At 42.7% G+C, this 57,671-nt stretch carries 55 protein-coding genes and 2 pseudogenes; 50 read left to right on the top strand and 7 right to left on the bottom strand.

The annotated features are described in order from the left end of the window. Positions 1-9 precede the first annotated feature (9 nt). The 7 genes from JEQ21_RS02855 (at position 10) to JEQ21_RS02825 (ending at position 9,553) form a co-directional block, all read left to right on the top strand. Complete coding sequence (locus JEQ21_RS02855; protein ID WP_442805111.1) at positions 10-1,173, top strand: MFS transporter; 1,164 nt, start codon at positions 10-12, stop codon at positions 1,171-1,173. 30 nt (positions 1,174-1,203) lie between these two features. Next, the gene (locus JEQ21_RS02850) at positions 1,204-2,178 is read left to right on the top strand and encodes a competence protein CoiA (protein WP_199363875.1); all 975 of its coding nucleotides are present in this window, start codon (positions 1,204-1,206) and stop codon (positions 2,176-2,178) included. Continuing rightward, on the top strand, positions 2,175-3,977 hold the full coding sequence (gene pepF, locus JEQ21_RS02845) for an oligoendopeptidase F (protein ID WP_199363874.1): 1,803 nt from the start codon (positions 2,175-2,177) through the stop codon (positions 3,975-3,977). The genes JEQ21_RS02850 and pepF overlap by 4 nt, the downstream gene beginning before the upstream one ends. Next, positions 3,977-4,696 (top strand): O-methyltransferase, encoded by a 720-nt coding sequence (locus tag JEQ21_RS02840; RefSeq protein WP_199363873.1) that lies wholly within the window; start codon positions 3,977-3,979, stop codon positions 4,694-4,696. The genes pepF and JEQ21_RS02840 overlap by 1 nt, the downstream gene beginning before the upstream one ends. Before the next feature lie 66 nt (positions 4,697-4,762). Beyond that, entirely contained in the window at positions 4,763-5,704 is a 942-nt protein-coding gene (locus JEQ21_RS02835; protein ID WP_199363872.1) for a peptidylprolyl isomerase, read from the top strand. Positions 5,705-5,940: 236 nt separating this feature from the next. Then, positions 5,941-8,559: an alanine--tRNA ligase gene (gene alaS, locus JEQ21_RS02830; protein WP_199363871.1), complete on the top strand. Its 2,619-nt coding sequence runs from the start codon at positions 5,941-5,943 to the stop codon at positions 8,557-8,559. 280 nt (positions 8,560-8,839) lie between these two features. After that, positions 8,840-9,553, top strand: coding sequence for a CPBP family intramembrane glutamic endopeptidase (locus JEQ21_RS02825; protein ID WP_199363870.1), 714 nt, complete (start codon positions 8,840-8,842; stop codon positions 9,551-9,553). 66 nt (positions 9,554-9,619) lie between these two features. Here the strand turns inward: JEQ21_RS02825 and nrdF are convergent, their stop codons facing one another. The 3 genes from nrdF to nrdH form a co-directional block, all read right to left on the bottom strand. Further along, a complete protein-coding gene (gene nrdF / locus JEQ21_RS02820; protein ID WP_199363869.1) occupies positions 9,620-10,579 on the bottom strand; it encodes a class 1b ribonucleoside-diphosphate reductase subunit beta in 960 nt (319 codons plus the stop codon). 242 nt (positions 10,580-10,821) lie between these two features. Then, entirely contained in the window at positions 10,822-12,981 is a 2,160-nt protein-coding gene (nrdE, locus tag JEQ21_RS02815) for a class 1b ribonucleoside-diphosphate reductase subunit alpha (RefSeq protein WP_199363868.1), read from the bottom strand. Positions 12,982-13,075: 94 nt separating this feature from the next. Next, positions 13,076-13,294 carry a glutaredoxin-like protein NrdH gene (gene nrdH, locus JEQ21_RS02810; RefSeq protein ID WP_199363867.1) on the bottom strand — a complete coding sequence of 73 codons (219 nt, stop codon included), beginning with the start codon at positions 13,292-13,294 and terminating at the stop codon, positions 13,076-13,078. Positions 13,295-13,601: 307 nt separating this feature from the next. Here nrdH and JEQ21_RS02805 point away from each other — a divergent pair, with 307 nt between their 5' ends. The 29 genes and pseudogenes from JEQ21_RS02805 to JEQ21_RS02665 all read left to right on the top strand — a co-directional run bounded on the left by JEQ21_RS02805 (position 13,602) and on the right by JEQ21_RS02665 (position 44,485). Then, positions 13,602-13,865, top strand: a complete 264-nt coding sequence (locus JEQ21_RS02805; RefSeq protein ID WP_135035680.1) for a phosphocarrier protein HPr — start codon at positions 13,602-13,604, stop codon at positions 13,863-13,865. Positions 13,866-13,869: 4 nt separating this feature from the next. Continuing rightward, positions 13,870-15,603: a phosphoenolpyruvate--protein phosphotransferase gene (gene ptsP, locus JEQ21_RS02800; RefSeq protein WP_199363866.1), complete on the top strand. Its 1,734-nt coding sequence runs from the start codon at positions 13,870-13,872 to the stop codon at positions 15,601-15,603. 211 nt (positions 15,604-15,814) lie between these two features. Further along, a pseudogene (gene glgB / locus JEQ21_RS02795) lies at positions 15,815-17,668 on the top strand (1,4-alpha-glucan branching protein GlgB); the annotation flags it as partial. A 148-nt stretch (positions 17,669-17,816) separates the two neighbouring features. After that, positions 17,817-18,959 (top strand): glucose-1-phosphate adenylyltransferase, encoded by a 1,143-nt coding sequence (locus JEQ21_RS02790; protein WP_196090793.1) that lies wholly within the window; start codon positions 17,817-17,819, stop codon positions 18,957-18,959. Further along, positions 18,949-20,088, top strand: a complete 1,140-nt coding sequence (gene glgD / locus JEQ21_RS02785) for a glucose-1-phosphate adenylyltransferase subunit GlgD (protein WP_196090794.1) — start codon at positions 18,949-18,951, stop codon at positions 20,086-20,088. The genes JEQ21_RS02790 and glgD overlap by 11 nt, the downstream gene beginning before the upstream one ends. Continuing rightward, on the top strand, positions 20,085-21,512 hold the full coding sequence (gene glgA / locus JEQ21_RS02780) for a glycogen synthase GlgA (RefSeq protein WP_199363864.1): 1,428 nt from the start codon (positions 20,085-20,087) through the stop codon (positions 21,510-21,512). The genes glgD and glgA overlap by 4 nt, the downstream gene beginning before the upstream one ends. A 141-nt stretch (positions 21,513-21,653) precedes the next feature. Then, positions 21,654-21,851 (top strand): F0F1 ATP synthase subunit C, encoded by a 198-nt coding sequence (locus JEQ21_RS02775; RefSeq protein ID WP_160332693.1) that lies wholly within the window; start codon positions 21,654-21,656, stop codon positions 21,849-21,851. A 32-nt stretch (positions 21,852-21,883) separates the two neighbouring features. After that, the gene (gene atpB, locus JEQ21_RS02770) at positions 21,884-22,603 is read left to right on the top strand and encodes a F0F1 ATP synthase subunit A (RefSeq protein ID WP_196090796.1); all 720 of its coding nucleotides are present in this window, start codon (positions 21,884-21,886) and stop codon (positions 22,601-22,603) included. A 15-nt stretch (positions 22,604-22,618) separates the two neighbouring features. Continuing rightward, positions 22,619-23,113: a F0F1 ATP synthase subunit B gene (gene atpF, locus JEQ21_RS02765; protein ID WP_196090797.1), complete on the top strand. Its 495-nt coding sequence runs from the start codon at positions 22,619-22,621 to the stop codon at positions 23,111-23,113. Continuing rightward, positions 23,113-23,649: a F0F1 ATP synthase subunit delta gene (locus JEQ21_RS02760; protein ID WP_199363863.1), complete on the top strand. Its 537-nt coding sequence runs from the start codon at positions 23,113-23,115 to the stop codon at positions 23,647-23,649. Before atpF ends, JEQ21_RS02760 begins: the two co-directional genes overlap by 1 nt. Before the next feature lie 15 nt (positions 23,650-23,664). Beyond that, the gene (atpA, locus tag JEQ21_RS02755) at positions 23,665-25,170 is read left to right on the top strand and encodes a F0F1 ATP synthase subunit alpha (protein WP_196090799.1); all 1,506 of its coding nucleotides are present in this window, start codon (positions 23,665-23,667) and stop codon (positions 25,168-25,170) included. Positions 25,171-25,184: 14 nt separating this feature from the next. After that, positions 25,185-26,063: a F0F1 ATP synthase subunit gamma gene (locus JEQ21_RS02750; RefSeq protein WP_199363862.1), complete on the top strand. Its 879-nt coding sequence runs from the start codon at positions 25,185-25,187 to the stop codon at positions 26,061-26,063. Positions 26,064-26,086: 23 nt separating this feature from the next. Next, positions 26,087-27,493 carry a F0F1 ATP synthase subunit beta gene (atpD, locus tag JEQ21_RS02745; protein WP_196090801.1) on the top strand — a complete coding sequence of 469 codons (1,407 nt, stop codon included), beginning with the start codon at positions 26,087-26,089 and terminating at the stop codon, positions 27,491-27,493. Between the two features lie 9 nt (positions 27,494-27,502). Then, positions 27,503-27,919 carry a F0F1 ATP synthase subunit epsilon gene (locus JEQ21_RS02740; protein WP_199363861.1) on the top strand — a complete coding sequence of 139 codons (417 nt, stop codon included), beginning with the start codon at positions 27,503-27,505 and terminating at the stop codon, positions 27,917-27,919. A gap of 226 nt (positions 27,920-28,145) precedes the next feature. Further along, positions 28,146-28,376 carry a DUF1146 family protein gene (locus JEQ21_RS02735; RefSeq protein WP_199363860.1) on the top strand — a complete coding sequence of 77 codons (231 nt, stop codon included), beginning with the start codon at positions 28,146-28,148 and terminating at the stop codon, positions 28,374-28,376. 65 nt (positions 28,377-28,441) lie between these two features. Further along, on the top strand, positions 28,442-29,722 hold the full coding sequence (murA, locus tag JEQ21_RS02730; protein ID WP_199363859.1) for a UDP-N-acetylglucosamine 1-carboxyvinyltransferase: 1,281 nt from the start codon (positions 28,442-28,444) through the stop codon (positions 29,720-29,722). Then, complete coding sequence (locus JEQ21_RS02725; protein ID WP_199363858.1) at positions 29,712-29,894, top strand: DNA-directed RNA polymerase subunit beta; 183 nt, start codon at positions 29,712-29,714, stop codon at positions 29,892-29,894. Before murA ends, JEQ21_RS02725 begins: the two co-directional genes overlap by 11 nt. 9 nt (positions 29,895-29,903) lie before the next feature. Further along, positions 29,904-30,728, top strand: coding sequence for a DNA/RNA non-specific endonuclease (locus JEQ21_RS02720; protein WP_199363857.1), 825 nt, complete (start codon positions 29,904-29,906; stop codon positions 30,726-30,728). A gap of 285 nt (positions 30,729-31,013) precedes the next feature. Then, positions 31,014-32,060 (top strand): phenylalanine--tRNA ligase subunit alpha, encoded by a 1,047-nt coding sequence (gene pheS, locus JEQ21_RS02715; RefSeq protein ID WP_199363856.1) that lies wholly within the window; start codon positions 31,014-31,016, stop codon positions 32,058-32,060. A 10-nt stretch (positions 32,061-32,070) separates the two neighbouring features. Then, positions 32,071-34,470 carry a phenylalanine--tRNA ligase subunit beta gene (gene pheT / locus JEQ21_RS02710; protein WP_199363855.1) on the top strand — a complete coding sequence of 800 codons (2,400 nt, stop codon included), beginning with the start codon at positions 32,071-32,073 and terminating at the stop codon, positions 34,468-34,470. Positions 34,471-34,601: 131 nt separating this feature from the next. Continuing rightward, positions 34,602-35,501, top strand: a complete 900-nt coding sequence (locus tag JEQ21_RS02705) for a phosphate ABC transporter substrate-binding protein PstS family protein (RefSeq protein WP_196966785.1) — start codon at positions 34,602-34,604, stop codon at positions 35,499-35,501. Beyond that, positions 35,498-36,433: a phosphate ABC transporter permease subunit PstC gene (pstC, locus tag JEQ21_RS02700; protein ID WP_196090810.1), complete on the top strand. Its 936-nt coding sequence runs from the start codon at positions 35,498-35,500 to the stop codon at positions 36,431-36,433. Before JEQ21_RS02705 ends, pstC begins: the two co-directional genes overlap by 4 nt. Next, the gene (gene pstA / locus JEQ21_RS02695; protein WP_196090811.1) at positions 36,423-37,310 is read left to right on the top strand and encodes a phosphate ABC transporter permease PstA; all 888 of its coding nucleotides are present in this window, start codon (positions 36,423-36,425) and stop codon (positions 37,308-37,310) included. Before pstC ends, pstA begins: the two co-directional genes overlap by 11 nt. A gap of 16 nt (positions 37,311-37,326) precedes the next feature. Then, a complete protein-coding gene (gene pstB / locus JEQ21_RS02690) occupies positions 37,327-38,130 on the top strand; it encodes a phosphate ABC transporter ATP-binding protein PstB (protein ID WP_199363854.1) in 804 nt (267 codons plus the stop codon). Between the two features lie 9 nt (positions 38,131-38,139). Continuing rightward, positions 38,140-38,898 carry a phosphate ABC transporter ATP-binding protein PstB gene (gene pstB / locus JEQ21_RS02685; protein WP_196090813.1) on the top strand — a complete coding sequence of 253 codons (759 nt, stop codon included), beginning with the start codon at positions 38,140-38,142 and terminating at the stop codon, positions 38,896-38,898. Between the two features lie 8 nt (positions 38,899-38,906). Beyond that, on the top strand, positions 38,907-39,560 hold the full coding sequence (gene phoU / locus JEQ21_RS02680; protein ID WP_199363853.1) for a phosphate signaling complex protein PhoU: 654 nt from the start codon (positions 38,907-38,909) through the stop codon (positions 39,558-39,560). 132 nt (positions 39,561-39,692) lie between these two features. Continuing rightward, the gene (gene uvrC, locus JEQ21_RS02675; RefSeq protein WP_199363852.1) at positions 39,693-41,489 is read left to right on the top strand and encodes an excinuclease ABC subunit UvrC; all 1,797 of its coding nucleotides are present in this window, start codon (positions 39,693-39,695) and stop codon (positions 41,487-41,489) included. An 83-nt stretch (positions 41,490-41,572) separates the two neighbouring features. Beyond that, positions 41,573-42,973 carry a dipeptidase PepV gene (pepV, locus tag JEQ21_RS02670; protein ID WP_199363851.1) on the top strand — a complete coding sequence of 467 codons (1,401 nt, stop codon included), beginning with the start codon at positions 41,573-41,575 and terminating at the stop codon, positions 42,971-42,973. 464 nt (positions 42,974-43,437) lie between these two features. Beyond that, a protein-coding gene (locus JEQ21_RS02665; RefSeq protein WP_199363850.1) for an IS630 family transposase occupies positions 43,438-44,485 on the top strand; the annotation gives its coding sequence in 2 pieces (ribosomal slippage) (positions 43,438-43,875 and positions 43,877-44,485; 1,047 coding nt in all). Positions 44,486-44,536: 51 nt separating this feature from the next. Here JEQ21_RS02665 and JEQ21_RS02660 read toward each other — a convergent pair. After that, positions 44,537-44,818: a helix-turn-helix domain-containing protein gene (locus JEQ21_RS02660; protein ID WP_196090817.1), complete on the bottom strand. Its 282-nt coding sequence runs from the start codon at positions 44,816-44,818 to the stop codon at positions 44,537-44,539. A gap of 75 nt (positions 44,819-44,893) precedes the next feature. Beyond that, on the bottom strand, positions 44,894-45,526 hold the full coding sequence (locus JEQ21_RS02655) for an MBL fold metallo-hydrolase (RefSeq protein WP_199363849.1): 633 nt from the start codon (positions 45,524-45,526) through the stop codon (positions 44,894-44,896). A 148-nt stretch (positions 45,527-45,674) separates the two neighbouring features. Between JEQ21_RS02655 and JEQ21_RS02650 the strand changes: the two genes are divergently transcribed. From JEQ21_RS02650 to rpsU, 11 genes are all read left to right on the top strand, one after another. Then, positions 45,675-46,007, top strand: a complete 333-nt coding sequence (locus JEQ21_RS02650; RefSeq protein WP_196090819.1) for a zinc ribbon domain-containing protein YjdM — start codon at positions 45,675-45,677, stop codon at positions 46,005-46,007. After that, a complete protein-coding gene (locus tag JEQ21_RS02645; protein ID WP_199363848.1) occupies positions 46,007-46,642 on the top strand; it encodes a Pr6Pr family membrane protein in 636 nt (211 codons plus the stop codon). The genes JEQ21_RS02650 and JEQ21_RS02645 overlap by 1 nt, the downstream gene beginning before the upstream one ends. A gap of 173 nt (positions 46,643-46,815) precedes the next feature. Next, positions 46,816-47,337 carry a bifunctional pyr operon transcriptional regulator/uracil phosphoribosyltransferase PyrR gene (pyrR, locus tag JEQ21_RS02640; RefSeq protein WP_196090821.1) on the top strand — a complete coding sequence of 174 codons (522 nt, stop codon included), beginning with the start codon at positions 46,816-46,818 and terminating at the stop codon, positions 47,335-47,337. Position 47,338: 1 nt separating this feature from the next. Next, positions 47,339-48,142 (top strand): SDR family NAD(P)-dependent oxidoreductase, encoded by an 804-nt coding sequence (locus JEQ21_RS02635; protein ID WP_199363847.1) that lies wholly within the window; start codon positions 47,339-47,341, stop codon positions 48,140-48,142. A gap of 35 nt (positions 48,143-48,177) precedes the next feature. Continuing rightward, positions 48,178-49,260 (top strand): carbamoyl phosphate synthase small subunit, encoded by a 1,083-nt coding sequence (locus JEQ21_RS02630; RefSeq protein ID WP_199363846.1) that lies wholly within the window; start codon positions 48,178-48,180, stop codon positions 49,258-49,260. Continuing rightward, on the top strand, positions 49,257-50,996 hold the full coding sequence (locus tag JEQ21_RS02625) for an ATP-binding protein (protein ID WP_199363845.1): 1,740 nt from the start codon (positions 49,257-49,259) through the stop codon (positions 50,994-50,996). Before JEQ21_RS02630 ends, JEQ21_RS02625 begins: the two co-directional genes overlap by 4 nt. A 134-nt stretch (positions 50,997-51,130) precedes the next feature. Then, positions 51,131-51,403, top strand: coding sequence for a 30S ribosomal protein S16 (gene rpsP / locus JEQ21_RS02620; RefSeq protein WP_199363844.1), 273 nt, complete (start codon positions 51,131-51,133; stop codon positions 51,401-51,403). 13 nt (positions 51,404-51,416) lie between these two features. Next, positions 51,417-51,659: a KH domain-containing protein gene (locus JEQ21_RS02615; protein ID WP_196090826.1), complete on the top strand. Its 243-nt coding sequence runs from the start codon at positions 51,417-51,419 to the stop codon at positions 51,657-51,659. Between the two features lie 88 nt (positions 51,660-51,747). Continuing rightward, on the top strand, positions 51,748-52,266 hold the full coding sequence (gene rimM / locus JEQ21_RS02610) for a ribosome maturation factor RimM (RefSeq protein WP_199363843.1): 519 nt from the start codon (positions 51,748-51,750) through the stop codon (positions 52,264-52,266). Continuing rightward, positions 52,256-52,996 (top strand): tRNA (guanosine(37)-N1)-methyltransferase TrmD, encoded by a 741-nt coding sequence (trmD, locus tag JEQ21_RS02605; protein WP_199363842.1) that lies wholly within the window; start codon positions 52,256-52,258, stop codon positions 52,994-52,996. The genes rimM and trmD overlap by 11 nt, the downstream gene beginning before the upstream one ends. 69 nt (positions 52,997-53,065) lie before the next feature. Then, entirely contained in the window at positions 53,066-53,242 is a 177-nt protein-coding gene (gene rpsU / locus JEQ21_RS02600) for a 30S ribosomal protein S21 (RefSeq protein WP_000048054.1), read from the top strand. 358 nt (positions 53,243-53,600) lie between these two features. On the opposite strand, the gene mscL is transcribed toward rpsU, so the two are convergent. Further along, positions 53,601-53,975, bottom strand: a complete 375-nt coding sequence (mscL, locus tag JEQ21_RS02595) for a large conductance mechanosensitive channel protein MscL (protein WP_199363841.1) — start codon at positions 53,973-53,975, stop codon at positions 53,601-53,603. A gap of 163 nt (positions 53,976-54,138) precedes the next feature. On the opposite strand from mscL, the gene dnaG reads away from it, so the two are divergent. Genes dnaG through JEQ21_RS02580 form a run of 3 tightly spaced genes read left to right on the top strand, consistent with a single transcriptional unit; the run spans position 54,139 to position 57,354 of the window. After that, positions 54,139-55,905 carry a DNA primase gene (gene dnaG / locus JEQ21_RS02590; RefSeq protein ID WP_199363840.1) on the top strand — a complete coding sequence of 589 codons (1,767 nt, stop codon included), beginning with the start codon at positions 54,139-54,141 and terminating at the stop codon, positions 55,903-55,905. Between the two features lie 3 nt (positions 55,906-55,908). Next, positions 55,909-57,021, top strand: a complete 1,113-nt coding sequence (gene rpoD / locus JEQ21_RS02585) for an RNA polymerase sigma factor RpoD (protein ID WP_196090831.1) — start codon at positions 55,909-55,911, stop codon at positions 57,019-57,021. A gap of 9 nt (positions 57,022-57,030) precedes the next feature. Then, positions 57,031-57,354 carry a metal-sulfur cluster assembly factor gene (locus JEQ21_RS02580; protein ID WP_199363839.1) on the top strand — a complete coding sequence of 108 codons (324 nt, stop codon included), beginning with the start codon at positions 57,031-57,033 and terminating at the stop codon, positions 57,352-57,354. A gap of 191 nt (positions 57,355-57,545) precedes the next feature. Here the strand turns inward: JEQ21_RS02580 and JEQ21_RS09865 are convergent. After that, positions 57,546-57,671, bottom strand: a pseudogene (locus tag JEQ21_RS09865) (IS110 family transposase); the annotation flags it as partial.

Here is a 57,671-nt window from a genome sequence, read left to right as displayed (position 1 = left end):
AAGGAGTTGCTGGTGGAACGTTCTGCCTCTTTATATTTTCGTTATTTTTTGATGTACACTTTTTTTTACCTGTCATGGGCTCTTTTTTCAGCTATCTTATCGATCTACATGTTGGACTTAGGCTATTCGGCTAGTCAGGTTTCTTTGGTCGTTTCGGTATCCTTCCTGACATCGGTCCTTTCTCAACCTGTCCTGGGGTATCTCAATGACCGTCTGGGAATCAAACCTGTGACGCTAGCTGGTTTAGGATTGGCTTTAGCCGGTGGTATTATTTTTCTCCTATCTAAGCATCTTTGGGGATTGGTTTTAGGGTATAGTCTGGCTATAATGATGATTAATGGAATTAATCCGGTAATGGATCTCCTAGCTGCCCGTTCACCTTATAAGTATGGATCTATTCGCGTCTGGGGAACCATTGGCTATGCGACAGGTACTCAGATGGCGGGGATTCTCTACCAAATGATTCATCCCCAGGCCATCTATGTGACTTTTCTAGGAACCTTAGTCTTGTCCATTATTGGAGTTTTGGGTCTGCCCTTTAGTGAGGAAACAGCCCCTGTTAAGGAAAAGCAAGAAGAATCTTTTATGAACGATATCCTTAAAAATCGCCCCTATCTTCTTGCCTTGATGATCATTGCTCTTTTTTCAGGAGTGGCCAATGTCGGACACACCTACATTCCCGCCATGTTAGAAGCGAGTGGACTTAGTGTCAGTCAAGCTTCAACAGTGGTGTCACTAGCGGTAATCTGCGAAGCCCCCCTTATTTTTTATTCTTATCTTTTCATGGATCGCTATCCTAGCAAGATTTTGATTCTATTTCCCATTTTTTTCATGACCTTGCAATTTGTTTTCTTTGGGCTCGCTGCTCCAATCCCTCTCAAAATCTTTGGAACACTGCTAGCTAAACATGCGGCCAATATGACCTTGATTATGCTGACTCTAAAATTGGTCAACAATCTGGTTGGCTCACGGTTCGTAATGACAGGAATGGCCTTGATACAAACCGCCAAAAGCTTGCTCTCGATTTTGGTTCAGACCTGGGCCGGTTGGTTGATTGATACCTCTGGTTATGAAAGCATGTCCTGGATCATGGTTGGCCTCCTACTGATCGTCTTGCTCATGGTTCCCTTTCTTCATGTGGATGAATCTAAAAGTGAACATTTATTCTCCTAATTTCGAATAAGAATGTAAGGAGGAAAGAGCATGTTTCAAGCCATAGATAGCAAGGGAAACTTCCATCATTTACTGATTAATCCTCTCCCCAATGGAGAGGAATTTTTTTGTCCTGAATGCCAGCAAAAATTGGTCTTAAAGGGTGGCGGGCGCCTGCGGCGGCATTTTGCCCACCCTGCTGGCCAATCCTGTTTTTACCAAGGATTGAACGAGGGGGCTGAGCACCTCGAGCTCAAGGCCCTTTTATTTGAATGGGCTCAGAAGACGGAGTCCGTTCAAGTAGAAGTAGGGCATCCACAAGCAGGAATAGTGACTGACCTGCTTTTGTCAGGGAATCTAGGCTTGGAAATTCAGTGTAGCCCACTGAGTCAGGAAGAGTGTATTCGTCGGACGTTGACCTATCGAAAGCAGGGGATGGCTTTGGTCTGGCTTTTAGGGTCGCGACATTTTATAAGGGGGCGATTGACAGGTCTCCAAGCAGATTGTCTGCAGTTTAGTCCCGCTTGTGGCTATTTTTTCTGGAATGTGGACAAGGAGAAGCGAGAGTTGGTCCTGCATTACTTGCTCCACCAGGATTTGCATGGGAGCTGTCAGGGATTGGTGAGGGTTTTTCCATTTTTTCAGGGAAGTTTACGAGAGGTGCTGCGTTGGCCCTATCAGCAACGCTGTCTGTTCTCTTTTAAGGGGCGTCTAGACATGTCCTTCCCTAGCTATTTGGCCAAGCAATTACGTTACCGCAATCCTTTTTGGATGAAGAAGCAAGTGGAGGCCTATCAAGTAGGACAGAATCTGCTTACTCTTCCTGTAGAAGCTTGGTATCCACAAGTGATTCCGGTAAAAAGGGGCTGGGAATTGCCAGGGATAACAGAATTGGAGAGGTCCTATGGGGATTTGTTTGCAGCTTTTTATGATCAGTGTCAGCAAAGGCAGAAGCAAGTTGTCTATTCTCCTTTTTATTACCGGCAAGATTGTGATAAAATAGGGACGTTGGAGGATTTTATATGAGTAACGAACGGAAAGATATAAATGAAAAATACACCTGGGATTTGACCAGCGTTTTTGCAGATGATATGGCTTGGCGGGAAGAGTTTGCTGCCTTGGATGCGGATATTTCGGCTGCAGCCAATTATGAAGGTCACCTCTTAGACTCTGCGCAGAGCTTATTGGAGATTACAGAGGTACAGTTGGGACTGATGCGTCGCTTGGAAAAACTTTATGTGTATGCATCCATGAAGCAGGATGAGGATACCCGCCAAGCAGCCTATCAGGAGTTCTACTCTCAAATTAATGGCCTCTATGCACGGTATGGTCAGACCTTCGCCTTTTATGAGCCTGAATTTTTGGTTATTACTGAGGAGCAATTCGAACATTTTATGAAAGAAGAGCTGGGGCTCGAACTGTATCGTCATTATTTTGAGCGCTTATTGGTTCAAAAGGAGCATGTTCTTAGCCCTAAGGAAGAAGCGCTTTTGGCTGGGGCTTCTGAAATCTTTGGGGCTGCGAGCGAAACCTTCTCTATCTTGGACAATGCGGACTTAGAACTGCCGTTTATTGAAGATGAAAATGGGGAAGCGGTGCAGTTAACCCACGGTAACTTTATTCATTTTATGGAATCTGATAATAGACGCGTACGAAAAGATGCCTATGAGGCGATGTACGCCGTCTACGAGCAGTTCCAACACACCTATGCTAAAACCTTACAAACCACTGTCAAGGTTCATAATTACCAGGCACAAGTTCGGAAATTTGATTCTGCGCGTCAAGCTGCCTTGGCCGCAAACTTTATTCCAGAATCGGTTTATGATACCCTACTTGCGGCCGTGAATCGCCATCTACCATTGCTTCACCGCTATGTAGATTTGAAAGCGCGCATTCTCGGCATTCAAGATCTAAAGATGTATGATCTGTATACCCCGCTGAGCCGCAACACCTTGACTTTCACTTATGAAGAAGCTTTGGAAAAATCGAAAGAGGTATTAGCAGTGCTCGGTGACGACTATCTGGCTAAAGTAGAAGCAGCCTTTTCCGATCGTTGGATTGATGTCTACGAAAATAAGGGGAAACGGTCTGGAGCCTATTCTGGTGGATCCTATGATACCAAAGCTTATATGCTTTTGAACTGGCAAGATAATCTGGATAATCTCTTTACTTTGGTACACGAGACTGGACATTCCATGCATTCTAGTTACAGTCGCGAAAGTCAACCTTATGTTTATGGGGATTATTCAATTTTCTTGGCAGAGATTGCCTCCACCACCAATGAGAATATCTTGACTGAGAAATTACTGGCTTCCGTGGAGGACAAGCAAAGTCGTTTTGCCATTCTGAATCATTACTTGGATGGCTTCCGTGGTACGGTCTTCCGTCAAACGCAGTTTGCGGAGTTTGAACAAAAAATCCACCAAGCAGATCAAGAAGGGCAGGTTCTAACTAGCGACTTCCTTAATAATTTGTATGCGGAATTGAATGCCAAGTATTATGGTCTCGCTGCTGAAGAAAATCCACAGATTCAATATGAGTGGGGACGGATTCCACATTTTTACTACAACTATTATGTCTTCCAATATGCAACTGGTTTTGCGGCGGCGTCTGCATTGGCGGATAAGATTGTACATGGCACCGATTTGGACCGGGAAGCTTACATTCATTACTTGAAGGCCGGCAATTCGGACTATCCTTTGGCTGTTATCGCGAAAGCAGGTGTGGATATGGAAGCGGAAGATTACCTCAATGACGCTTTTGCGGTCTTTGAACGTCGCTTGGATGAGTTGGAAAGCTTGGCCAAAGAATTGGGGATGCTGTAATGGTTGAGACCTATTCCAAACATTCCAATCCCAATATGCGCCGCCCAGTGGTTCAAGAGGGAATCGTGGACTTCATGCGGAGTCAGAATCAAGGCTTACCGGATTTCCTTCGGGAATTACAGGATTTTGCTGAACGCGAGAATATTCCTATTATTCCCAAGGAAACTGTCGCCTTTTTCCGACTATTTTTACAGAGTATCGCTCCTCGTTCCATTCTAGAGGTTGGGACAGCTATTGGTTTTTCTGCTCTCATGATGGCTGAGACTCTGCCGAAAAGTCAAATTACCACCATTGACCGCAACCCTGAGATGATTGGCCTTGCAAAAGAAAATTTTGCACGCTATGAGGAAGGGAAGCGTATTCGCCTCCTAGAAGGAGAAGCTCAGGAGTGGCTACAAAACTTGAATGGTGAGCAGTTTGATTTGATTTTCGTCGATTCTGCTAAGTCCAAATACGTTGTCTTTCTACCTGATCTACTCAATTTGCTACCCAAAGGCGGTATCTTAATCTTTGATGATATTTTCCAAGGGGGCGATATCACCAAGGATTTAGCAGATATTCGACGTGGCCAACGGGCGATTTATCGAGGTCTCCACAAACTATTTGATGCAGTAGACAGCCATCCTGATTTGATGGTTTCCTATTTGCCTCTTGGGGACGGTCTACTTCTAGTAAAAAAAGAAGCAGCACAGGTGATTTTTCCACAAGAATCCACCTAATTTAGCTGTTTTTAAGCCGAGTTATGATATACTAAGAAAGTTATTGTATAAAGGAGTGATTCAAGCATGAAAAAAATCAAGATTGGAGCAGTGACGCTTCTATCTGTATTGGCTCTAGCTGCCTGTGCGCGTGAGACCGATAACAACACAGATGTCATTACCATGAGAGGCAATACCATTACGGTTGCTGAATATTATGATAAGGTGAAGAATGACACCCAAGCTCAACAAGTCCTCTTGACCATGACTATCAATGAGATCCTTGAAGAAAAATATGGGGATAAGGTGACAGACGAAGAGGTGACAGAAGAGTATAATAAGAGTCTTCAAGCCTATGGTGACCGTTTTCAACAAGTCTTGGCTCAGGAAGGGATGACGCCTGATACCTACCGTGAGCAGATTCGAACCAATAAATTGGTAGAGTACGCGGTTAATGAAGCGGCAAAAAGTGAGCTAATTGACGAAAACTATCAGGCTGCTTACGAAAAATACACCCCTGAGGTAACGGCCCAAGTGATTCGTATGACGGATGAAAACAAAGCCAAAGAAGTTGCAGAAAAGGCTAAAAATGGGGATGACTTTGCCCAGTTGGCTAAAGATAATTCCAATGACGAGGAAACCAAGGACAAAGGAGGCGAGATGAAATTTGATTCAGCCTCTACTGCCCTACCGAATGAAGTCAAAACGGCTGCCTTTGCCTTGGATAACAATGGGGTTTCAGATGTGATTAAGGTGACAAACAATAGCACTTTAACGACAAGCTACTACGTCATCAAAGTTACCAACAAGACCCAGAAGAAGGACAATTGGAAAGATTACCAAAAACAATTGGAGAGCATCATCTTAGCTGAAAAACGTTCGGATCGTGCCTTTATCCAAAGTGTAGTTGGTAAGGAGATGGAAGAAGCCAATATCAAGGTTAAAGACCCAGCCTTCCAAAATGCCTTCTCTCAATACATGAATGCGACTGGTGAGGCAGCTGCAAGTTCCAGGTCTGAAGATAAGTAGTTGACAAACAGGCTACTTGGAGTATAATGAATGTATCAAGAATAGATAAAACAGGCAACTTTGCAGAGAAGTAGCGGTTGGTGTAAGCTACTAGGTGGGTTTTATCTTGCTACTTGAGAGATTTTTGGAATAAAGCAATGAGGATGACAAGTTCATCGAAGGAAGGTGGTACCGCGTTGAGACGCCCTTCGTCGATTGAGCTTGTCTTTTTTATTGAAAATAGAAGGAGAATATTAATGAGATATATGACCAGTGCTGAAATTCGCAAGATGTGGTTGGATTTTTGGGCTTCAAAAGGTCACGCTATCGAGCCATCAGCGAATCTGGTTCCGGTAAATGACCCAACACTTTTATGGATTAACTCAGGTGTTGCAACCTTGAAAAAATATTTTGATGGATCTGTGATTCCTGATAATCCACGGATCACCAATGCTCAAAAATCGATTCGGACCAATGATATTGAAAATGTAGGGAAAACGGCTCGTCACCACACCATGTTTGAAATGTTAGGAAATTTCTCCATTGGAGACTATTTCCGTGATGAAGCCATTACATGGGCTTGGGAACTCTTGACCAGTCCAGAATGGTTTGCCTTTCCTAAAGACAAACTTTATATGACTTATTATCCAGACGACAAAGATTCCTACAACCGGTGGATTGAAGTAGGGGTTGAGCCAGATCATTTGGTCCCAATTGAGGATAATTTCTGGGAAATTGGTGCAGGGCCTTCTGGTCCGGATACAGAGATTTTCTTCGACCGAGGAGAAGGTTTTGATCCGGATAAGGTTGGGCTTCGTCTTTTGGCGGAAGATATTGAAAACGACCGTTATATTGAAATTTGGAATATTGTTCTATCCCAATTTAATGCAGATCCAAGTGTCCCACGGAGTGAGTACAAGGAATTGCCTCACAAGAACATTGATACGGGAGCTGGTCTTGAACGCTTGGTTGCTGTGATGCAAGGAGCTAAAACCAACTTTGAGACAGATTTGTTTATGCCAATCATCAATGAAGTTGAAGCTTTGTCCGGTAAGACGTATGATCCAGATGGCGATAACATGAGTTTCAAGGTGATTGCAGACCATATCCGTTCTCTAGCCTTTGCGATTGGAGATGGAGCCTTGCCTGGAAATGAAGGGCGTGGATATGTCCTCCGTCGCTTACTTCGTCGAGCTGCTCGTCATGGACAAAAACTTGGAATCCATGAACCATTTATGTACCGCTTGGTGCCAACGGTTGGTCAAATCATGGAATCCTATTACCCTGAAGTGCTTGAAAAACAAGATTTTATCCAGAAGATTGTTAAAAATGAAGAGGAATCCTTTGCTCGTACGTTGACAGCGGGTCAAGCCTATGCGGATGAGATTGTCGCTGAGATGGAAAAAGCAGGGGAGACCGTTATTTCTGGACAAGCTGCCTTTAAACTCTACGACACTTATGGTTTCCCAGTCGAATTAACCGAAGAAATCGCAGAGGAACGTGGTTGGACCGTTGATAAAGAAGGCTTTGATCAGGAGATGAAGGCTCAACAAGAACGGGCACGGGCCTCTGTGGTGAAAGGCACTTCAATGGGAAGTCAAAATGAGACGTTGCAGGCCCTAACAGTTCCGAGTAAATTCTTATACGATGCTCAAGAAGCGGATGCTCGCTTGGTAGCCTTGGTACAAGAAGATGCTGAAGTGGACAGTGTTGCATCAGGTGAAGCCTATCTGATTTTTGAGCAGACCCCCTTCTATGCTGAGATGGGTGGTCAGGTTGCAGACCATGGTCAGATTTTAGATGAGAATGGACAAGTTCTTGCTCAAGTTGTGGATGTGCAGAAGGCTCCGAATGGTCAACCGCTTCATAAGGTTGAAGTTCTGGCACCGTTGAGCAAGGAGGTCACCTATCATTTGGTTCTGGATAAAGATCGTCGCCGTCGTGTGATGCAAAACCATACGGCAACCCACCTGCTTCATGCAGCTCTTCATGATGTCCTAGGTAAACACGCGACCCAAGCTGGTTCCTTAAATGAAAAAGATTTCCTCCGCTTTGACTTTACTCATTTTGAAGCAGTGAAGCCAGAGGAATTGGCGCAAATCGAAGCAGATGTCAATATTAAAATTAATGAGGCCTTGGCAGTTGAAACGGTTGAGACAGATATTGACACCGCTAAAGAGATGGGAGCTATGGCCCTCTTTGGTGAAAAATATGGCAAAGATGTGCGCGTGGTTTCTATCGGTGATTACTCAGTTGAGCTTTGTGGAGGTACTCATGTTGGCAATACCTCCGAAATTGGTCTTTTCCGAATTCTAAAAGAAGAAGGGATTGGTTCAGGAACTCGTCGTATTGTAGCTGTAACAGGTCGCGAGGCCTATAACTCTTATCGTGAAGAGGCGAAATTACTGCAAGCATTGGCTCGTCAAGTGAAAGCGCCACAAGTTGGTGATGTTCCAGCTAAAGTTGAGGCCCTTCAAGAACAAGCCCGTCAATTGCAAAAAGAAAATCGGGAATTGAAAGAAAAAGCTGCTGCAGCAGCATCTGGCCAAATTTTCCAAGATGTGGCAGAAGCTCATGGTCTTCGTTATATTGCCAAGCAAGTTGAAGTTGATGATGCAGGAGCTCTTCGCACCTTCGCCGATACTTGGAAACAAGGAGACTACTCTGATGTCCTTGTTCTAACTGCTGCAATTGGAGACAAGGTTAATGTCTTGGTTGCTAGCCGTTCAAAAGATGTTCATGCAGGTAACTTGATCAAAGAACTAGCTCCAATCGTAGCTGGTCGTGGTGGTGGTAAACCAGATATGGCCATGGCTGGAGGTAGTGATCAAGCAGCTATTCACAAGCTCTTAGAGGCTGTTTCAGATCATCTATAAGCTTGGGGATCGCTTTCGAGAGTAGATTTAAGCTGGGAGGAACTCCATAAGTAATACTTGAAATAGTTTGAATGCCTTCAATCTGATGAAGATCGTTCAACAGGTCGGGGAGGCCTGTTGAATCTTATCAATAAGGCGTGCAAAGAACGCAATTAATAAGTTCGGCGAAGAGGATTCACACATTCAGGCTTTGAAATGGAATGAGTATAAGCCAGCTTGGGGGACTCCTCCCTTCCTTCTCCCTGTTATTTACAGACTTTTCTAGGTGAGGTCGTTATCGATGGTAAAAATTTTAAAATGGTTGGGTCGTATTCTGATCTGGTTCTTTATGATTCATGTAGTCGGTGCTCTCAATGCATTGCCCATGCTCTTAGGTCTTGAGGGAGCGAATTATCCGACCAGTATGCAGTGGATTCAGGTCTTTGTCTATTTGATTCTCATATTTGCTGTGGTTTTTGGAATCACGCGTTGGGTATTTCGAGTGGATCCGACTGCTCCACAACAAGCAGACTTTGGAAGAGAAGAGTGGAAGTATCTCTTTAAGAATTGGGGCATCTTGCTGATTTCCAATCTTGCATTTCAATTCGTGCGCACTTCAATCGGACTGAATCAACCCGTGGAAAATCAGCAACTAATCGTTGATTTTGTCTCTGCCCTACAGGATGTTGGGCGTCCTTATTTAACTGCTACAGTAATCTCCTTGGCCTTTATAGGTCCAGTCCTGGAAGAATTTGTGTTCCGAGGTCTTGGCACACGCTATGTCTTTAAGGGGTGGTCTCCAGGGATTAGTGCCATCCTTGTTTCAATGGCCTTTGGCGCGATGCACATTCCGGATTTTTCAAGCTGGGCCGTACTTCTTGACTGGATTTTCTATTCTTGGATGGGTTACCTTTTCCATCGAGCCATGGAGCGGCGTAACAATATTTGGGATGCGGTTTGGTTACACATGCTCAATAATGCTATTGCTTCACTAGCTATTTTGTTCCCTATGTAGTAGAGGAGAGGGACCGACTATCAAAAAACCTTCAAGTCAATCATTGACTTGAAGGTTTTTTGGGGTCTATAATCCATAAAGGTAGTCATTGTCTTCCATGGCTTCAACCTCTCCAAGAAGGTAACCGTTTCCGACTTGGCTGAAGAAGTCATGGTTGGAAGTTCCTGTAGAAATTCCATTCATAATGATAGGGTTGACATCATCCGCTGTATCTGGGAAGAGGGGATCCTGTCCTAAGTTCATAAGGGCTTTATTAGCGTTGTAACGGAGGAAGACCAAAACTTCCTCGGTCCAGCCTACTGTATCGTAGAGAGAGCGTGTATAAGCTTCCTCATTCTCATAAAGGGTGTAGAGGAGGTCATACATCCAGTTTTTGAAGTTCTCTTGCTCGTCATCTGTTAACTCTTTAAAACCTAACTGGAATTTGTAGCCGATATAGGTTCCGTGAACAGATTCATCTCGAATAATCAATTTAATGATTTCGGCTACATTGGCGAGTTTGTTGTTTCCCAAGTAGTAGAGGGGAGTGAAAAATCCTGAATAGAAGAGGAAAGTTTCCAAGAAAACACTGGCAACTTTTTTCTCAAGTGCTGTTCCGTTTTCATAGATTTTGTTAATGATTTCCGCCTTCTTTTGAAGGTAGGGATTGGTATTGGTCCATTCGAAGATTTCTTCAATTTCTGCTTTTGTGTTTAAAGTTGAGAAGATAGATGAGTAAGATTTGGCGTGAACAGATTCCATAAATTGGATATTGTTATAGACTGCTTCCTCGTGAGGAGTCCGGACGTCCTGGCGGAGAGCTTCGATACCGGCTTCCGATTGCATGGTATCGAGGAGGGTTAGCCCGCCAAAAACTTTTCCAACTAGATCTTTTTCTTGAGCTGATAATTTCCGCCAATCATCTAAGTCGTTTGAAAGGGGGATCCGGGTATCAAGCCAAAATTGCTCGGTTAACTTTTCCCAAGTGGATTTGTCGATCACATCTTCGATGTTATTCCAGTTTATGGCTTCGTAATATGTTTCCATGGTGACTCCTGTTTGAGTTATTTTAATTTCTGTGTTAGGTTTAGTAATCGTTTTGGACCAATTTAGCACAAAAATTAACTCGTTCCATTATACAATTTTTAGCAATGAATCTCAAGGGATGAGTTGGTTGTGAATTCGTTAAAAACGTTGATTTAGCAAGCTTTTTAAATGACATAGAAATGTAATGAAGGCATACTAAAATCCATCCATTTGGATGGATTTTAGGCTTGTAATGCTTGGAACTAGATGACACAGCTTTCACACTGGTTAGCGCCAACTTCAGCGCCGTCATCGGTGAAGGTGCGGATGTAGTAGATGGATTTGATCCCCTTGTTAAAGGCATAGTTCCGTAGAATGGAGAGGTCACGCGTTGTTTGCTTAGTTTCCTTTTTCCATTCGTAAATCCCTTCAGGAATATCGCTGCGGAGGAAGAGGGTCAAGGAGAGGCCTTGGTCCACATGATCAGTAGCAGCAGCGTAAACGTCGATGACTTTGCGCATGTCCATGTCATAGGCACTTGTATAGTATGGGATTGTGGTGGTTGAAAGACCCGCTGCTGGGTAGTAGATTTTACCAATTTTTTTCTCCTGGCGTTCTTCAACCCGTTGTGTGATAGGGTGTATGGAAGCGGAAACATCGTTGATATAAGAGATAGAGCCGTTCGGCGCAACTGCCAGACGGTTTTGATGGTAGAGACCATCTTTCATGACAGCATCTTTGAGGGCTTGCCAATCCGCTTTGCTTGGGATAAAGATATCTTTGAAGAGTTCTTTGACCTTGTCCAATTTTGGTTGGTAGTCTTTTTCCAAGTATTTGTCGAAATAGCTGCCATCCGCATATGTTGATTTTTCAAAATGATGGAATACTTGTCCCCGTTCGCGAGCGATGTTATTGGATTCAACCAAGGTCCAATAGTTCATCAAGAGGAAGTAGATATTGGTGAATTCCAAGGATTCCTCTGATCCATAATGGATATGGTTTTGAGCTAGGTAGGAGTGAAGTCCCATCGCTCCAAGACCAAAGGTGTGTGCTTGGCGGTTTCCGTTGACCACTGAAGGAACAGCTTCGATGTTAGAAGAATCTGTTACAAAGGTCAGAGCACGTGTCATAGTTCGGATAGATTTTCCAAAATCAGGAGAAGCCATCATGTTGACAACGTTGGTGGAACCGAGGTTACAGGAGACGTCTGTTCCGAGACGGACATAGTTTTGGGCATCATCAATCAGACTTGGTTCTTGCACTTGGAGAATTTCAGAACAGAGGTTACTCATGACAATTTTTCCGTCAACAGGGTTTGCTTTGTTAGCGGTATCGATGTTGACCACATAAGGATAGCCGGATTCTTGTTGCAATTTTGAAATCTCAGTCTCTAGATCTCGCGCTTTAATTTTGGTTTTGCGGATGCGAGGGTTGGCAACCAATTCATCATATTTTTCAGTAATGTCTAGGTAACTGAAAGGAACCCCGTATTCAAGTTCAACCGAATAGGGACTGAAGAGATACATGTCTTCATTTTTCCGTGCCAGTTCATAGAATTTATCGGGAACAGTAATTCCTAAGGAGAGGGTCTTAACCCGAATTTTCTCATCCGCATTCTCTTTTTTGGTAGATAGAAATTGAATAATGTCTGGGTGGAAGATGCTGAGATAGACCGCTCCAGCTCCTTGACGCTGCCCTAATTGGTTGGAGTAAGAGAAACTATCTTCGAAAAGTTTCATAACTGGTACAACACCAGATGCAGCCCCTTCAAAGCCTTTGATTGGAGCACCAGCTTCCCGAAGGTTAGTGAGAGAGATGCCGACTCCGCCACCAATACGGGAGAGCTGAAGGGCTGAGTTGATGGAACGACCGATAGAGTTCATATCATCGGTTACTTGAATCAAGAAACAGGATACCAGTTCACCGCGGCGAGCACGACCGGCATTCAAGAAACTAGGGGTAGCTGGTTGGTAGCGTTGGTGGATGATTTCGTTGGCGATATTTTTAGCGATCTCTTCATGGCCATCCGCAAAGTAGAGTGCGTTAAAAAGTACCCGGTCTTCCATTCCTTCAAGGTATTCGTTCCCATCATTACTCTTAAGGGCATATTGATTGTAAAATTTGTAGGCTGCCATGAAGGATTTGAATTGAAATTTTTGATCCAAAATAAATTGGTAGAGCTCTTCGATAAATGCTGGTTGGTATTTTTTAATGAAGGGTTCCTCGAGGTAGTTCTCTTGAATGAGGAAGTTAATTTTTTCAGTAATAGAAGAAAACTGACGGGTATTTGGCCGTACGTTTTCTTTAAAGAAGGCCTCTAAAGCCTCTTTATCCTTGTGGAGCAGAATCTGTCCATTCACTGGACGGTTAATTTCATTGTTTAAACGAAAATAAGATACATTTTCTAAATCTTTAAGACCCATGTGGGTTCTCCTTTCAGGTGGACGGGGATTTTATTCAAAATGATGGGAGTGATAGAAAACAAACCGATTTTTGATCTCTATCACTCCCTCTAGATTAGGCAAGCTCTTTTAATCGGTCAGGTTGAAAACCAGCGAAGCTCCCATTCGGGGTTACAATAACTGGCGCAGCCGAAAAGCCCATCTCTTTAACAGTGTCGATGTATTCAGGCTCAAGGTCTAGATTGATTTCTTCATAAGATATATGATTGTCCTCTAGAAATTTCTTGGTCATACGGCATTGCATGCAGTTGTTTTTTGAATAAACAGTTACCACAAGGGTACCTCCTTCTCGTTTTTGAGTATGGAAATAGTATAGGGGAAAGTCAGATCTTTGTCAACATTTTGTACTTGATGTTTTAAATCACACAACATATTGTGGTTTGTTTTAGTGAACTTTGGTTAAAATCAAGGAATTATGACCCTAGCCCAACAAAATATTGTGTTGCTAGCTCTTTTGGTCTGAAAAAACTCCTTTTTTCTGAAAGCGGAAATTTTTTCTTGAAAAAAAACAAGACAAGTGTTATAATTCTTAATTGTAAGGGTTATCAAAAACCTTAGAAAAAATATAAAGGAGAGTCATTATGGCTTCTAAAGATTTTCACATTGTAGCAGAAACAGGAATTCACGCACGTCCAGCAACCCTTTTGGTGCAAACTGCAAGTAAATTTGCTTCAGACATCACTTTGGATTATAAAGGTAAATCCGTTAACTTGAAATCCATCATGGGTGTTATGAGCCTTGGTGTTGGTCAAGGTGCTGACGTAACAATCTCTGCTGAAGGTGCAGATGCTGACGATGCAATCGCAGCTATCTCAGAAACAATGGAAAAAGAAGGTTTGGCATAAGGAGATGACAAATATGCTTAAAGGAATCGCAGCGTCTGATGGTGTTGCTGTTGCTAAGGCATATCTACTCGTCCAACCAGACTTGTCTTTCGAGACAGTTTCAGTTGAAGATACGAATGCAGAAGAGGCTCGTTTAGATGTGGCTTTAGAAGCTTCTCAAAACGAGCTTTCTTTTATTCGTGCAAATGCAGTAGATAGCCTTGGAGAAGAAGCAGCACAAGTTTTTGATGCCCACTTGATGGTATTGGCTGATCCAGAAATGATTGGTCAAATTAAAGAAACCATTCGTGCTAAAAAAGTCAATGCGGAAGCAGGACTAAAAGAAGTGACGGATATGTTTATCACACTCTTTGAAAATATGGATGACAATCCGTATATGCAAGAGCGTGCTGCAGATATTCGTGATGTAACCAAGCGCGTGCTTTCCCATCTGCTAGGTGTACGTTTACCAAACCCAGCTGCCATTGATGAAGAAGCAATCGTGATTGCCCATGATTTGACTCCATCTGATACAGCACAGTTGAACAAAGAGTTTGTTAAAGCTTTCGTAACCAACATTGGTGGACGGACAAGTCACTCTGCGATCATGGCTCGTACCCTTGAAATTGCAGCTGTACTTGGAACCAACAACATTACTGAAATGGTAAAAGATGGGGATGTGTTGGCCGTTAATGGTATCACAGGTGAGGTTGTGATCAATCCATCTGAAGAAGTTATTGCTGAATTTGAAGCTGCGGGTCGTGCTTATGCAGAACAAAAAGCAGAATGGGCTCTCTTAAAAGATGCTCAAACTGTAACAGCTGATGGCAAACACTTTGAATTGGCAGCCAATATCGGTACTCCGAAAGACGTTGAAGGGGTTAATGATAACGGTGCGGAAGCAGTAGGTCTTTACCGGACTGAGTTCTTGTACATGGATTCTCAAGACTTCCCTACAGAAGATGAGCAATATGAAGCGTATAAAGCTGTTTTGGAAGGTATGAATGGCAAACCAGTTGTGGTTCGTACGATGGATATTGGTGGAGATAAAGAACTTCCTTACTTCGATCTTCCAAAAGAAATGAACCCATTCCTTGGATTCCGTGCCCTACGTATTTCTATTTCAGAAACTGGAAATCAAATGTTCCGTACACAATTGCGGGCTCTTCTTCGCTCATCTGTTCACGGTAAATTGCGGATTATGTTCCCAATGGTAGCCCTTCTTTCTGAATTCCGTGCTGCAAAAGCAATCTTGGATGAAGAAAAAGCTAACTTGTTGGCTGAAGGTGTCGCGGTTGCGGATGATATTCAAGTAGGTATTATGATTGAAATTCCTGCTGCAGCAATGATTGCCGATCAATTTGCGAAAGAAGTGGACTTCTTCTCAATCGGAACCAACGATTTGATTCAATACACAATGGCGGCAGACCGGATGAATGAACAAGTTTCTTACTTGTATCAACCATATAACCCATCGATTCTTCGCTTGATTAACAACGTTATCAAGGCTGCTCACGCCGAAGGCAAGTGGGCTGGTATGTGTGGGGAGATGGCTGGAGATCAGCAAGCTGTTCCACTTCTTGTAGGTATGGGCTTGGATGAGTTCTCTATGAGTGCCACATCTGTTCTTCGGACTCGTAGTTTGATGAAGAAATTGGATACTGCTAAAATGCAAGAAATGGCGAACCGTGCTTTGACTGAGTGCGCTACAGCAGAAGAAGTTTTGGAACTTCAAAAAGAATATGTGGATTTTGACTAATTGCATCCATTTTGCAACTGGATTCTGGGTTTTCCCAGGTCCAGTTTTTCTTTACTTTCCTTTTTTTGAAAAACAGGAAAATGACAGTTGATAATTTTCAGACAATTGATTTGTTTTTCCTAAAATTGTTGTATAATAGCTTGTGAAATTACTTGAAATATAGTAAAATATTCTTATAAAAAAGCGCTTACAAAACGGAAAGGGTGATCGTATGGATTATCGCGAAGCTATGTGGACTTTTGGGATTGGTGAGAACTACAATCTTCAGAATTACCTTGGCGTTCATCGTGAAAATGATGGCTATAGCTTTCGAGTCTGGGCGCCCAACGCCCAGATGGTACATGTCATTGGAGACTTTACAAATTGGCAAGAAAATCGAATTCCGATGGTTAAGAATGAGGCAGGAGTTTGGGAAGCTTGGACCAATCTTGCTCAAGAAGGGAATCTTTATAAATTTCAAGTAGAGAGACAAGGCGGGCAAGTGGTAGATAAAATTGATCCGATGGCCCGTATTTTTGAAAAGCGGCCTGGAACCAGTGCTGTGATTTACACACTTCCAGAAAAAGAGTGGAAAGACCAGGAATGGCTAGCTCAACGGAAGTCCATGGGTTTCAAGGGGCGTCCTATTTCGATTTATGAAGTTCATGCAGGATCCTGGCGCTCACATTCAGATGGGGAACCCTATACTTTTAAAGATTTGCAGAGGGAACTGATTCCTTATTTACAGGCTATGAACTACACTCATGTTGAGTTTATGCCACTCATGACTCACCCCCTCGCAGAGAGTTGGGGTTACCAGCTAATGGGCTACTTTGGTTTGGACCAGTCTTACGGGACTCCGGAAGAGTTTAGGGATTTTGTTGAAGCCTGTCATTTAGCTGATATTGGAGTGTTGGTGGATTGGGTTCCGGGCCATTTCACGATTAATGACGATGCCTTGGCTTATTATGATGGAACACCAACCTATGAATACCAGGACCACCACCGAGCTCACAACTATGGCTGGGGTGCACTGAACTTTGATTTAGGTAAACCCCATGTGCAGTCCTTCTTGATTTCAAGCATTCATTATTGGGTACAAACCTTCCACTTGGACGGTGTTCGGGTTGATGCCGTCAGCAACATGCTTTACTTGGATTATGACCAAGGACCTTGGACGCCAAATGAGGATGGCGGTAACCTTAACTATCAAGGTTTCCACTTTCTTAAAAAGCTTAATAAGGTTATGAAACAATACCACCCAGATGTCATGATGATAGCGGAGGAAGCAACTAGCTATACTCAGATTACTGGTGATGGCGAAAATTCCTTAGGATTTGATTACAAGTGGAACATGGGATGGATGAACGATATCCTGCGCTTTTATGAAATGGATCCTATTTATCGTAAGTACGACTTTAATTTGGTTACCTTCAGTTTTATGTATGTCTTTAAGGAAAATTACATTCTGCCCTTCTCCCATGACGAAGTCGTCCATGGGAAGAAGAGCCTCATGCATAAAATGTGGGGGGATCGCTACAACCAGTTTGCAGGCTTACGAAATCTCTATACCTATCAAATTTGCCATCCGGGTAAAAAACTTCTCTTCATGGGCAGTGAGTGGGGGCAATTCCTAGAGTGGAAATCGCATGAAGCTTTGGAGTGGCATGATTTGGACGATGATCTCAATGGCCGGATGCAACACTTTACATCCGAATTGAATCGTCTCTACAAGGATGAATTTGTTTTCTGGGATATTGATGATTCCTATGATGGTATTGAAATCATTGACGCAGATAACAAAGATGAAACAGTCTTGACCTTTAGTCGGAAAAATAATGAAGGGTCTGAATTGATTTGTGTTTTCAACATGGCACCGGTTGAACGTCAAGACTTTACGATCGGTGTTCCCAATCCAGGTCTTTATCAAGAAATTTGGAATACCGAACTCCAAGCTTGGGGAGGTTCCTGGTTAGATCATAATCCGGATACAGCTACTCAACCGGGTCAATGGAAAGACTATAAGCAGACCTTGAGCTTTACTCTGCCATCCATGGGTGCTGTTATCTGGCGAATGAAAGCCAAGTTTGAAGTAGAAAGTGAGGCTATTGTTGCAGTAAGTGAGTCAGAGCTTCTTTCGGAAGAGCTGTTTATCAATCTACCATCAGAGAGCGTGATTGAGTCTGAAGAGGTAGTGGAAACGTCTGAAGTAATCGAATAAGGAGGAAACCTAAATGAGAGATGAAATGTTGGCCTTAATCCTAGCCGGAGGGCAAGGAACACGTTTGGGGAAATTGACAAAAAATATCGCCAAACCAGCTGTCGAGTTTGGTGGTCGGTATCGGATTATTGACTTTGCTCTTTCCAACTGTGCCAATTCGGGGATTCAAAATGTGGGTGTCATTACCCAGTACCAACCCCTCGCCCTGAACACCCATATTGGAAATGGTTCAAGCTGGGGCTTGGATGGTATTAACACAGGTGTGACCATCCTCCAACCTTATTCAGCCAGTGAAGGAAATCGTTGGTTTGAAGGAACCAGCCATGCCATCTATCAGAATATCGATTATATCGATAGTATTGATCCAGAATATGTTCTTATTCTTTCAGGGGACCATATCTACAAGATGGACTATGACAAGATGCTTCAGGCTCACAAGGATAACAATGCTAGTTTGACAGTAGGTGTTTTAAATGTTCCGCTGAAAGAAGCTAGCCGCTTTGGGATTATGAATACCGATGCAAATGGTCGGATTGTTGAATTTGAGGAGAAACCTGAAAATCCAAAGAGTACCAAAGCTTCTATGGGAATTTACATTTTTAACTGGAAACGCCTTCGCAATATTTTAGTCGCTGCGGAAAAAGGTTCGGTCGAAATGTCCGACTTCGGGAGTAACGTGATTCCGGCCTACCTTGAGTCTGGTGAAAGTGTCTATGCCTATGAATTTGAAGGCTATTGGAAAGACGTGGGGACCATTGATTCTCTATGGGAGGCCAATATGGAGTACATTTCTCCACAAAATGCCTTGGATAGCCGAAATCGTCAATGGAAAATTTACTCTAAAAACCTCATTTCACCACCAAACTTTATTGGTGAACATGGTTCAGTAGAAGATTCCTTGATTGTGGACGGTTGTCATGTGGATGGTCAGGTTAAACATTCGATTCTCTCAACCAATGCTCAAGTCAAAACAGGAGCTGTGGTTGAAGACTCTGTTATTATGAGTGGAGCTGTCATCGGCGCTGGTGCTGTGATTAAAAAAGCCATTATTGGTGAAGGCGCAGTGATTAGTGAGGGTGTAGAAATCGATGGTAGTGAAGAGATTGCAGTTGTTGGTTATAACGAAGTAGTGGGGGTACCAAAGGATGAAGATTGATAAGTATTCAGCGATTCTAGTAAATACAGTAGGCCGTCATGATATGGATAAACTGACTGAAAACCGTCCTTTGGCTACTCTTCCTTTTGGAGGGAAGTACCGTTTGATCGACTTTCCGCTCTCAAGTCTAGCCAATGCGGGTGTTCGAAGTGTTTACGGCATTTTCCAAGAGGAAAACATTTCGTCTGTGTTTGACCACATTCGCTCTGGACGAGAGTGGGGGTTGTCTACTCTTCTAAGTCACTATTACTTAGGACTTTATACAACGGATGCAGATTCCGATTATGTAAAATCCGAGTATTATGATCAATTGTTGACCTATCTTCGCCGATCTGGTAGTGATGTAACGGTTGTTTTGAACAGTGATGTTCTTCTTAGCATGGATCTCCGTCAGGTTTTCCATTTGCATCAAGCCACAAAACGGGACATGACGGTTATTTACAAAAAACTTCCTGCAAAGGATATTGCCAATACTAATGCAATCTTGAGAATTTCAAGTCAAGATGCAATCACGGATCATGAGTTGTTCGAAGACAGTCTCCCTCAAGAGTTTTACAATATGTCTACGGATATTTTCTTAGTCAATACAAAACTTCTGATTTCAGCTATTGAGAAGGAGATATTGGAAGCAAAACCTCGTAAAATTCGTTACCTTCTTCGTGATTTTGCCAAAGAGATTGGGGCTTTTGCCTACGAATATACCGGACATGTGTCCAATATCTATTCAGTAGAGTCTTATTACCGTGCAAATCTAGACATGATTGATCAACAAAAATTCAATTCTCTCTTCAGTCCAAATCAGAAAGTCTATACAAAAGTGAAGAACGAAGAGCCAACCTACTTTGCTCCAGGTTCTAAAGTCTCCCTTTCACAATTTGCATCAGGAAGTATTATTGAAGGAGCGGTTGAAGGCTCTATTCTGTCACGGAACAATCGTATTGAAGCTGGTTCTCTTGTTAAGGATAGTCTCCTCTTTCCACGAGTTGTTGTTGGGGAAGGAGCACGGGTAGAGTATGCCATTGTTGATAAAGAAGCTAAGATTGCACCTGGTGTAACGGTTAGAGGTCGTAAGGAACATCCAATCGTGATTGAAAAAGGTCGAGAGGTTACAGAGGATATTATTAGATGAGAATTTTAGTTGCAGCAGCTGAGGGGGCACCCTTTTCTAAAACCGGTGGTTTGGGAGATGTTATTGGCGCTCTTCCCAAATCCCTTGTGAAAAAAGGACATGATGTCCGTGTCGTTCTTCCTTACTATGATAGTGTTGAAGCCAAATTTGGTAGTCAAGTGGAGGACCTTGGTTTCTTTGAAATCTCGGTCGGTTGGCGCCGTCAATATGTAGGTGTTAAACATTTGGTTTGGGAGGGTGTGCCAACCTACTTTATTGATAATCAGTATTATTTTTTCCGTGGCCATGTTTATGGTGACTTCGATGACGGGGAGCGCTTCGCCTTTTTCCAAATGGCAAGCTTAGAGTTGATGGAGAAGATTGATTTTATTCCAGAGATTCTTCATGTCCATGACTACCATACTGCCATGATGCCTTTCCTTTTACGGACCAAATATGCTTGGATTGAAGCTTATCGGGGAATTAAGACTGTATTGACCATCCATAATTTGGAGTTTCAGGGTCAATTTAATCCAGCGATGTTAAGTGATCTATTTGGAATGGGCTTGGAAGATTTTTGGAATGGATCGGTGCGTTGGGGCCAAGATTTGAACTGGATGAAAGCGGGGATTACCTTTGCAGATCGGGTAACAACAGTATCTCCATCTTATGCTCAAGAAATCCAAACGCCTGAGTTTGGCTGTGGCCTTGATCCACTTCTACGAGCTGAAAATTGGAAGCTCTTTGGTTTTGTCAATGGGATAGACACAGATCTCTACAATCCAGCCACAGACCCCTATCTCTCACATCATTTCCATGCTCATGATTTAGCGGGTAAGGCTGCCAATAAGGCCGCCCTCCAAGAAAAACTGGGATTGCCACAAAGACCCGAAGTTCCTTTAATCGGTATGGTCTCTCGTTTGACCTATCAAAAAGGCTTCGATGTAGTGGTTGAAGAATTGCATCAGATCCTTCAGCGCGATGTGCAGGTTGTTGTTTTGGGAACAGGCGACCCTAATTTTGAACAATCATTCTCCTGGTTTGGTCAACACTATCCAGAAAAAATGATGGCGGCTATGACTTTTGATCCTGGGCTGGCGCAAGAAATCTATGCAGCTAGTGATCTCTTTTTAATGCCTAGTCGCTTTGAGCCATGTGGCCTATCCCAAATGATGGCTATGAGGTATGGTAGTTTGCCGATTGTGCATGAGGTTGGTGGATTGCGAGATACTGTTCAAGCCTACAATCCGGTCACTAGCTCTGGAACAGGATTCTCCTTTAACAATCTCAGTGGTTATTGGTTGACCTGGACCATCGATCAGGCCATCTACCTTTATTGGAATCAAAAAGAGGTCTGGTATAACCTTATGCAAGAAGCCATGCACCGTGATTTCTCATGGGATGCCGCAAGCTATCCTTATAGTGATTTATACCATTGGATGTAAGAATTTGAAAAGAGGTCAAGGAGACCTCTTTTTTTCTTGAAAAATATTGAAAAATCAAGTGTTTTCCTTCTTGAAAATTTGACAAATGACTTGAATAGGAGTAGAGTAATGGGGTAACAAAAATTAAAAGGAGAATTCGAAATGAATTTATCAATTTTGGCCCTAGGTTTGGCCGTTATGGGTGTAAGTATCGGTGAAGGTTTGTTGGTTTCTAGCTTCCTTCGTTCAGCTGCTCGTCAACCGGAGCTTTATAACAAGTTGCAAACAAGCATGTTGATGGGGATTGCCTTTATCGAGGGTACCTTCTTCGTCCTTCTTGCGATGGCCTTCATCTTGTAAGATTGCACTGATAGAATTGAGGTGAGAGACCCGTGGAATCACATTCACCATCAATTACAATCGGACCGATTGTTTTTGATTTAACCTTGTTGGCCATGTCTCTCTTGACGGTAGCGTTGGTATTTGGCTTTGTTTATTGGTTGAGTCGGGACTTAAATGTTCGTCCGAATCGTAAGCAAAGTGCCCTGGAAGCCCTGATTGATTTTGTTACTGGAGTGATTCAGAATAATCTTGGTGCTTCCAATGTAAAGGCCTACCTGCCCATTTTCTTTAGTCTTTTCCTATTCTTGTTTGTCGCTAACTCTATTGGTTTGGCTACAAAAATTGAAACGCTTCCACCTGAACACTTTAATTTGTGGACCTCACCAACAGCAAATCTAGTTTATGACTTGTGTTTGTCTTTCTTGGTAACCGTCTTTATTCAAGTGGAAGGAATTCGACGTCGTGGATTAAAGGGGTATTTGAAGGGGTTTGTAACACCTGTGGCAATGACTCCGATGAATATCCTAGAAGAAATCACAAATTTTCTTTCTTTAGGCCTTCGTTTGTATGGAAATATTTTTTCAGGTGAGGTAATTGTATCATTATTGACACAATTAATAGGAGCCTATTTGATTGCCTTTCCATTCGCATTTGGCCTCAATATGGCATGGACTGCCTTCTCTCTCTTTATTTCTGGGATGCAAGCCTTTGTCTTTACCATGTTGTCCTCAAGCTATCTAGGGAAGAAAATTGTAGATGAGGAAGAATAAGAAAGGAGATAGACTATGGAAATTACATTAGGACAGTTAATTGGTAACTTTATTCTAGTAACTGGCTCTTTTATAGCGGTCCTCCTACTTATTAAAAAATATGTTTGGAATCGTGTGGAAACAGTACTAGATGAACGCTCTGACAAGATTAGTTCGGATATTGATCAAGCGGAAGCGGCTAAACATCAGGCGGAAGCCTTGCTGCAAGAACGGCAGGAGCAGTTATCCGGGACAAAAGAAGAAGCAGCAGCTATCCTCGCTACTGCAAAAGAAAATGCTGAGCATCAAAAAAATCAACTGCTGGCTGAAACAAAGGACCAGGTACAGCGGTTGAAAGAAAATGCAGGTCAGGAGATTGCTCAGGAACGGGCAGAAGCACTTGCTGGAATCAAACAAGAAGTAGCAGATTTAACTGTGGATCTAACTTCTAAGATTTTAGGAAAAGAGTTGAATCAAGAAGCTCATTCAGAATTGATTGATCAGTACATTAAACAATTAGGAGAAAGCTAATGGACAAGAAAGAAATGATCTTGGTAGACAGCTATGCAAGTCCCTTTGTCCAATTAGTGATTGAAAAAAATCAAAGTCAAGAAGTTTTTCCTGTTATAGACCAACTTTTGGAACTCTTGCGAGAGACAGACCTTACAAATTTTTTAACAAATATCGCTGTTCCCAAAGTGCAGAAGGCTGAAATCTTCCATAAAATTTTGCCAACGGGTTCTGAATTACTGGATAACCTCCTCAGAGTCTTGATGCAAAATCATCGGGAGGAATTGCTTGAAGCTATTTTAAAAGAAAGTTTAAGCCGACTAGAAGTGGAGACCAATTCTTTTGAGGTTACCCTAGAGTCGGCCTATGCTTTATCAGAAGAACAAATCGGAAGATTGCTGCCGCTTGTTCAAGAAAAAATGGGACTTGGTGTACGAAAACTAAACCAAGTCATTAATCGTGATTTGATTGGTGGCTTTGTCATTACGGCTAATCATAAGCAAATGGATGTAAGTATTCGACGCCAATTGCAAACAATGAAAGAAAAAATGAAATAGAAAGTGGTGTGAGCGTTGGCGATTCAAGCACAAGAAATTAGCGCTTTAATTAAGCAACAAATCGACAATTTTCAACCAGATTTTGATGTGGCCGAAACAGGAGTTGTAACCTACATCGGTGACGGAATTGCACGCGCCCATGGTCTAAATCAGGCTATGAGCGGTGAATTGCTCATCTTTGAAAATGGCTCCTATGGGATGGCTCAAAATCTGGAAACCAAGGATGTCGGAATCATCATTCTTGGTGAATTTACAGATATTCGTGAAGGGGACACCGTTCGTCGTACCGGAAAAATCATGGAAGTTCCAGTTGGAGAAGCCTTGATTGGACGTGTCGTAGATCCCTTGGGACGTCCAATTGATGGATTAGGCTCAATCGAAACGACCGGAACTCGTCCAGTAGAAGCACCGGCACCTGGAGTTATGGAACGTAAATCCGTGTCTGAGCCTCTTCAAACAGGCTTGAAGGCCATTGATGCTCTTGTTCCAATCGGGCGTGGTCAGCGGGAATTGGTCATTGGAGACCGTCAAACGGGTAAAACAACCATTGCCATCGATGCTATCTTGAACCAAAAGGGTCAAGATATGATCTGTATCTATGTAGCCATTGGACAAAAGGAATCAACGGTTCGTACACAAGTTGAAACCTTGCGGAAACATGGGGCACTGGATTATACAATTGTGGTATCTGCATCGGCTTCACAACCTTCCCCGTTGCTTTTCTTGGCACCGTATGCAGGTGTTGCGATGGCTGAAGAGTTTATGTATCAAGGCAAACATGTGTTGATTGTTTATGATGACTTGTCAAAACAAGCTGTGGCTTACCGTGAACTCTCCCTCTTGCTTCGTCGTCCACCTGGACGTGAGGCCTTTCCTGGAGATGTCTTCTATCTCCATAGCCGTCTTTTGGAGCGGTCTGCTAAGGTTTCAGATGAGCTTGGAGGTGGATCTATTACAGCCCTTCCATTTATCGAAACCCAAGCAGGAGATATCTCAGCCTATATTGCGACCAATGTGATTTCGATTACAGATGGTCAAATCTTCTTGGATGATTCCCTCTTTAACTCTGGGGTTCGTCCAGCTATCGATGCGGGTTCCTCAGTATCACGGGTCGGAGGTTCCGCGCAGATTAAGGCTATGAAAAAAGTTGCTGGTACGCTTCGGATTGACTTGGCAGCCTACCGTGAGCTGGAAGCCTTTACCAAATTTGGTAGTGACTTGGATGCAGCAACTCAGGCTCGATTGAATCGTGGTCGTCGGACGATCGAAGTCTTAAAACAACCGGTTCATAAGCCATTGCCTGTTGAAAAACAAGTCGTGATTCTCTATGCCTTGACGCATGGATTCTTGGATGATATCCCAGTGGATAAGATTATTCGATTCGAAGCCGAACTTTATGATTATTTCGATGCTAAACATCCTGAGATTTTTGAAGGTATCCGTATGACCAAGGACCTTCCAAAAGAAGAAGTGTTGGATGCAGCCATTCAAGAATTTAAGGATCACGCGAATTTCAAATAAGAAAGGGGTAAGAAATGGCCGTTTCTTTAAATGAAATTAAAACCAAAATCGCATCGACTAAAAATACGAGTCAAATTACCAATGCCATGCAAATGGTTTCAGCTGCAAAACTAGGAAAGTCCGAGCAAGCCGCTAAGGATTTCCAAGTTTATGCTAAGCGGGTTCGTCAGCTCCTCACGGATTTGTTGGATTCTGAATTAGTGTCGGGAAGTAGTAACCCAATGCTCCTCAGTCGTCCAGTTAAGAAGACCGGTTATATTGTGATTACTTCTGACCGTGGTTTGGTTGGAGGCTACAACTCAACTGTTCTTAAGGCAGTGATGGATTTAATTAAGGAATACCACAAAGATCCGGACTCTTATTCCATTATTTCCATTGGTGGAATGGGAACAGACTTCTTTAAAGCCCGTGGTATAGAACCGATCTATGAACTTCGTGGTTTGGCGGATCAGCCAAGTTTTGATGAGGTTCAAAAAATCATCAACAAGGCTGTGGGCATGTATCAGGCTGAATTGTTTGATGAATTGTACGTCTGCTACAATCATCACGTCAATTCCTTAACCAGTCAAATGCGGGTTGAGCAGATGTTGCCGATTGTTGATTTGGATCCAAATGAAGCTAAAACAGGTTATGCCAAGGAATTTGATTTAGAGCCTGGAAAAGAAGCACTTTTAAATCAACTGTTGCCACAATATGCAGAAAGTATGATTTATGGAGCTATTATTGATGCGAAAACGGCTGAAAATGCAGCGGGTATGACCGCCATGCAGACAGCAACAGATAATGCCAAAAAGGTTATTTCGGAATTAACCATTCAATACAATCGCGCGCGACAAGCAGCTATTACACAAGAAATTACAGAAATCGTTGCCGGGGCAAGTGCCTTAGAGTAACGATAGAAGAAAAGGAGAAAGACATGAGCACTGGTAAGATTGCTCAGGTAATTGGACCCGTTGTGGACGTAGTCTTTCCAACGGATGCACCATTACCAGAAATTAACAATGCCTTAGTAGTCTACAAGGATGGCGAACAGGCAGGGAAAATTGTCCTCGAAGTTGCTCTTGAGTTGGGCGATGGGGTTGTTCGCACTATCGCTATGGAATCAACAGATGGTTTAAAACGTGGTCAAGAAGTTCTGGATACAGGTCGACCAATTTCGGTTCCAGTTGGGAAAGAAACACTTGGACGGGTATTCAATGTGTTAGGAGAGACTATTGATTTGGACCAACCTATCGAGGATCAGATTGATCGTCAGCCTATCCATAAAAAAGCACCGAGCTTTGATGAATTGTCAACTTCTACTGAGATTTTGGAAACAGGAATCAAGGTTATTGATCTCTTGGCTCCCTACCTAAAAGGAGGGAAAGTTGGACTCTTCGGTGGTGCCGGAGTTGGTAAAACTGTCTTGATTCAAGAATTAATTCACAACATCGCTCAAGAACACGGAGGAATTTCCGTCTTTACAGGTGTTGGTGAGCGAACCCGTGAAGGAAATGACCTTTATTGGGAAATGAAGGAGTCTGGCGTTATTGAAAAAACAGCCATGGTATTTGGTCAGATGAATGAGCCACCTGGAGCACGGATGCGCGTTGCCCTAACAGGTTTGACAATTGCAGAATACTTCCGGGATGTAGAGGGGCAAGACGTATTGCTCTTCATTGATAATATCTTCCGCTTCACCCAAGCCGGTTCAGAGGTTTCTGCCCTTCTAGGACGGATGCCGTCTGCTGTAGGTTACCAACCAACCTTGGCGACTGAGATGGGACAATTGCAAGAACGGATTACGTCAACACAAAAAGGTTCTGTAACATCTATTCAAGCGATCTATGTTCCAGCCGATGACTACACCGATCCAGCCCCTGCAACGGCCTTCGCCCACTTGGACTCCACCACTAACTTGGAGCGTAAATTGGTGCAATTGGGAATTTACCCAGCGGTAGATCCGTTGGCATCCAGTTCACGAGCCTTGGCACCAGAAATTGTCGGGCAAGAACACTACGAAGTAGCTTCTGAAGTGAAACGTGTACTTCAACGCTATAACGAGTTGCAAGATATCATTGCCATTCTTGGTATGGATGAGTTATCCGATGAAGAGAAGACTCTGGTTGCGCGGGCACGTCGCATTCAGTTCTTCCTTTCTCAAAACTTTAACGTTGCGGAACAATTTACAGGTCAACCAGGATCGTATGTGCCAGTTGCAGAAACTGTTCGTGGCTTTAAAGATATCCTAAATGGAAAATACGATCACCTTCCAGAAGATGCCTTCCGCGGTGTTGGTTCCATTGAAGATGTGATTGCTAAGGCAGAAAAAATGAACTTTTAGAGGTGACTTATGAGCCAGATGACTGTACAAATTGTAACTCCTCATGGAATGATCTATCAGCACCATGCTCAATTTGTCATGGCTCGAACCACCGAAGGGGAGCTTGGAATTCTTCCAGGTCATACCAATCTATTAGCCGTTTTGGCGGTGGATGAACTAAAGGTTCGCCGAGTTGATGATGAAGACCATGTTGACTGGGTAGCGGTTAATGGAGGAGTCATTGAAGTAGCTGACGATACGATTACGATTATTGCAGATTCTGCAGAACGTGAACGGGATATCGATGTCAGTCGAGCAGAAAGAGCTAAAAAGCGGGCAGAAGCTGCTTTGGAACAAGCGCTGTCTGAACATTCTATTGACCAAGAACAGCGGGCACGAATTGCTTTGCAACGGGCCATTAACCGAATCAATGTGGGAAATAAATAATAGAGTCTTTTAGTTTACTGTTAGTACAAGGCAGCGAGTCGTAGACAGCTCAAAATCTCTGGGGGAGTTTTTGAGCTCGCCGATACAACTTTCGAAGAAAGTTTCAAATAAGTATGGCAAGACAAGCTAACACAGTAATAAAAGATAAACTAAAAGAGGATAACAGAGAAACAAGGATCTTTTGAGTCCTTGTTTTTTCTTGTCCAGACTATGTTACAATGGAGTCATGAATATTCAAATTTTAGCTGTATGCAGTCATTTGCTTTTTATTTATGAGGTCCATCGTTTACTTGGAAATGTAGTGGCATGGGATAAATTTTTGAGAATTACGCCAGAAAATACACGCCAAGCCCAGTTGCTTCATCTTATTTTTAGTATTTCCCTCGGATTTTTAGTATCAACCTTTTTTCTCAGCCTCATACAATTTAGTCAAACTCTCCGTTCTTTAGTCGAGTAGACTTTTAGCATCTGCATCTAGAATGTGATAGAATAAAGTCAAAATGATTTTTTGGAGTAGAAATAATGGATCAAATTGTTATAAAAGGTGGAAATAATCGTTTAACCGGAACGGTAAAGATTGAGGGAGCCAAGAATGCGGTTTTACCACTACTGGCTGCAACAATTCTAGCGTCAGAAGGAAAAACAAAGCTAACCAATGTGCCAATCTTATCAGACGTCTTCACTATGAATCAAGTCATTTCAGGTCTGGATATTGATGTGGACTTTGATCAGGAACACAATCAAGTGACTGTGGATGCGGAGGGGACAATTTTAAGTGAGGCTCCCTACGAATATGTGAGCCAGATGCGGGCTTCCATTGTTGTTTTGGGGCCAATTTTGGCGCGTAATGGTTTTGCTAAGGTATCTATGCCTGGTGGTTGTACCATTGGTAGTCGGCCGATCGACTTGCATTTGAAGGGACTTGAAGCGATGGGAGCCCAAATCCATCAGGAGGCTGGATATATTGAGGCTACAGCAAGCAGACTTAAAGGTGCCAACATCTATCTGGACTTTCCAAGTGTAGGTGCGACACAAAATATTATGATGGCTGCTACCTTGGCCAAAGGGGTGACTACAATTGAAAATGCGGCTCGAGAGCCTGAGATTGTGGACCTAGCGTTGCTCCTAAATGCAATGGGGGCAGATGTTCGCGGTGCTGGTACTGAGACCTTGGTCATTCACGGTGTGGAGGCCTTACACGGTGTGGATCATGCTGTAGTCCAAGACCGAATTGAAGCGGGAACCTTTATGGTGGCTGCAGCAATGACTGGTGGTGACGTCTTGATTGAAGATGCTATTTGGGAACACAATCGTCCTTTACTGGCTAAAATGCAAGAGATGGGGGTTGAAGTTACAGAGGAGGAAGGGGGCATTCGCATCCGTTCTTCTATCGAAAGCTTAAGACCAGTGACTGTAAAAACCCAACCACACCCAGGTTTTCCAACGGATATGCAGGCCCAATTTACAGCCCTTATGGCGGTTGCAAAGGGGGAGTCCACCATGATTGAAACGGTCTTTGAAAATCGTTTCCAACACCTAGAAGAAATGCGTCGGATGAATCTGCATTCAGATATCCTTCGTGATACAGCCTTGATTACTGGAGGTCAAAAACTGCAAGGTGCAGAAGTGATGTCGACAGACTTACGGGCTAGTGCTGCTCTTATCCTAGCAGGTTTGGTGGCAGAAGGTGAGACCCGTGTTGGAAAACTAAGTCATTTAGATCGTGGTTATTACCAGTTTGATCGTAAGTTGGCTTCGCTAGGTGCCCAGGTCGAACGGATTGGAGGAGTTCATGGAGAGTAATTGGAGTCGTTTCCGTAAACAATGGTTGATGATTCTTGGTTTTCTCCTTCTAACTCTTCTTGTATTTGCAGTTGGATTAGTTTTTGGTTACTCTGTCTTGGGAGAAGGGAAGAACCCCCTCGAAATTTTATCCCCAGCCACATGGTCGGAACTATTGAGGAAATTTAAGTAAGGATGAAAGATGGCTAAAAAGAAGCAAAAGCAGGCGGTCAGCACTCTAGGACTACTGGTTAGTTTGGTCTTAGCGGTGGCTAGTTATTATGTCACAGATCAATCCACAGGACAAGCGCCTTCCAATCAAGAGACTCGCGTCAATAATAGTCAAGCTCCTAACCAAGAGTTAGCAGAATCTGTATTAACAGATTCTGTGCGTGCGCAAATTAAGGGAGACATGACCTGGACGGGGGCGGGATCTTTTGAAGTGAATAATAATCAGACCGATTTGAATGCAGACGTGGCCAGTCAACCCTATGCTACCAATCAGACGAAAGAAGTTGATGGCCAAGTCGTGCCAACACTTGCTAACTCTCTCTTAGCCAAGTCTACGCGACAATACAAGAGTCGCGAAGAAACTGGAAACGGTTCGACTTCTTGGACTCCTGCTGGCTGGCACCAACTACGCTTGAATGGAGAATACAACCATGCCGTGGATCGGGGGCATTTATTGGGCTACGCACTGGTAGGAGGTCTAAAAGGATTCGATGCGTCTACCAGTAATCCAGCAAACATTGCTGTCCAAACAGCCTGGGCCAATCAATCTAGTTCTGATGACGGACGTGGTCAGAACTACTATGAAACCCAAGTTCGAAAAGCCCTGGATCAGAACAAACGCGTCCGCTATCGCGTAGAAGTGATATACAATAGTCAGTGGGACTTGGTTCCGTCTGGCTCACATCTAGAAGCAAAGTCTAGTGATGGAAGCCTGGAATTTAATGTCTTTATTCCTAATGTACAAGAGGGGATTCGTTTGGATTACCGGACAGGTCAGGTCTTTCTCGACCAGTAGAAATGGTCTTTAAAATTTGAGAATCTTTCTCTGACTGTCTTGTCAAAGGCGACGAATTTTGATAGACTTAGTTTAAAATTGAATACTTGTTCGTGGGACTAGTAGCTAAATGGAAGCTGAACAGGGAGGCAGATCGTGACTGAGAGTCTGCTCGGGGGAAGTTTGGTGAATTCACCCACTTGTGAACAACGCAAACGAGGTCCCCTTGGGGATAAAAGACGGATGGTACCGCGTGTCAACGCTCCGATTTTGAGAGCTTGCACGCGCTTTTTTTATGGAGGAAAAATGGAAGCAATTGAAGAAAAATTGTCCAAGCTAGTTTCAGAAACTCTGTCTAGTCTTGAAAGTATCAATACCGATTTGGACGAGGATTTGACACAACTGCGGGTCTCTGTATTGGGGAAAAAAGGTTCATTAACAGAGATCTTGAAAGGAATGAAAGACCTGTCAGCTGAGATGCGCCCCGTAATAGGAAAGCATGTCAACGAAGCGCGGGATGTCTTGAATCAGGCTTTTGATCAAGCAGCAAAAGATTTAGAAGCGGATCGTATCGCGAAGCAGTTAGAAGCTGAACGGATTGATGTTACCCTACCAGGACGTCAGGTCAAGCGAGGACACCGCCATGTCTTGACACAAGTCAGCCAAGAAATTGAAGATATCTTCCTAGGAATGGGTTACCAAATTGTAGATGGCTTCGAGGTAGAATCTGACCATTACAATTTTGAACGAATGAACCTTCCTAAGGATCACCCTGCACGAGATATGCAAGATACTTTCTACGTTACAGAGGAAGTTTTACTGCGAACTCATACTAGTCCTGTTCAAGCACGAACCATGGAAACCCATGATTTTAGTCAAGGTCCGTTAAAGATGATTTCTCCTGGACGTGTGTACCGTCGGGATACGGATGATGCTACCCACAGTCACCAGTTCCATCAGATCGAAGGTCTGGTTGTTGGTGAGGAGATTTCCATGGCTGACTTGAAGGGAACCTTGGAATTAATCCTACAAAAAATGTTTGGACAGGATCGAAAAATCCGCCTACGCCCTTCCTATTTCCCATTCACTGAACCATCAGTAGAAGTGGATGTATCTTGCTTCAAGTGTGGTGGACAAGGCTGCAATGTCTGCAAACAAACCGGTTGGATTGAAATTCTTGGAGCTGGTATGGTGCATCCGCGCGTCCTTGAAATGAGTGGCATTGACCCTAGTCGCTATTCTGGTTTTGCCTTTGGTTTGGGACAAGAGCGTATCGCTATGTTGCGATACGGAATCAATGATATTCGTGGTTTCTATCTAGGCGACCAGCGCTTCTCAGAGCAGTTCAAGTAAGGAGTATGAAGTGTTAGTAAGTTATAAGTGGTTAAAAGAATTAGTTGAGTTTGATGCTCCGGTGGCTGAGCTAGCCGAAAAAATGTCTACGACAGGTATCGAGGTTGAGGGAGTTGCTTCGCCAGCAGATGGCTTGTCCAAAATTGTTGTCGGTCAAGTTCTAACGGAAGAGGCTGTACCAGATACGCATCTACATCTCTGTCAAGTGGACACGGGCGATGAAGCACCGCGTCAAATTGTTTGTGGTGCACCGAATATAGCTGCTGGTCAAAAGGTTATTGTAGCCTTACCAGGAGCTCGCATCGCTGACAACTATAAAATTAAAAAAGGTAAAATCCGTGGGATGGAATCCTTGGGGATGATTTGTTCCCTTGAAGAGCTAGGCTTATCAGAGTCCATTATTCCGAAGGAATATACGGATGGGATTCAGGTCCTTCCGGAGGATGCTGTGCCTGGGGATTCAGTCTTCCCATATTTGGATATGGATGATCACATCATTGAATTGTCCATTACCCCGAATCGAGCAGATGCACTTTCCATGCGAGGAGTAGCCTATGAAGTTGCGGCTATTTACGATAGCAACTTGACCTTAAAGCCGGTTGTCTTAGAAGAAAATTCTAAATCTGCCTCTGAATTGTTAGAAGTAGCGATTGAATCCGATAAAGCGTCAACTTACCAAGCGCGTGTGTTGGAGAAGGTTCAAGTGGGACCTAGTCCTCAATGGTTGCAAAACCGCTTAATGAACGCTGGCATCAGACCGATTAATAACGTTGTCGACGTGACAAACTTGGTCTTGTTAGAATATGGTCAACCGCTTCACGCTTTTGACTTGGATACCTTCAAGGATTCTAAAATTGTGGTGCGTGAGGCTCGTGCAGGAGAAAAATTCCGTACCTTGGATGGTGTGGATCGCAACCTAGAAGCGACTGATTTGGTGATCACAGTTGCGGACGAACCTGTTGCTCTAGCAGGCGTTATGGGGGGAGAAGCTACAGAGATTCGTGATCAATCTACTCGAGTTGTGTTGGAAGCCGCTGTTTTTGATGGAACTTCTATCCGTAAGACAAGTGGACGTTTGAACTTACGTAGTGAGGCATCTGCCCGTTTTGAAAAAGGGATTAACGTTGAGACGGTTTCGGAGGCTTTGGATTATGCAGCCAGTCTCTTGGTCGAACTTGCTGGAGCTGAAGTCTTAGCAGGACGTGTGGAAGCTGGGCAGGTTGATGCTGAGCCGGTAACGGTTGCGACTGATCTAGTCTCTGTTAATCGTGTCCTGGGAACAGATTTGGATTTCGCAGCGATTGAGGATATTTTCCGTCGCTTAGATTTTGGTCTGAGTGGAGATGCGACAGCCTTTCAAGTTTCGGTGCCAAAACGTCGCTGGGATATTACCATTCCTGCCGATTTGAATGAAGAAATTGCTCGAATCTATGGCTATGACCGGCTTCCGTCATCCCTCCCTGGAGGTCAAGGAACTGCAGGTGAATTGACCAAAATGCAAGCTCTGCGCCGCAAGGTTCAAGATACCATGGAAGGTGTTGGTTTAACAGAAGTCATCACCTATACCTTAACGACACCAGAAAAAGCCCAATTATTTAGGAAAAATCAATCTTCACTGATTGAATTGATGTGGCCCATGAGTGTCGAGCGCAGTGTTCTTCGTCAAAGCATGGTTTCCAGTCTGTTAGAAACGCTTCACTATAATCAGGCGCGTCGTCAGTCAAACCTAGCGCTTTATGAGATTGGTAAGATTTTCAAACATGTTGAAGAAAAGCAACTGCCACGGGAAGATACTGTCTTAGCCTTGGCTTTAACTGGTTCGTTTACAGAAAAAGATTTTCAAACAGAGGCCCAGGCAGTTGATTTCTTTACGGTTAAGGGTATGTTAGAAGTGCTCTTTGATCGTTTGGGCTTAGAGGTCACCTATCAGGCTATTGGTGATCTTCCAGGTAGTCATCCTGGACGGACTGCCCTGCTTGTGGTCGGGGATCAGACCATTGGTTTCCTTGGTCAAGTCCATCCTGCTCTAGCCAAGGACTACGATTTATCAGAAGTCTATGTTGCAGAAGTTAATTTGTCGTTGATTGAAGGATTATTGCCTGAACAAGCTGTCTTCCAGGATATCAGTAAATTCCCTTCCGTAACTCGGGATATTGCCCTTTTGGTTCGTGAAGATATTCAGCATCAAGCGATTCTCGATGTCCTTTCATCTTTAAACTTGAAACGATTGAAAGGAATTCATCTCTTTGATGTCTATCAAGGACTTCCATTGAGTGAGGATCAGAAATCCATGGCCTATAGTTTAACCTTCCAAAATCCAGAAGCTACCTTGGAAGATGAGGAAGTTGTGCGCTATATGGATAAGATTCAAAAGGCCTTGGAGTCAGAACTTGGAGCTGAAATTCGTTAATCGAAAAAATATGTTTTATTTGGTGGTTTTTTGGGCAATTTTAATGGAACCTTTCGCGCTTTATGGTATAGTGAGAAAGGGGAACCAAAAGGTTGGAAAGCCACCCCCAAATTTAATTAAAGGAAAAAACTATGAGCTTTGGTAAAAAACTACTGAGCATCTCTATTTTAGGGATGACAGCTCTGTCCCTATCAGCCTGTGCAGCATGGATTGATAAGGGCGAATCCATTACAGCTGTGGGCTCTACAGCCTTGCAACCCTTGGTTGAAGCTGCATCCGATGAATTTTCCGCCCAACATTTAGGAAAAACCATCAATGTTCAAGGTGGTGGGTCTGGTACAGGTCTTTCTCAGGTGCAATCTGGTGCTGTTCAAATTGGGAACAGCGACGTGTTTGCAGAAGAGAAGGACGGAATTGAGGCGGATAAGTTAACCGATCACCAAGTTGCGGTTGCGGGTTTGGCTGTCATTGCCAACAAGGAAGTCAGCCTTGACAATCTAACACTGGATCAGTTACGAGACGTCTTTGCCGGTAAGATTAAAAACTGGAAAGAAGTTGGTGGTCCAGACTTGGAAGTGACGATTATCAACCGAGCGGTTGGTTCTGGTTCTCGTTCTACCTTTGATAAGGTGGTTATGGATGGTATCACTGCTAAGAAGAGTCAGGAACAAGATTCCAATGGGATGGTGAAATCCATTGTTTCCCAAACACCAGGAGCGATTTCGTATCTTGCCTTTTCTTATGTGGATGACTCCGTGAAACAATTAAAACTGGACGGAGCTGCAGCAACTGCGGAGAATGTTGCTACCAATAAGTGGCCAATCTGGTCCTATGAACACATGTATACCAAGAAAGACAAGGATGAATTGACTCAGGAATTTTTGGACTATATGGTGTCAGAAGAAGTTCAAGAAGGTATCGTCAAGAGCATGGGTTACATCCCAATTGATGATATGGAAGTCGAGAAAGATGCTGACGGTAATGTCACTGCCAAGTCGACTAGCCAAAATAGCAAGGGAGAAGAGAAGTGAAATCATCTGAATTAGAAAAGAAACTACTATCCCCTTCCAAGAATTCCAAGTTAGAAAAATTTGGGAAGACCATTACCTTTATGTGTCTATCTCTAATCGTCTTGGTAGTGGCTATGATTTTGATTTTTGTTGCTCAGAAAGGGTTGTCAACCTTCTTTGTGGATGGAATTAATCCCATTTCCTTCTTAACGGGGACTGAATGGCAGCCAAGTGTCAAGGATGCCAATGGTCAGCCTTACATGGGAGCTCTTCCAATGATTACGGGTTCCTTTATTGTAACGATTTTATCCGCTTTGCTTGCAACTCCGTTTGCAATCGGAGCAGCCATCTTTATGACGGAGATTTCTCCAAAGTACGGAGCTAAAATCCTTCAGCCAGCAATTGAATTGTTGGTCGGAATCCCATCTGTTGTGTATGGTTTCATTGGTTTGCAGGTGGTTGTACCATTTGTTCGAAGCATTGCTGGTGGTACAGGATTCGGGATTTTATCTGGGGTCTTTGTCCTATTCGTTATGATTCTGCCAACTGTGACCTTCATGACTGTCGATAGTTTGAAGGCTGTTCCACGCCACTATAAAGAGGCTAGCTTGGCGATGGGGGCGACTCGTTGGCAAACAATCTGGCGGGTGGTTTTGAATGCAGCTCGTCCAGGGATTTTTACAGCGGTTGTCTTTGGAATGGCGCGGGCCTTTGGTGAGGCTTTGGCGATTCAGATGGTTGTCGGAAACTCTGCTGTCATGCCCACCTCACTCACAACACCGGCTTCAACCTTGACTTCGGTCTTGACCATGGGAATCGGAAATACCATTATGGGTACAGTTCAAAATAATGTTCTTTGGTCCTTGGCTTTGGTGCTCCTCATGATGAGTTTAGCCTTTAACTCGGTCATCAAATTAATTACTAGGGAAGGAAAGAGAAACTATGAACGCTAAGAAAATGAATAAATTGGCGACAGCTATTCTCTATACCATTGCAGGAATAATCGTTGCCATTCTCACCTCCCTTCTTCTATTTATTTTAGTTCGGGGCTTACCACACGTTAATTGGCACTTCCTAACTGGTCGCTCGTCTTCTTATGAAGCGGGTGGTGGGATTGGGATCCAACTTTTTAACTCGTTTTTCTTGTTAGTCATTACTCTGCTCATTTCTCTTCCACTATCTACGGGAGCAGGTATTTACTTGTCAGAGTATGCTAAGAAGGGACCTGTCACCAACTTTATTCGGACCTGTATTGAGATCCTTTCCTCCCTACCATCTGTGGTTGTAGGTCTCTTTGGTTATTTGATATTCGTTATCCAATTCCAATACGGATTTTCCATCATTTCTGGTGCTCTGGCCTTGACAGTTTTCAACTTGCCTATGATGACACGAAACGTAGAAGACAGTCTTCGGACGGTTCACCACACCCAACGGGAAGCAGGTTTGGCTCTTGGTTTATCCCGATGGGAAACGGTGGTTCACGTGGTTATTCCAGAAGCTCTCCCAGGTATTGTTACGGGTATTGTCTTGGCTTCAGGTCGTATCTTTGGTGAAGCGGCAGCTCTAATTTATACTGCCGGGCAATCAGCTCCAGCGCTTGATTGGTCAAATTGGAACATCTTAGATGTTACCAGCCCGATTTCCATTTTCCGTCAAGCAGAAACCTTGGCCGTTCACATCTGGAAGGTAAACAGCGAGGGAACTATTCCTGATGCCATGCAAGTTTCTGCTGGTAGTGCTGCCGTCCTTTTAATCTTTATCTTGATTTTCAACCTTGGTGCGCGTTACCTCGGTAAAAAACTTCATCAGAAGATGACATCCGCTTCCTAAGGAGGTTTAAGGAAAAATGACAACGTATAATTGGGATGAAAAACACATTATTCGCTTCCCAGAAGAAAAAGTTGCCCTAGAGACCAAGGACCTTCATGTCTATTATGGGCAAAATGAGTCCATCAAGGGCATTGATATGCAGTTTGAGAAAAACAAAATCACGGCTCTCATTGGACCGTCTGGCTCAGGAAAATCAACCTACTTGCGAAGTTTGAATCGGATGAACGATACTATTGATATTGCTCGGGTGACTGGGGAAATTCTCTATGAGGGAGTCGACGTCAATCGACCAGATATCAATGTTTATGAAATGCGCAAGCATATCGGGATGGTTTTTCAACGGCCTAATCCATTTGCCAAATCAATTTATCGAAACATTACCTTTGCCCACGAGCGGGCAGGGGTAAAAGACAAGAGAGTTTTAGATGAAATTGTAGAGACTTCACTCAGACAAGCAGCTTTGTGGGATCAAGTGAAGGACGATCTTCATAAATCTGCCTTCACCTTGTCTGGTGGACAACAACAACGGCTTTGTATTGCTCGAGCTATCTCCGTTAAGCCGGATATTCTTTTGATGGATGAGCCAGCATCTGCCTTGGATCCAATTGCGACCATGCAGCTGGAAGAGACGATGTTGGAGTTGAAGAAGAACTACACTATTATCATTGTTACCCACAATATGCAACAAGCTGCTCGGGCTAGTGATTTTACCGCCTTCTTCTATTTGGGCGATTTAATCGAGTACGATGAGACTGGGAAAATCTTCCAAAATGCCCAGCTACAATCTACAAGTGATTATGTATCAGGACGTTTTGGTTAGGAGGAAGTCATGACAGAACCTATTTTAAGTGTGAAAGACTTATCCGTTTACTATGGTAAAAAGAAAGCCCTCAACAGTGTTTCATTAGACTTTTACCCTAATGAAATTACTGCTCTCATTGGACCATCGGGATCTGGAAAATCGACTCTTTTACGGTCTATCAACCGGATGAATGACCTAAATCCTGAAGCCAGTTTGACAGGTTCTATCGTTTATGATGGACATGAGGTCTACAGTCCTCGGCGGGATACGGTAGAGTTGCGTAAGGAAATCGGAATGGTCTTCCAACAACCGAATCCCTTCCCGATGACCATTTATGAGAATGTCGTTTATGGTCTTCGGATTAAAGGGATTAAGGACAAAGAAGTCTTGGATGAAGCTGTGGAATCTTCTCTGAAAGGGGCTTCTATCTGGGACGAGGTCAAAGATCGTTTGCATGATTCTGCGCTTGGTTTATCTGGTGGACAACAACAGCGGGTCTGTGTGGCTCGGGTCTTGGCAACCAGTCCAAAAATTATTTTGTTGGATGAACCTACATCTGCCCTGGATCCAATTTCTTCCGGAAAAATTGAAGAGACTCTCTTTGGTTTGAAGGATCAGTATACTTTGCTTTTAGTTACTCGGTCTATGCAACAGGCATCTCGGATTTCTGATCGAACTGCCTTCTTCCTTGATGGAAATTGTCTGGAATATAGTTCAACCAAAGACATGTTCCTCAACCCGCAACACAAGGAGACGGAAGATTACATTACAGGTAAATTTGGATAGGAGTTCATATGTTACGTACACAATTTGAAAATGAATTAGAAAAACTACACAATCAGTTTTATGCGATGGGAACCGAAGTTCTATCTCAGATTAACCGGACTGTTCGTGCCTTCGTCACTCACGACCGTGAATTGGCTCGTGCCGTCATTGAAGATGACGCAGACGTCAATAAGTATGAAATTAAGTTAGAAGAAAAATCACTGGAGATTATCGCTCTCCAACAACCTGTTTCACAAGATTTGCGGACAGTTATTACGATTCTAAAAGCATCCAGTGATATTGAGCGTATGGGAGATCACGCGGTATCCATCGCTCAAGCAACGATTCGTGTAAAAGGCGAAGTTCGGATTGACGCTGTTGAGCAAGAAATCAACAAAATGGGGAAAAAAGTCAAGGAATTTGTAGAAGCGACTTTAGACCTTTATCTCAAAGGAGATGTTGACTCCGCTTATAAGGTTGCGGCGATGGATGAAGAAGTAAATGATTATTTCAAAAAAATCCAAGAATTGGCAACAGAAGAAATCAAACACAATCCAGAAGCCATTGTGGCAGGTCGGGATTATTTCCAAGTGATTAGCTACCTTGAACGAATTGGTGACTATGCTAAAAACGTTTGTGAGTGGGTTGTTTACTTGGAAACAGGTGAAATTGTTGAATTATAATCTTCACTGAAAATCAAAACGAACCTGATAAGGTAGTGTTTGACTTTTGAGGAGTATAAGACGAAAGCTAGGAAGGTGATGATTCCTAGCTTTTTCGTTTGCAAAAAGCAAGAGCAATGGTACAATTTTAGTATGAGTACAGAATTAATTGAGAATAAATTGGCGCTGGTACCGACAAGTCCTGGTTGTTACCTTCATAAGAATCAACAGGGAACCATTATCTATGTCGGTAAGGCCAAGAATTTACGAAATCGTGTTCGTTCTTATTTTCGAGGGAGTCATGACACGAAGACGGAGGCCCTCATTTCTGAAATTGCTGATTTTGAATTTATTGTTACGGAATCCAATATCGAAGCCCTCCTTCTTGAAATCAATCTGATCAAAGAAAATCGTCCTAAGTACAATATCATGCTCAAGGATGATAAGTCCTATCCGTTTATAAAAATTACAAATGACTATTATCCTCGCCTGATTACCACTCGGCAGGTTAAAAAAGATGGAGCCATGTATTTTGGGCCCTATCCAGATGTGGGAGCGGCTAATGAAATAAAGAAACTCCTGGATCGCATTTTTCCCTTTAAAAAATGTAGTAATCCAGCTGATAAGGTTTGCTTTTATTACCATCTCCACCAGTGTGATGCCCATACTGTAACAGGTTATGACCATCAGCATTTTATGGACATGGCCCAAGAAGTGTCAGACTTTTTAAAGGGGCAGGATGATAAAATTTTGAATGAGCTAAAAGACAAAATGGAGCTTGCAGCTCAAGATTTGGAATTTGAGCGGGCTGCTGAGTATCGAGATCTCTTACAAGCGATTGCTACCTTGCGGACTAAACAACGGGTGATGGCCAAAGATTTGCAAAATAGGGATGTCTTTGGTTATGCTGTTCACCAAGGCTGGATGTGTGTACAAGTCTTTTTTGTTCGCCAAGGCAAGCTTATGGAAAGGGATGTCAGCCTTTTTCCTTATTACAATGATGCTGAAGAGGATTTCTTGACGTATTTAGGACAGTTTTATCAGGAGGCGAATCATCTGATTCCGAATGAAATCCTGCTGCCCATGGATGTGGATTTTGAATCCGCTCAAGCCTTGGTCGATACCAAAATTCGACAACCTCAAAGGGGAGAAAAGAAACAGCTGGTCAGTCTCGCAAGCAAAAATGCGCGAGTCTCGCTCCAGCAAAAATTTGATCTACTGGAAAAGAATTTTGAGAAAACCCAAGGGGCTGTCGAAAATCTGGGGCGCGAATTGGGGATTTCAACCCCTTACCGCATTGAAGCCTTTGATAACTCCAATATTATGGGGACAAGTCCGGTCTCTGCCATGGTGGTTTTTGTCAATGGAGTGGCCAGTAAAAAGGATTACCGTAAATACAAGATTAAAACGGTTGAAGGCCCGGACGATTATGCTAGTATGCGAGAAGTGCTCAGGAGACGGTATAGTCGGGTGATTCGTGAAAACCTTCCACAACCGGATTTGATCATCATGGATGGAGGGCAAGGTCAGGTATCCGTGGCAAAAGAAGTGGTCCACGGTGAGTTGGGCCTCTCTATCCCTATTGCGGGATTAAAGAAAAATGACCGCCATCAAACTCATGAACTACTTTTTGGGGACCCGTTAGAAGTTGTGGAGCTTGGACGGCAGTCGCAAGAATTTTTCCTCTTACACCGCATTCAGGATGAGGTTCATCGTTTTGCCATCACCTTTCATCGCCAAGTTCGGAGTAAAAATTCTTTCTCATCTAGACTGGATGGTATAGAAGGTCTGGGGCCAAAACGGAAGCAAGCTCTTTTGAAACATTTTAAAAGTATTCCCAAAATTCAGGCAGCTAGTCTGGAGGAAATTCAGTCTCTTGGAATCCCTCAAGCAGTTGCCCAACGCGTTAAGGAGAGATTAGCGGATAAGGAAGAGGGAAAAGAAGGCTAAACTTTCAAAAGCCCATCATTCATTCTGGAAGAATCCCCATAGTTTTGAAAGAAGTGGTAGAATAGAAAGCAAAGGAGAAGTATATGGTTACAGTAGATTTTCAAAAAGAAGTTGAATTGCGTAAAGAAGATTTACTCAAGGACTTGGTTAGTCTCTTGGAAATTAACTCTGAGCGCAGAGATGATCTAGCGGATGCGGAGCATCCATTTGGACCAGGTCCAGTGGCAGCACTTAAGCATTTTCTTGCTTTAGCAGAACGAGATGGTTATCCAACCTTAAACGTTGATAACTATGCTGGTCATTTTGAGTATGGTGAAGGTGAAGAAGTTCTTGGGATTTTTGCCCATATGGACGTCGTTCCAGCTGGAAGTGGTTGGGAAACGGATCCTTATAAACCCGTTATCAAAGATGGTCGTCTTTATGCACGTGGTTCTAGTGATGATAAGGGACCTACCATGGCTTGTTATTATGGTTTGAAAATTATTAAGGAGCTTGGGCTTCCAACTTCTAAAAAAGTGCGTTTCGTAGTTGGGACAGATGAGGAATCTGGATGGGCAGACATGGACTATTATTTTGAACATGTCGGACTTCCAGAACCAGACTTTGGATTTTCTCCGGATGCTGAATTCCCCATTATTAATGGAGAAAAAGGAAATATCACAGCCTACCTCCATTATGATGGCCAACAGGAAGAAGGGCTCCAACTGCTTTCCTTTACTGGGGGACTCCGTGAGAACATGGTGCCAGAAGCTGCCAAGGCGGTGATTAAAGATGCACCGGAGTCTATGGTTCAAGAATTCAACAATTATTTACACGAAGTCGGCTTGAAGGGGCAAACTCGGGAGCTTGAGGCCGGCCTAGAATTGGAACTAATTGGAAAATCTGCTCACGGTGCCTCACCACATCTGGGGATTAATGGAGCTACCTATTTGGCAGCCTTCTTGTCCGACTATCCATTCACAGGAGCTGCTCAAGCTTATCTAGATTTAGCAGGTCGAATTCTGAAAGATGATCATGATGCGCGTGCTCTTGGCTTGGACTTCGTGGATGATCGTATGGGAGCTCTTTCCATGAATGCGGGCGTTTTCCGGTTTGAAAAAGAATCAGACCAGAGTCAAATTGCTCTAAACTTCCGTTACCCACAAGGAATGACACCAGAAAAGATCCAAGTAAAATTGGCAGAGGTATCTGGAGTAGAGGTGACGCTTTCCCAGCATGGCCACACCCCTCACTATGTGCCTGCTGAAGACCCACTCGTTCAGACCCTGCTTGCAGTTTATGAAAAACACACAGGTCTGAAAGGACATGAAAAAGTAATTGGTGGTGGAACTTTTGGACGTCTCTTGAAGCGCGGTGTAGCCTATGGAGCTATGTTCCCAGGCTATATCGACACCATGCACCAAGCCAATGAATTTATTGAAGTGGAAGATCTCTTCCGCGCCGCAGCCATTTATGCTGAGGCTATCTATGAATTGATTCGTTAATTTTTTAGGAGATATAGTCTTTTAGTTAATACTTAACCAACTTCAAAATCGGAATACTCGAAAAATTTCAAAGAGATAACTCGAAAAGCCGATGATGGTAGAACTAAAGTTCACCGAAGAGGCTTGACAACGTCAGAATTTGAAATTTATACTCGAAACGGTTCGAAATCTGACACGAATTTTAATCCAGGAATTGGATTAAAATTTATAGGTAATGAAGCAAGCATCGCTTGCCATCAATCCGATGAAGGCTGAACTATTGTTCGGCGAAGAAGATTAACACATTCAGATTTTGAAATGTAATGAGTATTATAGTCTTTTAGTTTGATTTTAGTACAAGGCAGCGAGTCGCAGGCAGTACTAAAGTACAGCAAGACGAGCTAACACAGTAATAAAAGATAAACTAAAAGAGTATAATGAGGATAATACTTGATTAGTTTCAAAATCTGAAATATAATAGTATTATGATTTTTACACCAGAACACATTAAAGAATTAGAAACAGCCCTAAAAGATAAATCACTAGCTTCTTTTCATAAACGTATCCAAGCCGTATATTTTAGAAGCCAGGATAAAACCTACTCAGAAATTAAACAACTACTTAATCTATCTCATGATACGGTTTGGCGTTTGGTAACTAAATATGAATCAGATGGCTTGTCCGCTCTAACAAAAGATGGCCGTGGAGGTCGACGTAACGCCTATCTATCCTTTGAAGAGGAGGCTGAATTTCTAGAGAACGAATTGGAATCAGCTCAGGCTGGAGAGATTGTTACTGCTACTCATTTACACCAAGCCTATCAAAAGAAAATTAACAAAAGCACATCAAAAGTAGCTTTCTACGATCTTTTAAAACGTCACGGATGGCGAAAAATAACTCCCCGTCCAGAACACCCAAAAAAGGCAGACGCCCAAACTATTAAGGCGTCTAAAAATAAAATCTAAATTCCGGAAGTTGAGAAAGCGCTTTAAACACAGTAGACGCTACAACAAAGTTCGTGTGATGTATCAAGATGAGGCTGGTTTTGGGCGTATTAGTAAACTTGGGAAAGCTTGGGCTCCCAAAGGACACCGTCCTATAGTAGGAAGCCACCATATTCGAGAATATCGTTATTGTTATGGAGCTGTCGATGCTTTTACTGGGGAATCTTTCTTCATAATAGCTGGTGGCTGTAATTCAGCTTGGATGAACGAATTCCTGAAGCAGCTTTCTGAACAGTATCCAGATGACTACATCTTATTAATTATGGATAATGCAGTATGGCATAAATCTCAGGAATTAGTTATCCCTAGCAATATAGGCTTTGAATTCATTCCGCCATATACACCAGAAATGAATCCAATTGAACAGGTTTGGGCAGAAATTCGGAAACGAGGCTTTAAGAATAAGGTATTTTCTTCACTTGAAGCGGTCATCGATCAATTAGAAACAGTCATTAGAGGTTTACATTGGGAAGATTTAAAAACCATTGTCCGAAGACAATGGTTGGTTTCAGATTTTGAACTTAACTGAGTATAAGTATAAAAGAGTATACAATAACAGCCAGCCCAAACGGACTGGCTGTTATTGCTGTTTATAGAGATGGTAGGCGAATTCGTCTACCTTTTTTTTGTTTTTCTTGGAGAGTTTAAGATAGATGTTAAAAATATCTTTGGGATCAATCAGATAGGTATCTTCAACTGATAAAATCTTTGACAACTGTAAAACTTGTTGGTAGGTTGGGATTTGTGCTCCCGATTCCCATTGGGCATACAAAGAACGAGGAATTGCCAGGATTTGATAGATATCTTCTTGGCGAAGGTTCAATTCTAAGCGACGTTTTTTTAATTTTTTACTATCAAACATTGACCGGCTCCTTCATATGTAATTGCCCTTACTATATCAAAATTTAAAAGTAAAAACAATGAAAACTAGGATAATTTAGAAAAAAGGATTGTAGTTTTTTTCATGACCGATGGTAGTATTATCCCCATGACCTGGAAAGACCTGGTAGTGGTCGGGAAGTGAAAAGAGTCGCTCCCGAATGGAGCTCAGCAGGATCTGCTGATTCCCAGTAGGGAGATCCCAACGTCCCACGGTCTCCTTAAAGAGACAGTCTCCAGTCAAAACAGCATTTTCCGCTTCCCATACCAGGGAAACTCCACCAACTGAATGTCCAGGAGTTGCTAGGATTTTAAAAGAAAAGTCTTCCAAGTCGAGTAGCTGTCCGGTTTCGAAGTAACATTCAGCCGGTCGGCAAACAATATCTGGAAGGTCTTGGTGACGGGCTAAACCGGACAAATTTTTGATAGGGTCCATTAACCAGTCAGCTTCGAGAGGGGAAACATAAACTGGTGGTCGGTCATAAGCCTCCCGAATTGTCTCTAATGAAAAAATGTGATCATAATGAGTGTGGGTGAGAAAGATGGCGATGAGAGATTTGTCGATGGCCTTTAATTTGGCGTGAATGGTTTCCAAGTCATTTCCAGGGTCTACCAAAATAAGCGCAGTTTCCGATTCTAGATAATAGGTGTTTTCTCCAGCAAGTGGATTAAAGGATTGATGAATTGGCATAGGAACTCCTTTCACTATAAGTATATCATGCTTAGTAAAATTCTAATTGTAGAAAGAATAGAAAACCGAACAACTTAGAAAATTTTGACCAATTAAGTGTCTACTGCTATAATGTTTTAAGTAGAAAAATGAAAGATGGAGGAAGAGAATGAACACTCTACCAAATTGTCCAAAATGTAACTCCGAATATGTCTACGAAGATGGCATTCTGTTGGTCTGTCCTGAATGTGCTTACGAATGGGATCCAAACGCTGAAGTAGAGGAAGGAATTGTTGCTCTTGATGCTAACGGAGTGAAGTTGGCTGATGGTGATACCGTAACGCTAATCAAAGACTTAAAAGTTAAAGGGGCTCCGAAAGATTTAAAACAAGGAACCAAGGTTAAGAATATTCGCTTGGTTGAGGGCGACCACAATATTGACTGTAAAATTGATGGTTTTGGCGCTATGAAGTTGAAATCTGAGTTTGTGAAAAAAGTTTAATGGCTGCTCGAACAAAATTCATCCTTGGTTATCGATTGCTCTTATTAATTCTTTCATCAATTGGAATTAGTCTGGAACTCTTTGAAGATGGCTGGGGCATGTTGCTTTACTATACAGTTCTGTCCAATATCCTAGTTTGGGTCTTTCTGTATTATACACTTTGGACTTGGCGTAATAGTCGGACACAAGAATTTTACCGGGTTAAAGCTGGTGTGACCATGGCTATTTTAATCACTTTTGTGGTTTACCATGTACTTTTATCACCATCGGTTGACCCAGAGGATTTCTATACTCTTAAAAATCTCTTGGTTCACTATCTGGTTCCCCTAGCATTTGTTGTGGATACCTTGGTTTGGGATCGAGCTCGCCAATATCGCTTGGTGGATCCTTGGATTTGGACCTCGTTTCCAATTTTCTATCTAGCTTTTGCCTTACTGAATGGTTTGATCTTGAAATGGCCGATTCCTGGCGCTGATCATAGTCCGTTTGCTTATTTCTTTTTGGATGTTACGGAGTATGGCTGGACCTATGTGCTTCAGTATGCAGCGATTATTTTTGTAGCCTACCTCCTCGTAGGTTATCTCTTATTTGCTTTTAAAAATAAAATTTGGCAAAAATCCGGCAAGATTGGCTAACTTCTTGCAAAAAGGATTAAAAGATGCTACTCTAGTTTAAGAAAAATTTCCTTTAATTCTGTCCTGTGAGGCAGGCAAGGAGAGTCGAATGGAAGAAACTGGGTGCAGTTTATTTTGTAGAACCTCCTTGAATAAGGAGGTTTTTAGTTTTAGAAAAAAAGGAGAATGGAGATATGCGGGTCAAGGAAGTGGTCGATGATGTGACGCTAAAACGTGCGATCACACGAATCATCTATGAAATTATGGAACGCAATAAGGATTTAGACCAAGTTGCCTTGGTAGGCATCAAACGCAGAGGCGTTTATTTGGCTAAGCGGATTCAAGAACGCTTGGAACAGTTGGAAGGGATTCAAATTCCTCTAGGTGAACTGGATACCAATCCTTTTCGAGATGATCAAAAGGGAGGAGAAGACACCTCTCATATTCCATTTGATGTTGATAAACGGAATATTATTTTAGTGGATGATGTTCTGTACACAGGGCGGACCATTCGAGCGGCTATCGATGCCCTCATTAGTCGTGGTCGGCCAAACAAAGTTTCATTAGCTGTTTTAGTGGACCGCGGACATCGTGAACTTCCGATTCGACCGGACTATGTTGGCAAAAATATTCCAACCAGTTCCAAAGAAAAGATTTCTGTTCAATTAACAGAGCTAGATGGACAAGACTGTGTCTTGTTGAGCGAAGGTGAGTAAGGTGTCCCAGCTTTCAAAAACAGTTGTCTTGATTACAGGTGCTTCGAGTGGAATTGGGGAGGCTACTGCTAGAAAATTAGCCCAGCAATCCAATTTTTCCTTGGTTTTAGTTGCTAGGAACCAGCAAAAATTAGAAACGCTTGCTGAAGAATTAAGTGCTCACAGTTCTGCGGATGTTATGGTTTATCCTTTAGATTTGACCAAATTGGAATTGATCCCAGCAATGGTTGAAGCGGTATTGAATCGATTGGGGCGCTTAGATGTGGTTTTGCAGGTTGCGGGCGCAGGAGATTTCAAACCAGCTTTAGACATAAATCTGGAAGAAGTAGTGAATCAGTTTCAACTGAATACCCTAGCAGGGATAGTCTTGTCCCAAGCTGCTGGTCAACAGATGGTAAAGCAGGGCAATGGTAAGATTCTCATTGTGGCCTCCATGTCCGGTAAATTACCAACTCCTCAGTCTTCAGTCTATGCTGCTAGTAAGAGTGCAATAAATACCTATGCTGCAGCATTGGAGATGGAATTAGAGTCTTCTGGAATCGCAGTAACGGTTGTGAATCCCGGACCTGTTCGGACACCCTTTTTTGATCATAGTTCAACGATGCAGGACTACATTCAAAATGTAGATCGCTTTGCAATGGATGTCGATCAGGTGGCTCAGAAATTAGCGAATTTGGTTTTAAAAACTGGATCCATGCCAAGAGAGGTAAATATGCCGTTTACCATGCGCTTAGCATATTGGGGACATCGCTTTTTTCCAAATTTAGCTCGCTGGTTGACCATGCGTTTTGCTAATTTTAAATAAAAACTACGAATGAATTAAATGGGAGGAGGTAAGTGATGACGAAAAGATTATTGATTTTAGAAAATGGTCAAGTCTTTGAAGGGCAGCCTTTAGGGGCTGAACAGGATGTCACCGGCAGAATTGTTCTGTCTAATCATACAAGTGGCCATCAGGAAATTATTTCGAATCAAACCTATAGTGGTCAGCTTTTAGCTTTCACTTATCCACGAGTGGGTAATTCAGGCTTTTATCGGGAGTTAGATGAATCCCTCCAACCTTCCTGCCGGGCTGTGATTGTATCGGATTATCGACACAAGAGCTCTTTTTGGAAACAAAAACAAGATTTAGATGCCTATCTTAAAGGAAAGGGAATTACCGGAATTCAGGGAATTGATACCCGGGCTTTGGCTCGAATTTTGCAGAAGGAAGGTCCTTTAAAAGCTACCATTGCAGATGAAGGTGATAGCCTGCATCATCTATTGGACCAGCTGGTTGCGACTGTTCTTCCCAAAGATGATGCTAGACAAGCTTCAACTCGGGCCCCCTTTCCCGTACCAGGTGTAGGGAAAAACATTATTCTCTTAGATTTTGGGGTTAAACATGCCCTACTTCGGGAGTTTTCCAAACGTGATAGTAACATCATTGTCCTACCATTTGATACCCCATTGGATAGAATTCACAACTACCAACCAGATGCGATTGTTCTTTCCAGTGGACCAGGTGACCCCCGTTATTTGGCTACGAATGAATTATTGGCTACATTGAGAACCCTTCAGGACCAATATCCGATTCTAGCTGTTGGTTTAGGTCACCTGCTCCTCTCATTAGCCAACCAAGCAGAGCTTGAAGAATTGGCTCATGGAATTACGGGCAGGCATGCTCTGTATGAATCTCTTACAAATCAAGTGTTGATTGCGGACTACCATCATCAGTATCCTATTAAAAGAGAGAATTTTCCCAAGCAGCTCTTCGCGACACATGTGACCTTAGATCAAAAATATGTGATCGGATATCGCCATCGTCGACGACCAGTCTTATCGGTTCAGTTTTCACCAGAAGGTTCTCCGGGTCCTCATGATTTTATCTATTTGCTGGATGAATTCTTCACACTACTGGATCAAGGAGGTCGTTCAGAATGAAACTTGTTTTGACACCTAGTGAATTAAATCAGAATCAGGAGCGGACCCTCAATCGTCTCCTACAAAAAAATAAAAACTGGATTCACCATGCTTTTAGGGATTTAGAATCCCTTTTGGCTGCATTGGTGGAAAATCCTGAGTACACTATTTTCCCGCTGTTTTTGGATCGTGAACTTATCGATCTCCTAATTGAAGTTCAAAGACTAGAAGCTTGGATGCAGATGAGATCAAGATGGCATAGTTATCCTGCTGCTTCCTTAGAATATCTTTTGCATGCAGAGCTCTTCCAGTCTCAATTGAAACAATTAGGACTGAATATGACCAATAGTCAATTGGTTTATGGCTGGGAAGATATACAGGATCGGATGCAGGAATTGACTTTTCCTGTCTTGCTTCGGGATTCCTTACAAATGCATGGCCAGGAACCGATAACGGTTGGAAATATAGAAGAACTTCAAACTGCTTACGAATATTTCCAGGATTTGGTATTACCCCTCCCCTATTATCTGGAGAGTCCAATGAAAGGTTTGAGAGAAGTCGAGTTAGTACTGGTTCGTGATTCTTATGATTCCAGTTTTATCTTGGGGACTGCGGAGCATATTGAACCTGTTGGTCTGCACAGGGATGATGCAACCATTGTATTTCCAGCTCAAACCTTGTCAGATTCAGATATTCAGTTTTTACGGAATTATTCGATTCGTTTGGCCCGAGGCTTGCGTTTACAAGGGCTGATCTCTTTACGCTTTGCTTGGAATCCACAGAAGCAGCAGGCTTTTCTTCTACAAGTTGGATTGGGATTAAATGATAGTGCTTTGATGATGAGCCAAATTTTACGCTTACCCATGGCAGAATTGATGCTACACATTTTGGAAGGGAATCCTGTTCAAAGTATGCCAGGTTGGAAGGCTGGAGAACAGGTCATGGACTATTTGGTGGCTCGGTTCCCCTTGGATTTTAGCCAAGACCATTTAGCTGATGGTGCACTCCGACGACAATCAACTGGACAGTTTTATGCCTATGCTCGAAATTTGGAAGCCAGCTTGCTCAAAGGATTGGCTGTTTTAGAAGCACGGCTGGATTTTCCACTCGAGCGATTGAGTGAAGAGGATTTAATTGATCATTTGGTTCGACAGCAGTCAGACCGCTTGCTGTATCTTCTTGAGGGGCTTAGACGTGGCCTTTCGGTTTCCTATATCCAAGGCTTGACGCATATAGATCCTCTTTTTTTAGAGGCCTTACAATCTGTCGTTGAGTTGGAAAAAGAACTGGTTCAAAAATCAAGAGATTTAGACTTGCTTCGACAAGCAAAGGCAGCAGGTCTATCGGATCTCCGCATTGCTAAATTATGGAATGAATCAGAAGAGGCTATTTGGCAGTTGCGGGTTTCAGAGGGCATTCTTCCTACCTATAAGGAAATTGAAGGTTGGATTGGGTTTGCTGTAGCCTATTATTCGAGCTATGAAATGGAGAACGAAGCCCAACAAAGTGTGCATCCAAGCACTGTCTTCCTGTATTCCGATCAGAACCCTTGGTTGGGACAGGAATTATGGAAGGAATCCATCTTAGTCGGTAGCAATAGTCCTTTGGAAGCGGGAATGAAACAGTATCTAGAACCACTGATTCCTGAGCTCATTGACCAGGTTCTATTACTGGAGGATCCAGACAAACTCTATGGAAGTCCTGAAATTCGCAGCCTGAATCTACGTAATTTCTACACCCGTACAGGATTCGATTAAAAAATTAAAAGCTGTCAATAAAAAATTAAAAGCTGTCAAGAAAAAAACTTGACAGCTGTTTGAGAAGGTGTTAGAATAGCTATTGTTGAGTTTCCTTAACACAAAGAAAAAGTTTAGAAAAGAGAATTTATAAAATGGCAGTTAAAATTCGTTTGACTCGTATGGGTTCTAAAAAGAAACCTTTTTACCGTATCAATGTTGCAGATTCACGTGCTCCACGTGATGGACGTTTCATCGAAACAGTTGGAACTTACAACCCACTTGTTGAAGAAAACCAAGTGACTCTTAAAGAAGAGCGCGTTTTGGCATGGTTGGCTGATGGAGCACAACCATCTGATACAGTGCGTAACATTTTTTCAAAAGCTGGAATCATGAAGAAATTCCACGAGTCAAAACTCTCTAAATAATAAAGGTTAGCTTATGGACACGATTGAAAATCTCATTATTGCGATTGTGAAGCCACTGATTTCACATCCAGACCACTTAACCATTCGTATCGAGGATACGCCTGAATTTCTGGAGTACCATTTGGATTTACATCCGTCGGATGTTGGTCGGGTAATCGGTCGGAAAGGGCGGACGATTTCAGCGATAAGGACGATTGTTTATTCGGTCCCAATCGATTCAAAAAAAGTTCGGATTGTGATTGATGAACAAGAGTGATCTTGTTACTTGGAGTCGTTCGAACTTTTGAAGAAGCTAAGACTACTGGGGCCCTGTTCCCAGTTTTTTATTTTAATTGGAGAGTAAGATGGAGTATTTAAACGTAGCTACCATTGTCAATACCCAAGGTTTACAAGGGGAGATGCGGGTGCTATCTGTTACGGATTTTGCAGAAGAGCGGTTTAAAAAGGGAAGCCAATTGGCCTTGTTTGATCCTCAGGATCAGTTCGTCCAAATGGTAGAGATTCACAGTCACCGTAAGGCTAAGCAGTTTGATATTATCAAATTTAAAGGCATGTATCATATTAATGATATTGAAAAGTATAAGACTTATAAGTTGAAAATTGCGATAGAAGACCTGAGTGATTTGGAAGAAGGTGCCTTCTACTACCATGAAATTATTGGTCTCCCTGTCTATGAAGGAAATCAACTGCTTGGAACCATCAAGGAAATCCTTCAGCCAGGTGCCAATGATGTTTGGGTCGTAAAAAGAAAAGGGAAGAATGATTTGCTATTACCTTACATTCCACCAGTAGTCCTAGAAGTGGATTTAGAAGCTGGAAAAATAGTCGTTGAAGTTCCGGAAGGATTGGACGATGAGAATTGATATTTTAACCCTTTTTCCAGAAATGTTTTCGCCTTTGGAGCACTCTATAGTCGGTAAGGCACGAGAAAAAGGCTTGCTAGACATGAATTATCATAATTTTCGGGAAGCGGCAGAAAAAGCTCGTCATGTAGATGACGAACCTTATGGGGGAGGACAAGGAATGTTACTTCGAGCCCAACCAATTTATGATGCCATTGAAGGTATCCAAGGTCGTGAACGAGCACGAGTCATCCTTCTAGATCCTGCAGGTCGTTCTTTTGATCAAGCTTATGCGGAAGAGTTATCCAAAGAAAAACAACTGATTTTTATTTGTGGTCACTATGAAGGTTATGATGAGCGGATTAAACCGTTAGTGACAGATGAAATCTCCTTGGGGGATTATGTCTTAACAGGGGGAGAACTAGCGGCCATGACGATTATTGACGCGACAGTCCGTCTGGTTCCACAAGTTATAGGGAAGGAATGTAGTCATACAGATGATAGTTTTTCTTCAGGTCTTCTGGAATATCCCCAGTACACACGTCCTTACGATTTCCGAGGGATGACAGTTCCAGACGTTTTAATGAGTGGGCACCATGAGCGTATACGGCAATGGCGTCTTTTTCAAAGTTTGAAAAAAACAAAAGAAAGGCGGCCTGATTTACTTCAAGACTATACGCTAACCAAAGAGGAGGAGCGATTTTTACAATTAATTGAAGAAAATCGTGATATTGATGAACTCTTTAAGTAAAAAAGCTTGACAGCAGTAGCCGACTCCTGTATAATATAATAGATTTTAACTTGAAGGGAGTGAGATGGAATGTCAAAAACAGTGGTACGTAAGAATGAATCATTAGATGATGCACTTCGTCGATTCAAGCGTGCGGTTACTAAAGCTGGTACTCTTCAAGAAACACGTAAACGTGAATTCTATGAAAAACCTTCTGTAAAACGTAAACGTAAATCAGAAGCAGCTCGTAAACGTAAGAAATTCTAATAGTGAAAGCAGTCCAGTCGGATTGCTTTTTTCTACTATTTTAGATATCCATGAAGGAAGACCTATTCGTTCAAAAGAGATTATTCAACATAGTTGGAGGTCTAAAGGACGCTTACACCAAAATTAATACTCGAAACCTGAAAAGGCAATCCGATGAGGAAAGAACTGAGGGTTCGCGAAGAGGATTAACATAGTCAGATTTTGAAATATAATGAGTATAAAATACATTTCAAAACCTACTTTACATGCTGATAAATCTCCTAGATTCACTGAAATCAAACATGGAGATTTAGATTTTGTGCTTTATAGAATCTGAGTAGAAAAAGGCTGAGACGTCTGTCTCAGCCCTCTATGATGATTATTTTTTCTCAAGTAGCGCTTTGATATCTTGAAGCAATTCAACTTCTGTTGGACCAGCAACTTCAGATTCCTCTTCTTTAGCTCCGATAGATTGAGCTTTCTCAACAGCTTTAACAACGAAGAAGAGAACAGTACCGATAATCAAGAAGTTAATGATAGCACTTAGGAAGCTACCATATGCAACGCCGTTCCAAGTAAGTTCAGCGATTTTCTCAACTTGAGCAGCTTTCAAAGCAGGGTTCAAGAAGATTGGTGTCAAGACATCTTCTACCAAAGAAGTAATGATCTGTCCGAAAGCAGCCCCGATAATCACAGCCACAGCAAGGTCAACAATATTTCCACGTAAGAGGAAATCTTTCAATTCTTTTAACATAAGAATCTCCATTCTTTTATTTGATACGAATACATTATAGCTAAGTAAGATTAAAAAGACAATGGATTTGCTTGATTTTTTTTAGGGGAAACTAGAAACGGCTTGTTTTACAAAAGTGGTTATTTAGGATAAAATGAAGGAATAATAAGCGGAAGGAGGGGACATGGTTTCAACGCAAGATATTCAAGATTTAAAGAGTCGTGTGAACATTGTGGATGTCATCGGAGACTACCTTCCTTTGACCAAGGCTGGTCGTAATTATCTAGGACTTTGTCCTTTTCATGGAGAAAAAACACCTTCCTTTAACGTGAACCAGGAAAAACAATTTTACCATTGTTTTGGTTGCGGCAAGTCAGGAGATGTCTATCGGTTTATTGAAGAGATTGATGGAATTCCCTTTATGGAGGCAGTGGCCAAAGTAGCTCAGTTTAATGGCGAAACCATGGACATTGCTCCCTCTAGACAGGTTCCAACTAAGAAACCTTCAGTTGAAGGAGACTTGATAGCCTTACACCAAGAAGCTGCGACTTTTTACCAAGCCATTTTACTGACATCTACGATGGGGAAAGAAGCTCTAGCTTATTTGGAATCGCGGGGATTAAGCCGCAAGGATATTGAATATTTTGGAATTGGATTAGCGCCTGCTAGAGGAGGGTTTCTTTATGAACGGGTGGTTCAAAAGTTTGATTTTCCGGAAGACCGCTACTTAGATTCTGGTCTCTTTCATATTGAGCAGAACCGCTTAGTTGATTCCTTCTATGACCGAATTATGTTTCCCTTGACCAATATTAAGGGACAAGTCATTGGTTTTTCAGGCCGCATTTTTGGAAATCAATCTGATCAACAGGCAAAGTACAAAAATAGCAGACGGACCAAGATTTTTAATAAGAGTTTTGAATTCTACCACTTGGATCAGGCTCTCCCTCATATTAAAAAAAGCAAAGAAGTTTACCTGATGGAAGGCTTTATGGATGTCATCGCTGCCTACCGTTCCGGTGTTCGAAATGTCATCGCAACCATGGGGACAGCCCTGACATCTGAACATGTCCAACGCTTACGGGCCTATAATCCTTCTGTGATTCTGGCCTACGATGGAGATAGTGCTGGACAGGCAGCTATTGAGAAAGCAATTCAGGAATTAAAAGGCTTTCCAGTTGAAGTTGTACGCTTTTCTCAAGGTATGGATCCAGATGAATTTCTCCAAGCCCATTCTTCAGAAGAGTTACGTACCTGTCTTGAGGAAACGCGTATGGATGCCCTTGAGTTTCTGATGGACTATTACCGTCCGTCCAATCTTCAGGGAGTTCAGGCTCAATTGGCCTATGTAGAGCGATTGGTTCCTTATATTGCAGCTTTAACCTCGGATTTATTGAGGGAAGTTTATATCAGGAAACTGATCCAAGAGGCTTCTGCTTTTGACCAAGTGCAGGTGGAGCAGATGGTTGCCCAGGCTCGTGTGCAAGTAGCAGCGGGATCCGCAAATCAGGTTCGTATCGCTCCTGTAGAGGTGCAGGTCCGTCTCCCTCAGAGCAGGTTGGCCCAAACCGAGAGGCAACTGCTTCATCGCTTAATCCACCATAGCTCCTTGTTAAATGAATTTCGCTTTTTAGAAAATTTTCACTTTGTTGAAAAGAATCATGAACAGCTCTATCAGCTATTGTTAGAGAAAGGGCAACTAACCAGCCAAGATTTGGGGGAAGCAACAGAAGAGATTAATCGCCTGTGGTACCAAATTCTAGAAATGAATTTACCTCCTCAAATTGGGGATGAGGAAATTGAACAATTAATGCAAACCCAAGAATGGGAAAAGCATAAACAAAAAAATAAAGAAATTGCCAAAAATATTCAAGCATCTGTGCAAATAGGTCAACATGACCAAGCTGCTATGGATTTAAATGAACTGATTGCCCAAAAAAGAAAAATGGAGTAAGGAATGGCTAAAAAACAAAAAGAAGTAACAACATTAGATGTTCAAATTGCAGAGTTTATTCGGAATCATAAGCTTTCCGGAACCGCAACCGATGAGGAAATTAATAGCTCCCTAATTATTCCGTTTAGTTTAGATGCAGACGGGATTGATAATCTTTTACAACGTATTCAGGATGCGGGTATCGCCGTAACTGACAAAGATGGAAATCCAAGTCAACGCGTATTGGCAGCTGAGGAAGAGGAGAAGGATTTGTCAGATGAGGAATTGCTGGGAAGTAATTCTGCCAAAGTCAATGATCCTGTCCGTATGTATTTGAAAGAAATCGGGGTAGTACCTCTTCTGACCAATGAAGAAGAACAAGAACTGGCTATCTTAGTTGAGCAAGGAGACCTAGAAGCAAAACAACGCTTGGCTGAAGCCAATCTACGTCTGGTTGTCTCTATTGCCAAACGCTATGTCGGTCGTGGCATGCAGTTCCTGGATCTGATTCAGGAAGGAAATATGGGCTTGATGAAGGCCGTTGATAAGTTTGACCATACCAAAGGTTTCAAATTCTCAACGTATGCGACTTGGTGGATCCGTCAAGCTATCACACGGGCGATTGCTGACCAAGCACGGACCATTCGTATCCCAGTCCACATGGTTGAAACCATCAACAAATTGGTTCGGGAGCAACGGACCTTGCTTCAAGAATTGGGACAGGACCCAACTCCAGAACAAATTGCTGAACGGATGGATATGACCCCTGATAAGGTCCGTGAAATCTTGAAAATTGCTCAAGAACCTGTATCTCTTGAAACCCCAATTGGTGAAGAAGATGATAGTCACTTGGGAGATTTCATTGAGGATGAGGTCATTGAGAACCCAGTTGATTATACAACTCGAGTTGTTCTTCGTGAACAATTGGATGAAGTCTTAGACACACTGACTGACCGCGAAGAAAACGTGCTTCGCCTTCGTTTCGGTTTAGATGATGGAAAAATGCGGACGCTCGAAGATGTTGGTAAAGTTTTCAATGTGACGCGTGAACGGATTCGTCAGATTGAAGCAAAAGCCTTGCGTAAACTTCGTCAACCTAGTCGTTCGAAGCCTTTACGTGATTTCATTGAGGATTAGGGAGTAACTATGTCTTATACAGAAGCAGAAGCAATTAAAACCAAGATCCTCCATGCCTTGGAAGACGTCATGGATCCGGAATTAGGAATTGATATTGTTAATCTTGGTTTGGTTTATGAAATCCGTTTTGATGGGGAATCTGGCCATACAGAAATTGATATGACCCTCACGACCATGGGCTGCCCCTTAGCTGACTTGTTAACTTCACAAATTTATGATGCCCTCAAACCAGTGGAGGAAGTTAAGAAGGTGGATGTTAAACTTGTTTGGTATCCAGCCTGGACCGTCGAAAAAATGAGTCGCTACGCGCGAATTGCTTTGGGAATTAAATAAAAAAATAAGAAAGTCGGAGTTTTCCGGCTTTTTTTGTCGCTAGATGTTGGGGGGGGTGTGATGCTAGCTTGCAATTGGAACCTTGCTTTCTATGACTTAAAACACAATATATAGTACGTTGTTCAGATATTTCACTAGATATTGATTTTTGTTTTATGGAGTGATACACTAGTTCCAGTCATAAAAAGTCTAGTTGACGAGAATACAGAGGTGCTAAGATTTTCTTTCTTGATTTCAGAAGAAAGAGTATTGCACTTGTAATAAATATTTTCGATAAAATGTTGCTTAGTTTTGCTCAACTGTTCCACCATTTGTAA

The organism is Streptococcus sp. 121 (assembly GCF_016458205.1).
Taxonomy (GTDB): domain Bacteria; phylum Bacillota; class Bacilli; order Lactobacillales; family Streptococcaceae; genus Streptococcus.
This window is presented reverse-complemented; position numbering and strand designations above follow the sequence as displayed.

Coding starts and splice junctions, on each gene's coding strand:
- pyrR (WP_196090821.1), top strand. CDS start 46,816: ATGCGGGTCAAGGAAGTGGTCGATGATGTGACGCTAAAACGTGCGATC.
- mscL (WP_199363841.1), bottom strand. CDS start 53,975: ATGTTAAAAGAATTGAAAGATTTCCTCTTACGTGGAAATATTGTTGAC.
- trmD (WP_199363842.1), top strand. CDS start 52,256: ATGAGAATTGATATTTTAACCCTTTTTCCAGAAATGTTTTCGCCTTTG.
- JEQ21_RS02625 (WP_199363845.1), top strand. CDS start 49,257: ATGAAACTTGTTTTGACACCTAGTGAATTAAATCAGAATCAGGAGCGG.
- JEQ21_RS02775 (WP_160332693.1), top strand. CDS start 21,654: ATGAATTTATCAATTTTGGCCCTAGGTTTGGCCGTTATGGGTGTAAGT.
- nrdF (WP_199363869.1), bottom strand. CDS start 10,579: ATGGAAACATATTACGAAGCCATAAACTGGAATAACATCGAAGATGTG.
- JEQ21_RS02840 (WP_199363873.1), top strand. CDS start 3,977: ATGGTTGAGACCTATTCCAAACATTCCAATCCCAATATGCGCCGCCCA.
- JEQ21_RS02580 (WP_199363839.1), top strand. CDS start 57,031: ATGTCTTATACAGAAGCAGAAGCAATTAAAACCAAGATCCTCCATGCC.
- pstB (WP_199363854.1), top strand. CDS start 37,327: ATGACAACGTATAATTGGGATGAAAAACACATTATTCGCTTCCCAGAA.
- glgA (WP_199363864.1), top strand. CDS start 20,085: ATGAGAATTTTAGTTGCAGCAGCTGAGGGGGCACCCTTTTCTAAAACC.
- JEQ21_RS02790 (WP_196090793.1), top strand. CDS start 17,817: ATGAGAGATGAAATGTTGGCCTTAATCCTAGCCGGAGGGCAAGGAACA.
- rpoD (WP_196090831.1), top strand. CDS start 55,909: ATGGCTAAAAAACAAAAAGAAGTAACAACATTAGATGTTCAAATTGCA.
- JEQ21_RS02750 (WP_199363862.1), top strand. CDS start 25,185: ATGGCCGTTTCTTTAAATGAAATTAAAACCAAAATCGCATCGACTAAA.
- uvrC (WP_199363852.1), top strand. CDS start 39,693: ATGAGTACAGAATTAATTGAGAATAAATTGGCGCTGGTACCGACAAGT.
- phoU (WP_199363853.1), top strand. CDS start 38,907: ATGTTACGTACACAATTTGAAAATGAATTAGAAAAACTACACAATCAG.
- JEQ21_RS02645 (WP_199363848.1), top strand. CDS start 46,007: ATGGCTGCTCGAACAAAATTCATCCTTGGTTATCGATTGCTCTTATTA.
- JEQ21_RS02850 (WP_199363875.1), top strand. CDS start 1,204: ATGTTTCAAGCCATAGATAGCAAGGGAAACTTCCATCATTTACTGATT.
- JEQ21_RS02615 (WP_196090826.1), top strand. CDS start 51,417: ATGGACACGATTGAAAATCTCATTATTGCGATTGTGAAGCCACTGATT.
- glgD (WP_196090794.1), top strand. CDS start 18,949: ATGAAGATTGATAAGTATTCAGCGATTCTAGTAAATACAGTAGGCCGT.
- JEQ21_RS02805 (WP_135035680.1), top strand. CDS start 13,602: ATGGCTTCTAAAGATTTTCACATTGTAGCAGAAACAGGAATTCACGCA.
- JEQ21_RS02740 (WP_199363861.1), top strand. CDS start 27,503: ATGAGCCAGATGACTGTACAAATTGTAACTCCTCATGGAATGATCTAT.
- JEQ21_RS02660 (WP_196090817.1), bottom strand. CDS start 44,818: ATGTTTGATAGTAAAAAATTAAAAAAACGTCGCTTAGAATTGAACCTT.
- pepV (WP_199363851.1), top strand. CDS start 41,573: ATGGTTACAGTAGATTTTCAAAAAGAAGTTGAATTGCGTAAAGAAGAT.
- atpF (WP_196090797.1), top strand. CDS start 22,619: ATGGAAATTACATTAGGACAGTTAATTGGTAACTTTATTCTAGTAACT.
- JEQ21_RS02655 (WP_199363849.1), bottom strand. CDS start 45,526: ATGCCAATTCATCAATCCTTTAATCCACTTGCTGGAGAAAACACCTAT.
- JEQ21_RS02720 (WP_199363857.1), top strand. CDS start 29,904: ATGGCTAAAAAGAAGCAAAAGCAGGCGGTCAGCACTCTAGGACTACTG.
- JEQ21_RS02825 (WP_199363870.1), top strand. CDS start 8,840: ATGGTAAAAATTTTAAAATGGTTGGGTCGTATTCTGATCTGGTTCTTT.
- pstB (WP_196090813.1), top strand. CDS start 38,140: ATGACAGAACCTATTTTAAGTGTGAAAGACTTATCCGTTTACTATGGT.
- ptsP (WP_199363866.1), top strand. CDS start 13,870: ATGACAAATATGCTTAAAGGAATCGCAGCGTCTGATGGTGTTGCTGTT.
- JEQ21_RS02705 (WP_196966785.1), top strand. CDS start 34,602: ATGAGCTTTGGTAAAAAACTACTGAGCATCTCTATTTTAGGGATGACA.
- JEQ21_RS02835 (WP_199363872.1), top strand. CDS start 4,763: ATGAAAAAAATCAAGATTGGAGCAGTGACGCTTCTATCTGTATTGGCT.
- pheS (WP_199363856.1), top strand. CDS start 31,014: ATGGAAGCAATTGAAGAAAAATTGTCCAAGCTAGTTTCAGAAACTCTG.
- alaS (WP_199363871.1), top strand. CDS start 5,941: ATGAGATATATGACCAGTGCTGAAATTCGCAAGATGTGGTTGGATTTT.
- pepF (WP_199363874.1), top strand. CDS start 2,175: ATGAGTAACGAACGGAAAGATATAAATGAAAAATACACCTGGGATTTG.
- atpD (WP_196090801.1), top strand. CDS start 26,087: ATGAGCACTGGTAAGATTGCTCAGGTAATTGGACCCGTTGTGGACGTA.
- rpsU (WP_000048054.1), top strand. CDS start 53,066: ATGTCAAAAACAGTGGTACGTAAGAATGAATCATTAGATGATGCACTT.
- rimM (WP_199363843.1), top strand. CDS start 51,748: ATGGAGTATTTAAACGTAGCTACCATTGTCAATACCCAAGGTTTACAA.
- murA (WP_199363859.1), top strand. CDS start 28,442: ATGGATCAAATTGTTATAAAAGGTGGAAATAATCGTTTAACCGGAACG.
- rpsP (WP_199363844.1), top strand. CDS start 51,131: ATGGCAGTTAAAATTCGTTTGACTCGTATGGGTTCTAAAAAGAAACCT.
- JEQ21_RS02630 (WP_199363846.1), top strand. CDS start 48,178: ATGACGAAAAGATTATTGATTTTAGAAAATGGTCAAGTCTTTGAAGGG.
- JEQ21_RS02760 (WP_199363863.1), top strand. CDS start 23,113: ATGGACAAGAAAGAAATGATCTTGGTAGACAGCTATGCAAGTCCCTTT.
- JEQ21_RS02650 (WP_196090819.1), top strand. CDS start 45,675: ATGAACACTCTACCAAATTGTCCAAAATGTAACTCCGAATATGTCTAC.
- pstA (WP_196090811.1), top strand. CDS start 36,423: ATGAACGCTAAGAAAATGAATAAATTGGCGACAGCTATTCTCTATACC.
- JEQ21_RS02735 (WP_199363860.1), top strand. CDS start 28,146: ATGAATATTCAAATTTTAGCTGTATGCAGTCATTTGCTTTTTATTTAT.
- nrdE (WP_199363868.1), bottom strand. CDS start 12,981: ATGGGTCTTAAAGATTTAGAAAATGTATCTTATTTTCGTTTAAACAAT.
- dnaG (WP_199363840.1), top strand. CDS start 54,139: ATGGTTTCAACGCAAGATATTCAAGATTTAAAGAGTCGTGTGAACATT.
- JEQ21_RS02725 (WP_199363858.1), top strand. CDS start 29,712: ATGGAGAGTAATTGGAGTCGTTTCCGTAAACAATGGTTGATGATTCTT.